The organism is Nocardioides sp. InS609-2 (genome assembly GCF_023208195.1).
GTDB lineage: Bacteria > Actinomycetota > Actinomycetes > Propionibacteriales > Nocardioidaceae > Nocardioides.
In genome coordinates this window covers 505946-560702 of record NZ_CP060034.1, presented here as the reverse complement: position 1 = coordinate 560702, position 54757 = coordinate 505946, and the positions used below count along the sequence as shown (strand labels likewise).

The following is a 54757-nucleotide window of genomic DNA, read 5'->3' as shown; positions in this document are numbered from 1 at the left end:
GATGGTGCCGAGCGTCGCGAGCGGAAGCAGCACCACGATCGCGTGCACCACCAGCGGGTGCAGCGGGATGCCGTTGATCAGGTCGAACATGGGGTGTCCTTCCGCCGGGGGACGGTTCGCCGGGGTGCGGCGAGCCTCCTGCGGCATACCTGCCGACGACCTGACCGCGCCGGGTGGTCAGCCCGCGTAGACGGGCAGCGGCGGGTCCCAGGTCAACGGCACGTGGGGTGCGATCTCCTCGGTCTCGCCCTCCGGCCAGGTGCCCGTGCCGACGTACGTCGTGTCGCCGAGCCTGACCCTTGCCGAGTAGGTGAACGGTCCGGGTCCGACGTCGATCGCCCGGCGTCCTTCCGTGTCATCGGCGACGAAGGCCAGGTCGCCAGCGCTGTAGCAGGTCTTGCCCGTCTCGTTGCGTGCTGCGGTCAGCTCGACGCTGTCACCGCTCGATCCGGTGACCGTGATGGTCGCCGCGTCGGGGGAGTAGGGCCGGTCGAGGTCGGCGAGGTAGACCTCGACGCCGTAGCTGTCGAGCGCGCCGTCGTGGTCGCCCAGCACGGCTGCGGAGCCGGTCGCCTGCCCCGGCAGCTGTCCTGCTGTCGGCGTACGCCACTCGATCGTGGTGACCGCGTCGCCAGCCGGGCCATGTCCGGAGATGTCGACCGCCCAGCGACCGGCGGGCCCGGCCGGGTCGATCCGGAAGCTCCGCGGCCCGACTTTCTCGGCAGCCACGGTGATGTGGCGCGGGCACGGGCCGAGCTCGCGAAACGTGACGTCCTCGAAGGTCCAGCCGGCAAGGTCGAAGCCGAACGTCACTGAGTCAGGGCTGCCCACCTTCGGCAGGTTGTCGTCGTCGGGGGCGCCGTCCGCGCAGCCGTTGGTGATGCAGATGGTCCACGGCCGCAGGTCGAGCTGTTCACCGTCCTCGGTCACCACATGGAACTCCGGCGGATCGTCGATCGTGTACGACGACGGCCCGCGCACCGGCGGCAGCCGCACGCCCTCCTCGCGGGCGGTGGGCGCGGCGGTTTCTGGTTCGGCCACCGTGGCCGTACCGCAGCCGGCAAGCGCGAGAAGCGGGAGCACCAACAGGAGACGACGCATGGTGATCCGACGAGTGCGCCGACCGCTGGGTTCCTTCGGCCGTCCCATTTCTGCAGTGATACCCGGCTGGCCGGGTATCCCGACGGCTGGTTACCCGAGAAGCACGCCAGATCGCCCGGCACGGGTGCTTCTGGGGCAGCAAAGGGTCGAGGAGTCGGCCAGCTAGCCTCGCCCCGTGGCCACCCTCTTGCTCGCGTCGAGCCGACTCGTGCGCTGGGTCGAGAACTTCGAGTCCAGGCACGGCGACACCGCACTCACGGTCGCGGAGGGGGCGCTGGCCGGTGAGGCGGTCGACGGCTCGACGTTCACCGCCCGCCTGCCCTTCGCCACGTCGTACGTCGGAGGGGCGGGCGTCGCTGCCTTCGTGACGGCAGTCGAGATCCCGGCGTCGTGGGGGGTGCTGCTGGTGCGCAAGGGCGGGTTCGCGATCGCCCGGCTCGAGCGCGAGGACATGGTCGAGCACAAGATCGGCCAGCGGCACGTGCAGGGCCGCACCAAGGCCGGTGGGCAGAGCCAGCAGCGGTTCGCGCGGCGACGTGACAACCAGGCACGGCAGGCCTACGAAGCGGCAGCCGAGCACGCCGCGCGGATCCTGACCGGCGTGCCATTGGTGGTCGCTGGTGGGGACCACCCAGCGGTCGAGGAGGTGCTGGCCGACCGCCGGCTGGGTCGGCTCGCCGTGGTGGGGCCGTGGCTCCCCGTGCCGGATCCCAAGCGGGTGGTCCTCGACCAGGCGATCGAGGACGCTGCGGCAATCACCATCGACGTCACCAACGCCTGAGGGTCTGCGTAGCCAGGATCCTCAGTCGAGGCCGAGGGAGACGGAATCCGGTTCCGGACTCGCGACTGTGCCGATGGTCGCGCCCGTGCTCGTGCTCGCCGCCTTCCCCCGTCTCCTGTACGGCGTGCTGCCGCGCGCCGCGATCCTCGGCTGGCTGGGCCTCGGGTTCGCGGTGGTGGTGCTGTTCATCGGGCCGGAGTTCCACTTGCCGATGTGGCTGCAGGACGTCTCGCCGTTCCAGCACCTCGCGCTGACGCCGGTCGAGGACTTCCGGTGGACGCCGTTCGTGGCGCTGCTGGCGGTCGCCACGCTGCTGTCGTTCGCGGGTCAATGGGGCTTCCGGAGGCGTGACCTGCGCTAGCGTCCGGGACATGTGGGAGCCGCAGCCGGACTGGCGGGCGATGCCGCCGGGCACGGGCACGTCCACCGTCGGCGTGTGGCGCGCTGCGCTGGGGGACCGGCCCGTGGTCATCAAGCGGCTGCGTCGACCCGACGCCCACGACCCCGGTGAGCTGCTGGATCCGACCCACTTCGCCTACTGGCGGCGCGAGGCCGACGTCCACGACACCGGCATCGTGCAGCAGACCGTCGGGCTCCGCAGTGCGATCGCGGCCGTCGAGGAGGACGACCTGGGTGTGACCTTGACTCGGGAGTGGGTGGAGGACGCCGCGACCAGTGGTCCGTTCATGTCGATCGGGATGGGCCGCTTCGCCGGCTCCGACCTGCCCCGCACCCGCTTCCTGGCCAAGGACCAGCTGCGCCACCGGCTGCTCCGGGTCGAGCGTGGTGGCGGCTGGCCGACACTGGCCCGGACGACCGCGGCCGACGTCGCCGACCACCTCTGGCAGCGGCGCGAGTCGTACCTGCAGCGCATGGAGCTGCTCCCCCAGGTGCCGCAGCACGGCGACCCCGCGCCCACCAACATGCCGGGCCGCGACGGCGACCACGTCGTGGCGATCGACTGGGCCACCCTCGGACTCGGTCATGTCGGCGGGGACCTCGGCTACCTGGCGCTCACTTCACGTGAGGCTCTCGAGCCGCTGCTCGACGCCTACCTGATCGGCCTGCCTCGTGCTTTCGCCGACCCCGAGGACGTGCTGCTGGGCGCCCGCGTCACCGCTGTCTACACGGCGCTGAGCCGGGCGGAGTGGGCACTGGCCCGCGTCGCTCCCGGTGAGGGAGCGCTAGCCGGCAAGCTCAAGCACCCCAGCGTCGCGCCGTACCTTCGCTCGCTCCAGCGCCTCGTCCCGCATATCGAGGCGCTGCTCGAATAGCGCGTCAGAGCGTGGTGGCGCTGAACGTGTCGCAGGAGTTGGGGTCGCCCGAGTCGTAGCCGGCGGAGAACCACTTCATCCGCTGCTCGGCCGAGCCGTGCGTCCACCCGTCGGGGTCGACCCCGCCACCCGAACGCTGCTGGATGCGGTCGTCGCCGACCGCCTTCGCGGAGTCGAGGGCCTCGGTGATGTCCTGTTGGTTGACCTCGGCGAAGATCTCGACGCCCGACTTGTCGGTCGTGCCGGTGGCCGCCTTCGTCCACACGCCGGCGAAGCAGTCGGCCTGGAGCTCGAGGCGGACGGCGTCGGACTCGGGACCCTTCTGGGTCTGCACCTGGCCCATGATGCCGAGCAGGTTCTGGATGTGGTGGCCGTACTCGTGGCCGATGACGTAGGGCTCGACGAACTCGCCGCCCTGCCCATCGAGCTGGCCCTCGAGCACGTCCTGGAAGAACGTCGTGTCGAGGTAGATCGTCTGGTCGGGCGGGCAGTAGAACGGCCCGACCTGGCTGGTGGCCTGGCCGCAGCCGGTGCTGACCGCGCCGCTGAAGGTCATCATCTGCGCGGGCACGAACTCGGCGCCGAGCTTCGGTGCCTCGTCGCCCCAGTAGTTGAACAGCGAGTTCTCGACGCCGACGCGGGCGCAGTCCTCGTCGGTCTCGGCGTCGGCACCGGTCTTGCAGTTGGCGTAGCGCTCGGAGTCGACCATCCGGCCGGTGTCGGTGCCGCCCTGCGCCTGACCGCCTCCGGTGGGCAGACCCGTGCCGCCGCCACCCATGCACTGGTTGAGCACGAAGATCAGCACGATGACGAGGAGCGTGCCGATGCCGCCGCCTGCCTTGGCGCCGCCGGGCAGCGGGATGCGCATCGGACCCCCGCCACGGGCGCCGCCACTGCCGGCATCGCCGACACGGCTGGTGTCGAGGCGGGCCTTGGGGCTGAAGCGCATCGTCGCGTCCTTCCTGCTGTCCGGCCGCCGAGTCGTCGTCGGCCGCTACCGCTCCGTACACTAACCATCCTGATGATCACCGCCCAACAACTCGAGGTGCGCGCAGGTGCACGTCTCCTGATGGAGGGCGTGTCCTTCCGCGTGGCTCCCGGCGACAAGGTCGGCCTAGTCGGCCGCAACGGCGCCGGCAAGACCACCCTGACCAAGATCCTCGCCGGCGAGGCCCAGCCGGCGTCGGGTTCCGTGCACGCCATCGGCGAGGTCGGCTACCTGCCCCAGGACCCGCGGATCGGCGACCCCGAGGTGCTGGCCCGCGACCGCATCCTGTCGGCCCGCGGCCTCGACGACGTCGTACGACGGATGCGTGAGGCCGAGGCCGAGATGGCCAGCGACGATGTGAAGGTGAGCGAGCGTGCGATGCGTCGCTACACGCGTGCCGACACCGAGCTGCACGCTGGTGGTGGCTACGCCGCCGAGTCGGAGGCCGCCCAGATCGCGCAGAGCCTCGGCATCGAGGAGCGGGTGCTCGCGCAGCAGCTGAAGACCCTGTCCGGTGGACAGCGACGCCGCGTCGAGCTGGCCCGGATCCTGTTCTCCGGCGCCGAGACGCTGCTGCTCGACGAGCCCACCAACCACCTCGACGCCGACTCGATCGTCTGGTTGCGGGAGTTTCTCCGGGCGCACCGCGGCGGCCTGATCGTGATCAGCCACGACAATGCCCTACTCGAGACCACCGTCAACAAGGTGCTCCACCTCGATGCCAACCGCGGCGTGATCGACGTCTACAACATGGGCTGGAAGGCCTACCTCACCCAGCGCGAGACCGACGAGCGACGCCGCAAGCGCGAGCGCTCCAACGCCGAGTCGAAGGCCAAGACGCTCACCGACCAGGCCAACAAGATGCGCGCCAAGGCCAGCAAGGCCGTCGCCGCGCAGTCGATGCTCAAGCGTGCCGAGAAGATGATGGCCGGCCTGGAGGGCGAGCGCGCAGCCGACAAGGTCGCCCGGATCAAGTTCCCCGCGCCCGCGCCGTGCGGCAAGACCCCGATCACCGCCGAGGAGCTGTCCAAGTCCTACGGCTCGCTCGAGGTCTTCACCGACGTCGACCTGGCCATCGACAAGGGCTCCCGCGTGGTGATCCTCGGCCTCAACGGTGCTGGCAAGACCACGATGCTGCGGATCCTCGCCGGCGTCGACCAGCCCGACACCGGCCAGGTGGTGGCCGGTCACGGGCTCAAGCTGGGCTACTACGCGCAGGAGCACGAGACTCTCGACACCAGCCGCACGGTGCTCGAGAACATGCAGTCTGCGGCGCCGCAGCTCACCGACAGCGAGACCCGCAGTGTGCTGGGCTCGTTCCTCTTCTCCGGCGACGACGCCCACAAGTCGGCCTCGGTGCTCTCGGGCGGTGAGAAGACCCGCCTGGCCCTGGCCAGCCTGGTGGTCTCGAGCGCCAACGTGCTGCTGCTCGACGAGCCCACCAACAACCTCGACCCCGCCTCTCGCGAGGAGGTGCTGGCCGCGATCCGCACCTACGAGGGCGCGATCATCCTGGTCACCCACGACGAGGGCGCCGTACGCGCTCTCGAGCCCGACCGGGTGCTGCTCCTGCCCGACGGCGACGAGGACCTCTGGAACGACGACTACGCCGACCTGGTCAGCCTCGCTTAAGGGCGTGTCTCCAACTCCGTGGCCTGCTGCGCGCCGCCCTGCGGGCACCTCGCTGCGTTGTCGTCGGTCGTCGATGCTGGCGCATCGCCTCCCTCCTCCGCCTTGCGATGCACTCCGCAGGACGACGCTCGCGACCGCCGAGAGTCGGCAGACACGCCCAGGGAACAACCCGTCCGTCGACTGCGTTCGCCCAAGAGGCGGAAGGACGACACATGTCATTGAGTTCAGGGATGGGTCCGGCGTGGCGGCACATGCGCACGGACCGCAACGTCGACCAGGGTCGTATCGACCGCAGGACCGTACGCCGTGTGCTGGGCTTCGCGCGTCCACACCGTGCTCTGATCGCGGTCTTCCTGGCGATCACGGTGGTCGACGCCTGCCTGGTCGTGGTGACCCCGCTGCTCGTGCAGCGGCTAGTCGACGACGGCATCGTCGGCAAGGACGGCTCGCTCGTCACCTGGCTGGCTCTGGGCATGGCAGTCGTGGCCGTGATCGGAGCCGTGCTCTCGGTCATCGGTGGCTGGTTCTCCTCGCGCATCGGTGAGGGCCTGATCTTCGACCTCCGCACCCAGGTCTTCGGACACGTGCAGCGTCAGTCGCTCGCGTTCTTTACCCGCACCCAGACCGGCGCGCTCGTCTCCCGCCTCAACAACGACGTCATCGGCGCCCAGCGTGCGTTCACCTCGACGCTCTCGACCACGGTCTCCAGCATGATCTCCGTGGTCGTCGTCGGCATCGCGATGCTGGCGCTGAGCTGGCAGGTCACGCTCCTGTGCCTGCTGCTCTTCCCGATCCTGCTCCTGACCTCGCGCTGGGTCAGCGGCCGGCTGGCCGGTCTGACCCGTGAGCAGATGGATGGCAACGCCGACATGGGCAACGCGATGACCGAGCGGTTCAACGTCGGAGGCGCAATGCTGCTGAAGTTGTTCGGCCGGCGCGATGTCGAGGACCGACTGTTCGCCGGCAAGGCCGCGCACGTCCGCGACCTCGGGATCCGGATCTCCCTGATCACCCGGGTCTTCGTGGCCGCGATGCTGCTCGTGCCTGCTCTTGCGACCGCCCTCGTGTACGGCGTGGGCGGGCACCTGGTCATCAGCGACGCGCTGACCATCGGCACGGTGCTGGCGCTCGGCACGCTGCTGCTGCGCCTGCTCGGCCCGTTGCAGAGCCTGTCCAACGTCCGCATCGACGTGATGACCGCGCTGGTCAGCTTCGACCGGGTCTTCGAGGTGCTCGACCTGCCCTCGCTGATCGAGGAGCGGGCCGACGCCATCGACCTGCCGGTCGGGTCCGCCCGGCTGGAGTTCGACGACGTCTCCTTCCACTACCCGCGTGCCGACGACATCTCGCTCGCGTCGCTCGAGTCGGTCGCGCGCAAGCCGTCCAACGACACGGGCGAGGTGCTCCGCGGAGTCTCGTTCGCAGCCGAGCCCGGCCAGATGGTCGCCCTCGTCGGACCCTCCGGTGCCGGCAAGACCACGGTCACCCACCTGGTGGCGCGCCTCTACGACCCCACGTCCGGCACCGTCCGGGTGGGCGGTCGCGACGTCCGCGAGGTCACGCTGGAGTCGCTCGAGGACGTCGTGGGCTACGTGACGCAGGACGCCCACATGTTCCACGACACCATCCGCACCAACCTGCTCTACGCCCGGCCCGACGCCGACGACCGGCAGGTCTGGGCGGCCCTCGAGGCGGCCCAGATCGCCTCCCTGGTGCGCGCCCTGCCCGATGGCCTCGACACCGTGGTCGGCGACCGCGGCTACCGGCTCTCCGGTGGAGAGCGCCAGCGGCTCGCGATCGCGCGGTTGTTGCTCAAGGCGCCGGCGATCGTCGTACTCGACGAGGCGACCGCGCACCTCGACAGTGAGTCGGAGGCCGCCGTCCAGCGGGCTCTCGACGCAGCTCTCGAGCACCGTACGTCGCTCGTCATCGCCCACCGACTCTCGACCGTGCGCAACGCCGACCTGATCCTGGTGCTCGACGACGGTCGGGTGGTGCAGCGCGGTTCGCATGAGGAGCTGCTGGCGTCGGGCGGTCTGTACGCCGACCTGTACCGCACGCAGTTCTCGCGCGGCGGGCTCGAGGAAGTCAGCCCCTAGCTAGGACTGTCTCTCCAGTTCAGCCACATCAGGATGGCGCGGAGGACCTAGCCTCCGCGGGTGGTGATGGCGAGCTTGTCGCAGCGGGTGGCCAGGCCGCACCAGTCCTTGATGCGGGGGTCTCCAGCACGCAACGTGCGCGGTTGCCGGGGTAGGCGGGCGGAGCAGCGAAGATGCCGACTGAGCCCGAGGTCGGATCGGCCCGGGTCCGGAACCGGTCCCGTGTGGCACACTCAAATCGACCCGGGCGAGCACCGCGGCCTCGCGGCAGCCGTCGCTGTGGTCGACCCTGACTCTTCGGACTTCGCTGCGCAAGTGAGGCACCTCATCGAGGACCTTGATGTCCATGTCGAGCGGGAGGACCTGTGGATGTTCCCGGTCTCGGTCGTCACGCTGGGGGCCACCGGCTGGACGGTCGTCGACGAAGCCCACACCAGGTCGCCGAGCTTCCTGCTCGATCCGTCGACGAGCGCGTCCCCGGCCTGACTACGCCGGCCACCCCTGTCCATCCCGCAAAGAGGAGAAACCATGCAGAAAGAGTCCCTGACAGCCTTGGCGCGTCACCACCTGGAGACGGCTTCGACAGCGCCGAGCGGTCGCAGCGCCCACACGATCTACGGAGGACACGAGCACGTCCTCCGCCAGACCCTGATCGCGCTCCGTGCGGGCTCGAACCTGGACGAGCACGAGAACCCGGGCGAAGCCACCGTCCAGGTGCTGCACGGCCGTGTCACCCTCGTGGCGGGTGAGACCAGGTGGAACGGGTCGCCCGGCGACCTGATGACCGTTCCCGACTCGCGGCACGCGCTCGAAGCCGTCGAGGACTCCGTCGTGCTGTTGACGGTGGCCAAGGGGAACTGATCCCTCAGCTGCCCGGAAGGGGCACGGTCCAGCGCAGATGGGTGCCGTCGTGCTCGGGCACCGTGAGGGTCCCGCCGCGCTTCTTGGCGCGCTGGCGAAGGTTGGTGAGGCCGCTGCGACGGGTGGACGAGCCGATCCCGACGCCGTTGTCGATGACGTCGACCGCGACGTGCTCGCCCGTGGCGGTGACCACGACCTCGACGCTCGTGGCGTGCGCATGCCGGGTGACATTGGTCAGTGACTCGCGGAGCAGCTGGTCCTGGTCCTGCTGGCCGCTGCCGGCGCCGGGCGGACGTTCGGACTCGGCCGGGTCTGGGAGCGGCTGCCCGTGGTGCAGCGGAACGGCTGGCTCAAGTAGCGCGGGCACGGCTCACAGCGGGGCGGACTCGACGAGTCCGCCCCTTTCTGCGCGAGTAGCCTGCCGGTCATGGATCTCGAACTCCGTGACCGCGTCTTCATCGTCACCGGCGGAGCCCGCGGGCTCGGCCGGGCGACCGCCGAGTGCCTGGTGGCCGAGGGTGCGCGGGTCGTGCTGTCCGGCCGCAGCGAGGAGTCCCTCGCCGCCGCGAAGGGCGAGCTGGGGGAGGCCGTCGTCACCGTCGTGGCCGACAACGCCGACCCCGAGGCACCCGCCACCCTGATGGCTGCCGCGCACGAGGCCTGGGGTCGACTCGACGGGGCGATGATCAGCGTGGGCGGGCCGCCCAAGGGGCCGGTCACCGAGATCACCGACGACCAGTGGGTGACTGCGTTCGGGTCGGTGTTCCTGGGGGCGGTGCGGCTGTCCCGCGAGGTCGGCAGGGAGCTGCCTGCCGGTGGGGCGCTGGCGCTGGTGCTGTCGTCGAGCGTGCGGATGCCGTTGGCCGACATGGCCATCTCCAACGGACTGCGTCCTGGGCTGGCCATGGTCGCGAAGACGCTGGCCGACGAGCTGGGCCCGAAGGGGGTCCGGGTCAACGGGCTGCTGCCCGGACGCATCGGCACCGAACGCGTGGCCGAGCTCGACGCGTCGACGGGTGACCAGGAGGCCGCGCGCGAGGCGGCGATCCGCACCATCCCGATGGGTCGTTACGGCGACCCCGGGGAGTTCGGCCGGGTCGCGGCGTTCCTGCTGTCTCCGGCCGCGTCATTCCTGACGGGCGTGATGCTCCCGGTCGACGGCGGGATGCTGCGCTCCCTCTGAGTCGTCTTCCGGGTCGGCGGTGCCACGCCGCTTCGGTCGCACGCCCCGCCACTCGTCGTACATGAGATAGAAGAAGCCGAACACCGCGAGCAGGCCGAAGAACCACCACTGGAGCCCGTAGAAGAAGTGTGGTCCGTTGTCGAGCTCGGGCAGCTCCGCAGCGGCCAGCGGGGTCTCGGCGGCGGGCGACTCGCTCCTGAGGTCGACGAAGCCACCGAGCACGGGCCGGTCGAGCGCTTCGCCGATACGTTCGCTGGAGATGGATCGCGTCGACAGATCGGTGACATCGGTGCTGTCGCCGGTCGCGTCCTGGCGGGCCCACCCCGTGACCGTCACCTCGCCAGGTGGCGGCTCGGGAAGGTCGTCCGGCGTGCTGCCCCGGGTCTCGGTGGCGACCCAGCCGCGGTCGACGAGCAGCGCGGTACCGTCGGAGAGCACCAGGGGCACCACCAGGTCGACCCCCGACGTGCCCTCGCGGGTGCGGTAGCGCACGATGACGGTGTCGTCGGGGTCGTAGGTGCCGGTGGCCTCCACGACCCGCCACTGCTTCTGGTCGGAGACGTCGTCGCCGACAGCGAGTACGTCGGTCACGGGCGCCGGCGGCAGGGCCTCGTTGCGCTCGATGATCGCGTTGCGTTGCTTGCGGTCCTCCAGCCGGTGGAACTGCCACTCACCGAGGCGCCAGGCCACCCAGGCCAGTGCGATGACGACGACGAAGAAGATCACCCACCGGCGACTGAGCAGGAACCGTAGGCGTCGCACCGCACGAGGTTATCTGCGTGCTGGTCGTCCGGTCAGGGCGGCTGGGGCCAGCACCTAGGATGGGCGTGTGACTCACGCACTGGAAGACCTCTTCGGCCGGGTGGCCACGGACCTGCGCGTGTCCCTGACCGACCGGTGCAACCTGCGCTGTTCCTACTGCATGCCGGCCGAGGGGCTTGACTGGATGCCGACCGAGCAGACGCTGACCGACGACGAGGTCGTCCGGCTGGTCACCATCGGCGTGCAGCAGCTCGGAGTCCTCGAGGTGCGTTTCACCGGCGGCGAGCCGCTGCTGCGCCGCGGCCTGCCCGACATCATCCGGCGCACGCACCAGCTGGGTGGCGTCGAGACGTCGCTGACCACCAACGCACTCGGCCTGGCGCGCACCGCTCAGACGCTGGCCGACGCCGGTCTCGACCGGGTCAACGTCAGCCTCGACACGGTCCGGGCCGACACCTTCGAGCAGATCACCCGGCGCAACCGGCTGCACGACGTGGTCGCCGGTCTGGAGGCCGCCCGCGACGCCGGGCTCGGCCCGGTCAAGATCAACGCCGTCCTGCTGCGCGGCGTCAACGACGACCAGGCGGCCGAGCTGCTGCGCTGGTCGATCGACGGGGGCTACCACCTCCGCTTCATCGAGCAGATGCCTCTCGACGCCCAGCACGACTGGTCGCGCACCGAGATGGTGACCGCCGACGAGATCCTGGAGCGGCTCGAGCGGGAGTTCGAGCTCACGCCTGCCGAGGAGCCGCGGGGCAGCGCCCCGGCCGAGCTGTTCAGCGTCGACGGCGGCCCGGCGACCGTCGGCATCATCGCCTCGGTCACGCGGCCGTTCTGCGGTGACTGCGACCGGGTGCGGCTGACCGCCGATGGCCAGGTCCGCAACTGCCTCTTCGCGCGCAGCGAGTCCGACCTGCGTACGGCGCTGCGCTCCGGCGCCAGCGACGAGGAGATCGCCGAGCGCTGGGTGATCGCGATGCGCGGCAAGCTCGCCGGACACGGCATCGACGACCCGAGCTTCCTCCAGCCGACCCGCCCGATGTCGGCCATCGGGGGCTGACCGCAGCTCGCTGCGGCGTATGCCTCAGTCCTGGTGCGGCACCACGTCACGCAGGAACTGCCGGGCCCCGAGGAACTGCGAGAGACTCTCGCGGTGATCGCCGCACGCCAGCCAGATCTTGCGACGGTCGGGCGTGTGGATCTTGGGGTTGTTCCACTGGAGATCCCAGACGGCCGGCGCGGTGCAGCCCTTGGCCGAGCAGACGGGCGGCTCGACGGGCTGGTCCATGGCTCCTCGCGGGGTCGGGTCCGGGGGAAATAAGAGGTGCCGGACAGCCACGGGGGAAGCTGTCCGGCACCACAACGAATTCAGACGGGGGATGCTGAACTCGTCTCGTCGATCATTGCACGACGCAAAGCATTTTCCAACTCATCACGGGCCATGTCGCCCGGGCGAGTCGGGCCCCGAACCGGGGGTTGCCGGAGGCGTCCCGGAAGGCTCTGTGGGGCTTGCGGGAAGGGCGTTGCGCGAGAGGTCCTGGCGCAGCGCGAAGTCGTCGGATCGAGGCGCGGCGACGTTGGCCATCACCACGGCGATGTAGGGAAGCAGGAGGGCCCCGGCGACGAGCACCCAGCGCAGCCAGCCCGGGCCGACGAGGATCGCTCCGATGAAGCACAGGGTGCGGATGCTCATGGAGATCACGTAGCGACGCTGACGAGCAGAGATGTCGGCCTCGCGACTCTCGGCGGCGGTCGTGATCCGGACCGCTGCTGCATCGTCGTGGGCATGCCGGCGAGCCATGCTCACCACTGTACGTCGCTACCATGCAGACCCAGCCCGAGCCATCAGGGAGCCCCCATGTCCAATCGCACGTACCGAGTCAGCGAGATCGTCGGCACCTCTCCCGACGGCATCGACCAGGCAATCGAGAACGGCATCGCCCGAGCCGGGCAGACGCTTCGCCACATCGACTGGTTCGAGGTCACCCAGATCCGTGGCCAGGCCAAGGACGGCGTCGTGGAGCACTACCAGGTCGGCATGAAGGTCGGCTTCCGTCTCGAGGACGAATGATCACGCCCCTTGGGCCGAGCGTGCAAGGGCCAAGACCAGGGCGGGAGATTGAGGAGGGCTCGGCTCAGATCCGAGCGAAGCGAGGAGTTGAGGGACCCGTCTCGAGATCCAAGGCCGAATCGGCGTACCCCGCGGTAATGGCTAGCGTCGGTGCCCGTGAGTGAACCTCGTTCCGTCCTGGTCACCGGTGGCAACCGGGGCATCGGTCGTGCCATCGCCGAAGCGTTCATCGCGGGCGGCGACAAGGTCGCGGTGACGACGCGCAGCGGGGGAGCGCCCGACGGCGCTCTCGACCTGCGCTGCGACATCACCGACCAGGCCGCCGTCGACGCCGCGTTCGCCCAGATCGAGGAGGCGCACGGGCCAGTCGAGGTGCTCGTCGCCAACGCCGGCATCACCGCCGACACCCTGGTGCTGCGGATGTCCGACGACGACTGGGACAGCGTCATCGCCACCAACCTCACCGGCTCCTTCCGGCTGGCCAGGCGGGCCTCCAAGGGCATGCTCCGGCTGCGCCGGGGCCGCATCATCTTCATCTCCTCGGTGGTCGGCCTGCTCGGCTCCGCCGGCCAGGTCAACTACGCCGCCTCCAAGTCCGGACTCGTGGGCATGGCCCGGTCGCTGGCGCGTGAGCTCGGCAGCCGCTCGATCACGGCCAACGTCGTGTCTCCCGGCTTCGTCGAGACCGACATGACCTCGGTGCTCACCGACGACCAGAAGAAGAAGATCAAGGACCAGGTGCCGTTGGGGCGCTACGCCACTCCGGACGAAGTTGCGTCCGCGGTTGCGTGGCTCGCCTCCGACGGCGCGGCGTACGTCACCGGGGCGGTCATTCCGGTCGACGGTGGACTCGGAATGGGGCACTGACATGGGAATCCTCGACGGAAAGCGCATCCTCGTGGCCGGCGTGACGATGGATTCCTCCATCGGCTTCGCCACCGCGAAGGTCGCCCAGGAGCAGGGCGCGACGGTGCTCATCTCCAACTTCGGCCGCGCCCTCAACATCACCAAGCGCATCGCCAAGCGGCTGCCGACCGAGCCGCCGGTGATCGAGCTCGACGTCACCGACCAGGCGCACCTGGACGGCCTGGCCGACGCCGTACGCGAGCACGTCGACGGCCTCGACGGGGTTGTGCACTCGATCGCCTACGGCAACCCCGCGACGCTGCTCGGCGGCAAGTTCCTCGAGGGCCCGTGGGACGACGTCGCGCAGGCGCTCCAAGTCTCGGCGTACTCTTTGAAGTCGCTGGCAGTGGCCTCTCGCCCGCTGATGTCTTCCGGTGGCTCGATCGTCGGGTTGACGTTCGACGCGACCAACGCATGGCCGGCGTACGACTGGATGGGCGTGGCCAAGGCTGCCCTCGAGTCGACCTCGCGCTACCTCGCCCGCGACCTGGGCCCTGACGGCATCCGCTGCAACCTCGTCGCGGCCGGCCCGCTCAAGACCCTGGCCGCCAAGGCGATCCCGGGCTTCGAGGACCTCGAGTCGGCATGGAAGGACCGCGCCCCCCTCGGCTGGAACGAGTCCGACCACGAGCCCACCGCCAAGGCCGTCTGCGCCCTGCTGTCGGACTTCTTCCCCGCCACCACCGGCGAGATCGTGCACGTCGACGGTGGCTTCCACGCGATGGGACTCTGAGCGGCGGCTCCTCGCATCGGTCTGGGAGGCGTCAGTCCGCGCTGTATCGCGGTGGCTGGCAGTCGGCAGGCACCGCTGCGCGCATCACCGGGCGGATCTCGATAGCGTGCGGCCGTGACCTCACTCGTCGAACTCCGCGTCCTGGAGGGGCCAAACCTCTACTTCCCGAGGGCCGCGATCAAGCTGACCCTCGACATCGGTGCGATCGCCACCGCCCCCACCGACCGGGCCATCCGGTTCGCGCGCCGCATCGGCCTCAAGAACGCCCGGCCGGGGGAGCCCGAGACGGGGTTCCGGCAACGGTTCGCACTGCGTGCCGTCGAGCGGCTGGTGCGGGCCATCGCTGCCGAGTCGGGTACGGCGCGGCTCGCCGTACGCGTGCGATCGACCAGTGACGCAAACCAGGTCGTCGTGGCGTTCCCGTGGCGCAACCGGGACCGTGCCCAGGCGATGGGCCTGGCCGTCGCCGACGTGATCGACCACCTGCCCAGCAGCGACCTCGATGCCGTGGTCAGCGAGGCGGCGGTCCGGGTGGCGGAGTCGCCTCGTGGCGCGGCGCCGCACACGATCACCCCGCGGGTGCCCGTGGTCGCGGTGACCGGCACCAATGGCAAGACCACGACAAGCCGGATGATCGCGCACATCGCGCGGACCAACGGGATGCTCGTCGGCTGGTCGAACACCGACGGCATCTACGTCGACGGCGAGCTGATCGAGGCCGGTGACTACTCCGGCCCGAGTGGTGCGGGGCGGGTCCTGGCGCACGAGAACGTGCAGCTCGCGGTCACCGAGACCGCACGCGGTGGCATCCTGCTGAAGGGCATCGGCCTCACCCGCAACGACGTCTCCGTGGTCACCAACGTGACCGCCGACCACCTGGGTCTCCAGGGCATCGACACCGTCGACCAGCTCGCCGAGGTCAAGGCCGTCGTGCCGCGCATCACCCGCAAGCAGGGCTGGGCCGTGCTCAACGCCGACGACCCACGGGTCTATGCGATGAGGTCGGTGATCGTGGCCACGCCGTGGGTGTTCTCCCGCGACCCCGACTCGCCCGGCGTACGCGAGGTGCTTAACGACGGCGGCCGGGCGACGACCGTGATCGACGGCTGGCTGTGCGTGCTGCGGCCCGGCGCCGACCCCGACCCGCTGATCGAGCTGGTCGACGTGCCGATGACCCTTGCTGGTCTCTCGCGCTTCAATGTCGAGAACTCGCTGGCCGCGGCGTCGGCGTCGCTGGCGATCGGCATCCCGCGTGACGTCGTCGTCGAGGGGCTCCGGACCTTCCGTCCCGACGCCGAGCACAACCCGGGCCGGATGAACTTCTTCACCGTCCCCGTGACGGGCGGTGTCGTGTCCGTGGTCATGGACCTCGCCCACAACGAGGCCAGCCTCGAGGCGATGCTCGAGATCATGAACGGCGTCCGAGGTTCCGGTCGCCGGCTCATCCTCGGGCTCGGCGCGGTGGGTGACCGCACCGACGACCTGATCGAGATGCTCGGCGAGATCGGCGCCCGGGACAGCGACGTGGCGGTCATCGGGCACAAGGAGCGCTACCTCCGGGGCCGCAGCACCGAGGAGCTCGACGGTCTGCTTCGCACCGGCGCCGCCCGGGTCGGTGTGACCGAGATCGAGTCCTGGCCGACCGAGGTCGAGTGCTTGGCCGCGATGGTCGCGCAGGCCGAGCCGGGCGACGTGGTCGGGTTGATGTGCCACGCCGAGCGGCAGGAGTGCTACGACTGGATCACCGAGCACGGCGGCACCGCCGACAGCCCGGAAGCGCTGGCCGCGAAGGTGCGCGTCGCGACGGCGGTCTAACGACGTATGAGTCGCCGCACGACCCGAGCCGGACGCAGCGCGGCGCACCCGGCGCAGCTCGCTCTGCATCGGCTCGAGCCGGCGCAGGGCCTCGTCGCGCTCGGCCCTGGCGAGCGCCGCGCGAGTGGCGTGCTCGTCGTGCAGCCAGCCGGGCATGTCGTGGGGGGAGCGGGACCTCGTCGGGGATGTCGGCGCGGAGATCGGCGCCACGCGGGATGCGTCGCAGGCGCTCACGGAACTCCAGCTCGTTGGGAGCCGTCGGCACCAGCCGGTCGACGTACCACTCGATGAGGCCGAGTTTGCGCAGCTCGTGCAGCTGCTCGACCAGCGAGTCGGGCGTGAGCACCCAGACGTGGCTGTCGACGTAGTCGCCTCGCCGCGTCATCTCGAGCCTGCTCCGCACGTAGGCCTCGTCGTAGCCGCGGGCGGCATAGCCGGGCGGCCGGTCGCCGTTCCACAGGTGCGCCGTGTTGAACGACGATGGCAGTGCTGTTGGCGTCCTACACCGATCGCACACCAGGCCGGGTATGGCCCTCTTCGTGCGCGGCCAGGATCTGGCCGACCGTCGTCAGCGGCCGGTGGGCATCGAAGCCGTAGCCCTTGTCGGGTACGGCGAGCACCAGCACGCCGTCGTCGGCGACCACGTCGGCCAGCTGGGCCAGCCAGCCGACCAGGTCGGGGATGTGCTCGATGACGTGGGACGCGATGCCCCAGGCGTACGGGCCGCCGGGGCGAGTGCCTCGCCGAGCGTGTGCGTCGTGCCGTCGTCCTCGATGAGTGAGAAGTCGACGTCCTGGATCTCGTCGTTGATGACGTCCGGGTTGTCGACGTAGCGATGCCTCAGCTGCCCGGTGGTGTAGAGGTCGACGTAGCGTACGTCGGCCTCGTCGCGTCGGACGAGCGGTGCGTCGAGCGGGCCGATCTCGAACCCTCAACCCTCTGAGAAGTCGTACAGGTCCCAGCAGGGCTGGGCACGCAGGTGCCGGTGCGCCGCACCGTGCCCGCCCCCGACGGCTTCACGCATCGTTTCCAGCGGGGACGTAGTCGGGGTCGGCGGTGGGGTTCTCGTCGGAGGCGCCCGACCCGGCCTGGGCGGTCTTCGACCAGTTCTCCAGCTCCGACATCACCTGGCCGTGCTTGTCGACGCAGACGACGACCAGGTCGCCCTTGTTGGCGCGGCTCATCGCGCGGCGTACGGCCTTGATCTCGTCGAGCACCGTCTCCACCTGCTTGCAGCGGCTGCCCTCGGCCATGGCGGCCTTGACGCCCTCGGTGACCAGGGCAGCGATGTCGCCGCGCTTGCGACCGCGCAGCGCCTCGTCCTCACGGACGATGACCACGTCGAAGTGCTGGGCGGCGATGGTGCCGAGCTCGGTCATGTCCTCGTCGCGCCGGTCGCCGGCCGTGGCGATGATGCCGATGCGGGAGGGGCGGGCCAGGTCGTGCGAGGACTCGAGCGACTCGCCGAGGCGGTCGACGAAGTCGCCGAGCGCCTTCATGCCGGGGGCGTTGTGGCAGTAGTCGACGATCACGTTGACGCCGCTGACCTCGACCTCGTTGAGGCGCCCGGGGGACAAGTAGTAGTTGGTCGAGAAGGTGCGCAGGCCCTGACGGATGTCGTGCAGCGGTGCACCGGCAGCGAAGGCCGCAGCAGCAGCGCCGAGTGCGTTCTGCACGTTCATCCGGGCCCGGCCACTGAACGTCGCGGGCAGCAGGTGCGTCCACGCCAGCTGCATCTCGCGGCGGCCGTGCTTGACGACGATCATCTCGCCGCGGTCGGACGGGTTGAGCACGAGCGCCTTCCCGCCGCGGCGGCAGTGCGCCTCGATCATCTCGCGCACCTCGGAGCCCGGCTCCTCCATGGAGAACCACACGACCTGGCCCGAGCACCGCCGGCGCATCTCGCGCACCAGCGGGTCGTCCGCATTGAGCACGGCATGCCCGTCGCGCGGCACCGCCTCGACCAGCACGGCCTTCACGTCGGCGAGCTGCTCGATGGTGTCGATGCCACGGAGGCCGAGGTGGTCGGGCTGCACGTTGAGTACGACGGCAACGTCGTTGCGCTCATAGCCGAGACCCTCGCGCAGGATGCCGCCACGAGCGACCTCGAAGACCGCGAAGTCGACGCGGGGGTTCTGGAGGACCATCCGCGCGCTGCGCGGACCGGAGGCATCGGCCTTGATGATCAGCCGCTCGTCGATCACGACACCGTCTGTCGAGGTCATGCCGACCTTCCGGCCCATGCCTTTGAAGATGTGGCTGATCATCCGGCTGGTGGTGGTCTTGCCATTGGTGCCGGTGACGGCCACGATCGGGATCCGGCTCTGGGCGCCCGGCGGGAAGAGCATGTCGACGACCGGCTTGGAGATGAACTGCGGCTCACCGATGGTCGGGTGCGTGTGCATCCGGAAGCCCGGGGCGGCGTTGACCTCGCAGATCGCGCCGCCGGTCTCACGCACGGGCTCGGTGATGTCGGGACAGATGAAGTCGATGCCGGCGATGTCGAGGCCGATCATCCGCGCGGCTTCCTCGGCGATCTCGATGTTCTCGGGGTGCGCCTCGAACGTGCGGTCGATGGAGATGCCGCCGGTCGACATGTTGCCGGTCAGCGCGAGCTTGACCATCTCGCCCCGGTCGGGAACCGAGTCCAGCTTGTGCCCCTGGCCGACGAGCACCTCGATCGCGGCGTCGTCGACCTTGATGCGGGTGAGCACCTTCTCGTGACCGACACCGCGCCGCGGGTCGGCGTTGGTCAGCTCGACCAGCTGCTCGACCGTGGCGGTGCCGTCGCCGATGACGTGGGCGGGAACTCGCTCGGCAATCGCCTCCATGCGGCCGTTGATGATCAGGCAGCGGTAGTCCTTGCCGGTCACGAACGACTCGACGATCACGGAGCCGCGACGCGACTGATCCTTGGCGATCTCGAACGCCTCGCGTACGTCGTGGTCGCTCGTCAGGTTCAGGCAGACGCCGCGACCGTGGTTGCCGTCGAGCGGCTTGACCACGACCGGCCAGCCGATCCGGCGGGCGACCGTGACGGCCTGGTCCGCCGTACGCACGGAGTCCTGCTTGGGCACCGGGAGACCGGCCGCGCCCAGCAGCTTGGTGGTGAGATCCTTGTCGGAGGCGACGTCGACCGCGATCGACGACGTGTTGGAGGTCATCGTGGCGCGGATGCGCTTGGCGTGGACGCCCTGGCCGAGCTGCACCAGCGAGTGCGGGTTGAGACGGATCCACGGAATGTCGCGCGACACGGCCTCGTCGAGGATCGCCTGCGTCGACGGGCCGAACGCCGACCGCTCGGCCTTGAGGATGAAGTTCTCGAGCTCGGACTCCCAGTCGAGGTCGGGGTCGCCCTGGACGAGGTGGTTGACCAGTCGTACGGCGAGCTTGCCGGACAGCAGCCCCACCTGCTCGTCGACGTAGCCGTAGACGACGTTGTAGACACCGGTCTGGCCCTTGACCTGGCGGGTCTTGCCGCGGCGGATGTCGTGGCCGACGACCTGCTGGAGCGAGAGCGCGACGTGCTCGGCGACGTGGCCCAGCCAGGTGCCCTCGTTGAGCCGCTCGACGAAGCCGCCACGGCGACCGCGGGAGCAGGAGTGCTCGCGCAGCCCGGGCAGCTTGGAAAGGAGCTCGTCGGTGAACCCCGGCAGGGTGTTGGTCGGGAACTGCTCGAGCGAGCCGAGGTCGACGACCAGGTGGATGGCCTTGTCGTAGGACCACACGTTGGCGCCGCGGTAGACGCGGGTCTCGACGATCCGCAGGTCGGGTGTGGGGCGCTCGCTCATGCGTTGTCTCCGTCCGGGGAGGTGGGGGACGTACGGGCAGACGGGCGCTTGCGGGCGAGTCGTGCCCGAAGCGCCTGCGGCGACCGGTCCGCTGCCGCAATGTCACGGGCGAGCTGTCGCATGTCTTGCTGGGCCTCGGCGATCTCGGCGGCGTCCTCGGGCGCCACCTCAAGTGCATAGGGCACCAGCTGCCGGTTGGTCAGGTCGAACGCCTGGCCCGCGGGCAGGATGTGGAGTACGACGCCGCTGGCGAGCAAGGGCGACGAACGCTTGGCCTCGTAGGCGTTGGTCACCATGTGTGATCCATCGAAGATCGTCACGGCCCCGCGACCGGCCACGCGTAGCAGCTCACGGCCGCCCTCGAACGTCACGATGGCGGCGGTGTCCTCGTCGATTCCGATGCCGAGGAGCTGCGGCGACTGGCTGACGATCATCAGCAGCCGACCGTAGCGGTTGCGCTGGTCGAAGTGCTGGTCGATCACGGTCGACTGGACCAGCCCGAGGCCGGCGGCCACCTGGGTCATCCGCTGCTTTGGGGTCGACCCGCCCACGCCGAAGGCGACCATGTGCGACGACTGGATGCTGGCGCCTGCCGATGTGCCGGCGACCACGACACCCCGTTGGTGAGCCTCCACGATCGCGTCACCGAGCGGGGTGCCGCAGATGATCGCGGACAGCTTGAGCTGGTTGCCGCCCGTCATGAAGATGCCGGTCGCCGAGGCGAGCCGGGCCACCAGGTCGGGGTCGGTGGCGTCGGCGCGGCTCTCCGGGCGCACCGGCACCACGTCGGCCGCGCCCAGCCTCCGGAACAGGGCGTCGTACACCTCGGTGACCTCGTCGCCGAGCGAGGAGGCGGTCGGGATGACCGCGATGCGGGCCTCCGGGCCCCCGCTGGCGGTGACGAACTCCGTGAGCAGGGTGCGCTTGCGGAGCTTGTCCTCGGCGCCGCCGATGATGAGCAGCGGGCCATGGGGGTGTTCTGGCATGACAGGGAGGTTATCGGCAGTCACACTGAGCCCGTGCACACGGACTCCCGACCCTCCTCACGCCACGTGGTGGTCATGCGTCATGCCAAAGCCGAGCAGGTCGCCGCATCCGACATGGAACGCACCCTCACCGACCGCGGTCGAGCCGACGCCGCGGAGGCCGGCGCGTGGCTGGCGTCTGTCGACTCCGTGCCCGACCACGTGCTCGTCTCGAGCTCGGTGCGCACCCGCGAGACCTGGGCCACCGTCGCCGACGCGGCCGGCTGGACGGTCGAGCCCGACTTCGAGACCGCGTTGTTCTCCGCCGGGCCGGAGTCGGCCCTCGACCTGCTGCGGTTGGTGGACCGTGAGGCGCGGTCGCTGCTGGTCATCGGCCACAACCCGACGATGGGCTACCTCGCGCAGCTGCTCTCCGACGGCCTGGGCGACGAGGTGGCGATGAGCGAGATGGCGGGCGGCTTCCCGACGTGCGCGCTGACGATCTTCGAGTACGACGGCGAGTGGGCCGACCTCGAGCTCGGCTCGGCCAGGGTGGCCGCCTTCCACGTCGGCCGTGGCTGACCAGCTCGGCGTCTCCGAGGTCGCCGCGCGGCTGCGCGAGTCGGGTTCGGTGTTCGCCGAGGAGGAGGCCGAGCTGCTGCTCGCGCAGTTCGACGGATCAGAGCTCGCGGCAGCGGTGCTCGACCGGGTGGCCGGCGAGCCGCTGGAGCACATCCTCGGCTGGGCGGAGTTCGCCGGAGTGCGGATCCACGTCGCGGCGGGCGTGTTCGTGCCGCGCAGGCGCAGCGAGATCCTGCTCCAGCAGGCGCTGGCGCACCTGCCTCGCCACGGACTGATGGTCGAGCTGTGCTGTGGCGCCGCACCCGTCGCGACCGCGATCGCGGCCGCCCGGGTCGACGCCACCGTCTTCGCGAGCGACCACGACCCCGCGGCGGTGGCGTGCGCGCGCCTCAACCTGGAGCCGCTCGGGGGGCACGCCGAGGTGGGTGACATGGCTGCCTCGGTGCCGGTCGAGTACGTCGGCCGCGTCGACGTTCTCGTCGCGAACGCGCCGTACGTGCCGACCGACGAGATCGCCCTGATGCCTTCGGAGGCCCGGCTGCACGAGCCGGCCGAGGCGCTCGACGGCGGTCCCGACGGCACCAACCTCCAGGACCTGGTGGCCGCAGCGGCCCGCCCACTGCTCGCGCCGACCGGCGTGGTGATCATCGAGACCAGCCGCCGGCAGGCCGACACCACGGCGTCGCGGATGCTCTGGCGCGGCTTCGTGCCCGAGGTGGTGCTGGACGACGAGGTCGACGGCACGTGCGTGATCGGTCGGCGGCAGTAGAGCTCAGGCGACTGGTGGCGCGGGCGTGACGATGCCGAACTCGGCGTCGGCTGCCTCGATCTCCTCGCGGGAGATGCCGAGCAGATAGACGATCGCGTCGAGGTAGGGCACGTTCACGGACGTGTCGGCGGCGCTGCGTACAAGGGGCTTGGCGTTGTAGGCGATGCCGAGCCCGGCCGCGTTGAGCATGTCGAGGTCGTTGGCGCCGTCGCCGATCGCGATGACGGCTGCTTCCGGCACGCCGACCTTCTCGGCGAACTCGCGCAGCGCCGTGGCCTTGCCTGCCCGGTCGACGACGTCGCCGATGATGCGGCCAGTGAGCTTGCCGTCGACGATCTCGAGCTCGTTGGCCCGCGAGTAGTGGATGCCGAGGTCCTCGGCGAGTCGGTCGGTGATCTGGCTGAACCCGCCCGAGACGATCGCGAACCGGTAGCCGAGCCGGCGCAGGGTGCGCACCATCGTCCGGGCGCCGGGCGCGAGCACGATGGCGTCGTACACCTCGTCGAGGGCGGATGCGTCGATGCCCTCGAGCAGGCTGACGCGCTGCCGCAGGGACGCCTCGAAGTCGAGCTCGCCGCGCATCGCCGCCTCGGTCACCCGGGCGACCTCGGCCGCATGGCCCGCGTGGGCAGCGAGCATCTCGATCACCTCGCCCTGGATGAGGGTCGAGTCGACGTCCATGACGATCAGCCGCATGCCGCGGCGCATCAGGTTGGCGGGTTGGACGGCGATGTCGACGCCCAGGGTCGCGGCCTCGATCGCCAGCAGGGTGCGCAGCTGCTCGGGGCTGGTGCCGGAGACGTGGAGGTCGATCGCGGTGACCGGGTAGCGCGCCATCCGCTCGATGCGGTCGATGTTGGCGCCACTGTCGGCGATCCGGCCGGCGATGGCCGCCATCGCCGAGGCCTTGAGCGGGGAGCCGATGATCGTGACGTGTGATCGTCCCTCGCGACGGACCTTGTTGTCGCCGACGCCGCGGTCGACGTCCACGTTCATGCCCAGCCCGGCCGCGGTCTCCTCGATGACGGTGCGCAGCTTCTTCCAGTCGCGCGGGGCGGTGACGAGCACGCCGAGGACGAGCCGGCGGCGCAGCACGATCTGCTCGATGTCGAGAACCTCGACACCAGCGGCCGCGAGCCTCGAGAAGATCGAGGAGGTCACGCCCGGCCGGTCCTTGCCGGTCAGCGTGATCAGCAGTGTCTTGGGCGGGTCTTCGTGGTGCTCGGGCAGGGCGTCCATGGCGAGACCGAGGCTACTGCGACCCGATGGAAGTGTCGGCGGCGCGTCGTAGCGTGGACCGGCATGACGCACACACACCACACCATCGACTACATCGAGCTCAACGTGACCGACCTGGCGGACTCCCGCTCGTTCTACGAGCAGGCCTTCGGGTGGCGGTTCAACGACTACGGCCCCGAGTACGCCGGCATCGTTGCCCCGTCGGGTGACGGCGAGGTTGGCGGCCTCGGGGTGGGGCGGCCACCGGGCCCGGGCGGGTCGCTGGTGATCCTCTACTCCGACGACCTCGACGCCAGCGTTGCCGCGGTCGAGGCGGCCGGTGGCGCCGTCACCGAGGGCCCCTACGACTTCCCGGGTGGCCGGCGCTTCCTGTTCGCCGACAACAGTGGCAACGTCCTGGCGGTGTGGAGCCCTTCGTGAGCCACCGGTCGCGTCCGTGGCGCAACACCACCCACGACTGGGCGCACGACGTCGACCTGGCGCACCTCGCGGGCGTACGCCGCGACGCGGCCTCCCTCGCGCCGTCCGGCGCACTCCACCTGGTGCTCGAGGTGCTGGCTCACCCCCTCGACGAGGCAGTGTCCACGGGCGCCGGCGAGGTCGTCGTCGAGGTCACCGTGCATGACGACGGCTCCGTGTCGGTCGCCGATCACGGTCGCGGCACCGACACCCGCCTGGACGCGGCCGGCCGGATCGTCAGGAAGCCGGTCATGGCCACCAAGGACCTTCGGTTCTTCGACACCCCCGGCGCGCAGACGCTTCCCGACGGCCATCCGCGGCGCGGGATGTCGGTGGTGGCCGGATTGAGCGAGTGGCTGGTGCACACCAACCGGAGGCACGACGGCGCCTGGACCCAGCGCTACGAGCACGGCGTGCCGGTGGGGGAGCTGACGTCCGTCGACGGCGACGGCACCACCGGCACGACGGTGCGCTTCCGCCCGGACCCGGCACTCGTCGCCGAGGTCGACGTCGCCGAGGTCCGCCGTCTCGCGACGGCCCTCGGGCCGGAGCTGCACGTCCAGGTCAGCGGCCCCGGCTGACGCTCAGCCCGGCCACACCTCGGGTGAGCACGCGGCCACGACGGCCCGGCGGGCGGCGTACTCCAGCGGGCGCAGGGCATTGCGGCGCGCGGTCATCTCCATGGTCGTCACCGCTCCACCGTCGTCGGCCAGCGCCAGCTCGGCGATGGCCTCGCAGCGCAGTCCGCGGCCGGCCAGCTCCACGCAACGCTGGGGAGTGCCCTCGGGAGCGTCGAGCGCGGCCACCCGGCGCAGGTCCATCAGCTCGTCGGCCACCTCGGGGCGCCAGCGGGCGACGTCGAGCGCGGCCAGCGCGTTGGCGCTCTCGAGGAGAGCGGCGCGCAGCCCGCGGTCGGCCTCGCCGACGTCGGGCAGCTGGCGGCGCGACGCCGGGTGCAACCGCCACTGCACGGCGCGGCCCACCCGATGCGGCACGAGCGCGATCCCGGCAGCGCCGGAGACGGCTGCCTCGCCCATCTCGAGAGCGTCGGTGTTGAGCGCGGCGGGCCCACCCAGTCCGAGCAGATCGCCCTCGACCGGCAGGGCCAGGCCGAGCGAGTCGCCACCACCGTTCCGCACGTCGAGGAGCGCGTCGAGGAGCGTCATCGGCGGGCCACCGGTGGACGTGTCGCGCACCTCGTGCACCGCGTCCGCTCCCGTCACAGCGTCCAGGAGGAGATCGGTGACCACCAGTCCGCGCAGCCAGGCGGTGCCCCACCAAGCTAGGCGGGCGGCGTCGGGAAGGCTCGTCACGGCGGTCGAGGCTACCTCCGCGGGCGATAAAGGTCATGGCTAGGGTGAGCGCCATGTCCGCCGTGCTCGAGTTCGCCGACGTCAGTGTCCGGCGAGGCCCAGCCGACAAGCCGGCGACCCTTCTCGACGGCATCGACTGGGCGGTCGAGGAGGATGAGCGCTGGGTCATCCTCGGCCCCAACGGCGCCGGCAAGACAACGCTCCTCCAGGTGGCGGCGGCCCAGATCCACCCGACCGGCGGCGTCGTCGGCATTCTCGGCGAGGTGCTCGGCACCGTCGACGTGTTCGAGCTCCGGCCACGCATCGGGCTGACCAGCGCCGCGTTGGCCGAGCGGGTGCCGCGCAGCGAGCTGGTGCGCGACGTCGTCGTGTCCGCGTCGTACGGCGTGGTGGGGCGCTGGCGCGAGAGCTACGACGCCCTCGACCACGACCGGGCGCACAGCCTGCTCGTCGAGGTGGGCGTGGCCCACCTGGCTGAGCGCACGTTCGGGACGCTGAGCGAGGGCGAGCGCAAGCGGGTACAGATCGCCCGGGCACTGATGACCGACCCCGAGCTCCTGCTGCTCGACGAACCCGCCGCAGGCCTCGACCTCGGCGGCCGTGAAGACCTCGTCAGCACCCTGTCGGTGCTCGCACTCGACGCCGACTCGCCGGCCACGATCCTGGTCTCGCACCACGTCGAGGAGATCCCGCCCGGCTTCACCCACGCGCTGCTGCTGCGCGATGGAAAGGTCGTCGCGCAGGGGCCGTTGCACGAGGTGGTGACCGAGGAGGCGCTGTCAGCGACCTTCGCCATGCCGCTGGTGCTGACCGAGTCCGACGGTCGCTTCGCCGCCCGCCGACGCAACGGACGCCGCGCCGTCTGATCCCTGCAGTCACGCAGCCGTCCACCGGATAGGGTCGGCTCATGGAGTGGTTGCGTGATCACGCTTTGGAGACCTGGTTGGGTCTTGCGATCGTGCTGGGCGTGGCCGAGATGTTCAGTCTCGACCTCATCCTCATCATGCTCGCGGCCGGTGCCCTGGTGGGCATGGTCGCGGCCGTTCTCGACCTCCACGTCGCCGTCCAGATCCTTGCCGCCTCTGCCGCTTCGGTGGCTGCGCTGGCGATGGTGCGACCGACGATGGTCAAGCGTCTGCACGGGGGGCCCGAGCTTCGGCTCGGGCACGGCAAGCTGGTTGGCAGGCAGGGCATCGTCACCGAGGACATCTCGGGGCTGGCGCCGGGCCGGATCAAGCTCGCCGGGGAGTTCTGGACCGCCGAACCGTACGACGACACCACCAGCATCACGGCGGGCGAGACCGTCGAGGTGCTGGCGATCCGCGGCGCCACGGCCGTCGTACACCCCGTCGCCCGGCTCGAGTCCTGAACCACCCGTCATTTCCAGAAGGAGACGTCCATGGAGATCGCCCTGATCTTGCTGGCGCTGCTGGTGCTGTTCGTCATTGTGCTGCTCGCGAAGACCGTGCGGATCGTCCCGCAGGCCCGCGCCGGCATCGTCGAACGATTCGGCAAGTACAAGGGCACGCTGCCCGCCGGCCTCAACATCCTGATGCCGTTCATCGACCGGCTCCGCTACCTGATCGACCTGCGTGAGCAGGTCGTGTCGTTCCCGCCGCAGCCGGTGATCACCGAGGACAACCTGGTCGTCTCGATCGACACCGTCATCTACTTCCAGGTCACCGACCCGGTGGCGGCGACGTACGAGATCGCCAACTACATCCAGGCGATCGAACAGCTCACCATGACCACCCTCCGCAACATCGTCGGTGGCATGGACCTCGAGGAGACGCTGACCAGCCGCGACCAGATCAACTCCGGCCTGCGTGGCGTGCTCGACGAGGCCACCGGCAAGTGGGGCATCCGCGTCAACCGGGTCGAGCTCAAGGGCATCGATCCGCCGCCGTCGATCAAGGACTCGATGGAGAAGCAGATGCGCGCCGACCGTGAGAAGCGCGCGGTGATCCTGACCGCCGAGGGCCAGCGGCAGGCCGCGATCCTGACGGCCGAGGGCTCCAAGCAGTCCTCGATCCTCAACGCCGAAGGTGACCGGGAGTCGCTGATCCTGCGTGCCCAGGCCGACCGGGAGTCGCAGATCCTGCGCGCCCAGGGTGAGGGGCAGGCCATCCAGACCGTCTTCCAGGCGATCCACGACGGGCAGCCCGACCAGTCGCTGCTGGCCTACCAGTACCTCCAGATGATGCCCAAGATCGCCGAGGGCAGCGCTAACAAGGTGTGGGTCATCCCGTCCGAGATCACCAAGGCCCTCGAGGGGCTGGGCTCGTCGATCCACCAGGTCGCGGGCATCCCCGCCAAGGTGGACGGACCGCTCAAGCGCGTCGACATGGGCCCGTCAGAGCCGCAGCTCTCGACGCCCGACAGCGAGCTCCGCAAAACCAACGCCGCCGTGGAGGCCGCGATCGCCGAGGCCGAGCGCGCCGCCAACCCGGGCCGCTCCGCCCCGCCTGTCGACACTGGGGCGGACCCGGCCATCGCCCCGGGCGAGGTTCCTCCGGGTGAGGTGCCGCCCGCTCAGTGAGTCCGTTCGAAGCCGCCGCAATCCTCCTTGCTGGCGTCGCGGCCGGCGCCATCAACACGGTGGTGGGGTCGGGAACGCTGATCACGTTCCCGACCCTGCTGGCCTTCGGCGTACCCCCGGTGACGGCCAACGTGTCCAACACGATCGGCCTGGTGCCGGGGTCGATCTCCGGCTCCGTGGGCTACCGGCGTGAGCTCGTCGGACAGCGCCGACGGGTGTTGCGGCTGGCCGGCGCGTCGCTGCTTGGCGGCCTGGCGGGCGCCGTACTCCTGCTCGGGCTGCCCGAAGGTGCGTTCACCGCGATCGTGCCCGTGCTGATCGTGCTCGGCCTCGTGCTCGTGGTCTTCGGACCCCGTCTCTCGGCCTGGGTCGCCCAGCGGCACGAGTCCGCGGGAGGACTTCCCGAGAACGGCGCGTGGTGGGTGTGGCCGCTCGTCCTGGTCGCCGGTGTGTACGGCGGCTACTTCGGCGCCGCTCAGGGCATCCTGCTGATGGCGATCATGGGCATCGGCATCGACGAGTCCCTGCAGCGCCTCAACGCCGTCAAGAACGTGCTCGCCACCATCGTCAACGCCGTCGCCGGACTGCTGTTCGTCTTCCTTGCGCACGTCGACTGGCAGGTCGTGCTGCTCATCGCCGCCGGCTCGATCGTGGGCGCACAGATCGGTGCCAGGGTCGGCCGCCGGCTGCCCGACGCCTGGTTGCGCGGGATCATCGTGGTCGTGGGCGTGGTCGCGCTCGTTGCGTTCCTGCGTTCGTCCTGAGCATTTGCGCGTCGGCGCTCAGGATGTCGAGACCCGGCTGCGTCGCGCAAAATGAGCGGGCATCGTCGGTGCAGATCGTGTCAGCATGCTCCCATGTCTGGTCGCGCACTGAGCTTCGGAACGATGGTGGCGGCCTACGAACGATTTCGGCCGGGATATCCCGTGGAGCTCTTCGACATGGTGATGACGTACGCGGGTCAGCCTGTTCGGACGGCGCTCGAGATCGGCGCCGGGACAGGGAAGGCAACCCGCCTTTTCGCTCAACGGGGGCTCACGGTCACCGCGACCGAGCCTGACGGGGCCATGCTCGCCGAGCTGCACACGCACGTGCCAGCAAGTGTCAGGACCGTGCAAGCCGCGTTCGAGGACCTGGGACCGGGCGAGAGCTACGGGCTGGTCTATGCGGCAGCGGCGCTGCACTGGACGAAACCGGAGGGTCGGTGGTTGCGGATGGCCGCGCTGCTGGAGCCGGGTGGCGTGTTCGCCTCGTTCGGTGGACCGATCCAGCTGGCTGACCCGGCTGTGGAGGAAGCCGTCCGCGCTGCCCGGGCACCGTTCTTGGAGAGCGACGACGTTCCGTCTCCGGACGGGACGCCTGCGGGACACGACATGCAGTGGCCGGGGACGGAGCTCCAACGGTCTGACTGGTTCGTCGACGTCCAGCAGTCCGTGATCGAGCGACGCCTGACGATGAGTGCTCACGACTACCTCGGACATCTCTCGACCATCTCGGCCTATCTCGAGCTGGCCACCTCGGCGCGGGAGCAGGTGTACAGCCGGATCAGGCAGGTCCTGCCGGAGGCTGTCGAGCTCTCCGCCGACATCACCGTCCATCTCGCTCGGCGCAGCGTGTGAGGATCGGGACATGATCGACGTAGACCTACCCAGGTCGGATGAGGTGCCCGAGTTGGTGCGGTCGTTCGCAGCGTGCCTGGCCTCGGTGACAGAGACACCGGTCGCGGAGGTGCCGCAGCCGGCGGCCGACCTGGCTGGTGCGACCGCCCACTGGCGCTCCTGGCTGGCCGGTCGCGGCACCGGGTTGGTCGCGATCGCCAAGCCGGCCGGATTCAACTGGCCCGGCTACTGGTTGGCCGTGCTCGGCGACGAGATCGCGGTGCTGATGTTCGGCACGCCCGCCGGCGTCGTACTCAGCCCGCAGGACCCGGCCCTCCTGGGCGCCGCGGCCACCGATCTGCCGGTCAGGGAGGGGTACGTCGTTTGCGGCCTCGACCCGGCCATCCCTTCTCCGATCGTGCCGCTGTCGCACCTTCGTGGCGTGGTGGAGCTGATCGCGGTCTCGCCGCGGGCCACCGAACCCATGTACGTCGTCGACCGCGCGCGGGCCCTCGCCGGGCGCGGTCTGGAGGGGGACCGGTACGCCGCGAAGGCGGGCACCTTCACTCCCGCCAACGAGACGGCGCGCGGCTACGACCTGACGCTGGTCGAGGCCGAGGCGCTGGACGATCTCGCCCTGCTCGACCATGCGGACGCGCGACGCAACATCGTGACCCGCGGGATCGACCTCAACGCCCTGGTCGGCCGACGGTTCAAGATCGGCGAGGTCGAGTGTCTCGGCCAGCGCCTCTGCGAGCCATGCTCACACCTGGAACGGCTGACCACGAAAGGCGTCCTGCGCGGCCTCATCCACCGGGGCGGGCTGCGAGCCGACATCCTCACCGACGGCGAGATCGTCGCTGGGGACGTCGCCGAGAGCGTGGACTAGCTGCTCGCCGTCGGCGCCGCCGGCAGTTGTGGTGCCTGGGCGGAGACGCGCCCAGCCAGCCATTCCTGCACCGTGGCGTCGTCGGGGGACAACCCGTCGCTGATCGCATGGGGCACGACCCGGCTGAAGTAGTCGGTGATCATCCCGTCGGACTCACGCACCAGCATGCCGGCGGCCTCGCCGCCGACGACCCAGGAGCCCAGCACCACGTAGTTGCCGCCGTAGACGGGCAGGGGAGCGTACTGCTGGTAGACGTAGCCCTCGTCGCCGTAGACGCCGGGCATGGAGACCTCGGTGCCGTCGGCGAGATGGATGCGGACGCCGTCACCCTCTCGGCCGTGCAAGGGCTTCGCGACCCAGTCGGTCAAGTCCCGGGGCTCGTCGAAGTAGGCCGGGAGAAGCAGGCGGTGCCCCGGGTGTCGCTCCCACAGGACCGGCAGGATCGCCTTGGTGCTCAGCAGCACCTTCCAGGCGGGTTCGAACCAGTGCACCGGCCTCGGCTCCGCACCGTCGATGAGCAACCGCCCGAACTCCTCGCCGAGCATCTCCTCCCAGGGGTAGAGCTTGAAGGCGTTGCGGATCGGCTGGTCGTTGGCGTCCCGGAAGTCGCGGGTGTCGGGGTTCCAGCCCACGTGGGCGATGGGGTGGGCCATCACCTTCAGGCCGGCCTGCACGGCACAGTCCATGAGGTAGTGGACCGTCATCTCCATCTCGCCGCCGTCGTAGGCCTCTCCTTCGCCGAGGTCGTAGAGGAAGTGCACCTGGTCCCCGTCGAGGGCGCCCGAGTCGCGTAGCTCGCGCCAGCGCGCGACCAGCCGGTCGTGCACGCTGTTCCACTGGTCGACATCGGACATGACGTCGTCGATCCAGCGCCACTGGACCACCCCGGTCTCGACCAGCCCGGTCGGGGTGTCACCGTTGATCTCGAGCATCTTGATCGTGCCGTCGCCGCCGAAGGCCAGGTCGAAGCGCGCGTAGATCGCGGGGTCGCCGCGCTCGATCGAGGCACGGACGAGTCGCAGCGTCCCCTCGGGGAGCCCGAGGCGCTCGTCGGTCATTGTCGTCGCCATGTGGCCGACGGCGTCGACGCACATGGCCCACAGCTCCTCGGTCGCGGCCTCGAGGGCATCGACCTCGTCCAGGGTCACCTCGTACCACGCCGACTCGTTCCAGTAAGGCACCGTCGACCCGTCCGGCTTCGGGGTGGTCGCGAAGATCAGACCCTGCTCGGTGACGATGCGCTCCCAGTCCTTACGGGGGCGAAAGGCGTGCCGCCACATCAGGCGATGCTTGCGCAGACGATGAGGCCGACCGAGAGCGCCGACGCAGCGGCGACGTACGCCAGCGGGCGCACGGGCCCGGGGGCGCACACGATGCGTCGCAGGCTGCCCGGCGTCACGGCCTCGATGACGAAGAACATCAACGCGTTGAGCGCGATGCCCAGCACCCCGAACGCCAGGGTCCAGCCCAGGGCCCAGCCCAGCGAGGTCGCACCGTTGGTCCAGATGGCGGTGAAGAGCACCAAGGCGTTGGAGACCAGCCAGGCGGCCGTGACGAGCCCCGCCGAGCGGGACGCTGCGTGCACCGACTCGGCGCCCGTCTCGTCGACCCCGCGCAGGTGGTTGCCGAGGTGTCCGGGCGTGACCAGGTCGAGCACGTAGTAGGCGCCGACGAGCAGCGCGCCGGCCAGGACGGCGTACACGACGGCATGGCCGAGGGCGTTGAGCAGAGACTCCAGCATGGCGTTCCTTGGGTGGGGCGTCGGTGTCGGATGGGAAGGACGGGTGCGTCAGCCGCCGAAGCCACGGCTGCTGCCGCCGAAGCCACCGCTCTTGGTCGTCGACTTCACCGACGAACCACCGGCGGCCGGCAGTCCGCCGCGCTGCACGGTGCCGCGGAGGGAGGAGCCGTTGAAGCTGCCGCCCGAGACGCCGCTGCCCACGGCCGGCACTCGGGAGCTGGCAGCCAGGTAGTACCAGAAGAACCCCGAGCCCGATCCGGCGTACGCGCGGTCGTCGTCGCACTGGTCGTCGGCGACCCGCTCGTCGGTCTGGGGGTCGACGCACACGGCGGCGTAGTCGGGCGACGTCGCGCAGCCGGTCAGCCCGGCGGCCATGAGTGCGGTGACGCCCAGGCTGACGCCGGTCGAACGCATCCGTCGCCGGGCGGTCGTGGTCATGTGGGGTTCCTTGGGTGAGTGGGGCAGTGGCTACGCCTGAGGGTATGTGGTGTCCCGGCCGGAGTGCATGGGTGCACCACCGACTCAGGTAGCGTCGGCGAGGGCAAGCAGCCCGCGAACGGGGGGACGAGATGGCGCAGCAGACGGGTCGAGCGGGGATGGCCGAGGTCCAGCCGCCGGTGGCGTACCTTCCGTGCCGGCTCGACGAGAACGGCGAGCTCGACGAGGTGATGATGGCCAGGCTTGCGGACGGCCGGATCGCGTTGATGGGCTACACAGCGCTCGACCGGTTCTTCGTCGGCTGCGGTGCCGGGCACCCCTGGGTGCTGTGGAAGACCGAGGAGCTGGAGTCGTTGCGCGCGCTCAAGCACTTCGACGTCGCATATCTCGACATCGCGATGCCCGCCTCGCTGCGGGTCGAGGAGGACACCGCGTGAGCATCCAGCTGACGGAGGCGACCGAGAGCCAGATCGCGGAGAAGCACCGTGACGCGGCGTCGGCGATCACCGACCTCGCATCGGGCATCCCGACCACAATCGACGGCGGCTACGGCACCGCGGACCTGATGGCGATCCTGGGAGCCGTGATCGACACCGCCGACGACATCGCCATGGTCAACGAGGTGGCAGCCGAGCAGGTCACTGCCGTCGGGCAGGGCCTTGGAGACACTGACGACGAGGTCGCCGAGAACTTCAGCAAGATCAAGGTCGTGGTCGAGTGATCGAGACCTTGGTGGAGGGCAGCACGGCCAGTGTGGACAGCGCCGCTTTCTGGCTGCGTGATTTGCTCAAGGCCCGAGTCGACGAGGCGAGCGACGACGTGATCGCGGCCAAACATGCCGCCGGGCACGGCTGGGAGGGCGAGTCCGGGGATGCGTACGTCGCCTACACCAAGGACATCGTCAAGGTGACCGACGAGCACGTCGACCGGATCGAGCGGGCCGCCGGGAAGTTCGATTCCTACAGCGGCAAGCTCAAGGCGATCCAGGACCGGATGCGCGATCTGCGGGGCGAGGCCACTGCGGGCGGGCTCACGGTCCGCGGCACGGAAATCCAGGAGCCGGAGCCGGCTCGATCCCCGGGCGTGCCGACCGGTGAGCTCACGGCCGACCAGCAGAACCAGTACGACGCCGACCTGGCGGCGTACGACGACCAGGCGGCCAGGATCAAGCTGTACAACCGGATCCTCGGCGACGTCGAGGGTGAGTGGACGCAGTTCGTGGACTGGGTGGACAGCAACCTGAGCCCGGTGACCAAGTCGCTGGAGGCCCCGGCGCTGGAGAAGCTGATCTCGTTCGTCAAGGAGAACGCCGGCAACCTCGCCATCGGGTACTCCCTGACCCACGGCGAGCGGGCGATGAAGAGCAAGTCCGGAGCCCTGGTAAAGGAGGCCAAGGAGCTCCGGAGCGCTCGCCGGTCGGGCAATCCGGCCAGGCGCGCCGTGGGCATCGCCCCCGAGACGCCCGGCCGGATCCGCAATCTCACCTCCAGGGCCGACTGGCTCGGCAAGGGGGGCAAGGTGCTCGGCCCACTCGGGGGAGCCATCGAGGTGTGGAACGGCCTGGAGTCGGAGTCGCCCGCCGGCGGTGTGATCGCGGCCGGCGTCGGCATCGCGGCTACCGCCGCGATCATCGCCACCGCTCCCGTCAGCGTCCCCGCCATCGTCGTGGTCGGCGGTGCGGTGGCGGTCGGTGCCGGGGCCACGTGGTTGGCCACGGAGGGTTGGGACGCACTGCCCGACGGCTGGACCGAGCCTGCAGATGAGTGGGTCGGCGATCGCTGGGACGACACCAAGGACGTCGTCTCCGACGGCTGGGACACCGTTACGGGCTGGTTCTGATGGCGAGCAGCAGCGCTTTCCGCTCACCGGCCCGCTGGCTGGTGACCGGGCTGGTCGCCCTGCTCACGCTGATTGGCCTCGGCTTCCTGGTCGCCGGCGTCATCGCGACGGCCAGCGGCCACGACGAGAGCTGGTTCCCCGCCGTGCTCGGCCTCCAGCTGACGGTTCTCGGAGCGCTCGCGGTGGCGAACCTGCTGCCCACCCGGGCCACACCACCCCCCGCGGAGCCGATCGAGATCGGCGTCGCCCTTCCGCTACGGAGCGGGTACGCCGGGCGCCAGGCCGGCGTGGTCGCCGTAGCCGGCTCGCTGTTGCTGCCGGCGGCGCTGCGCGACGGCGGGCTGGCCGTGGTGATCCTGGGCATCGCCGCGCTGCTGGTGGGCTTCGGCCTCTGTGGCTGGCTGATCACCACCGGTGCCGACCGCGCGCGGCTGCTGCTGGACGCGGACGGGATCACCGTCCCCGGCGGCCTCGGGTCCTCGAACCGGCTCGCCTGGCGTGATGTCAAGGGCGCGCAGGCCGTCCCGCGCTGGCAACCGCTGCTGGTGGTGATCCCTAAGCGTGAGGCCACCGAGCCGATCGTCCTGCGCCTGCTCCCACAGGCCTGGTCGCCCGAGGCTCTGACGGACCTGGTCGAGTTCTACGCCGCCCACGCCGGGCGCCGTACCGACCTCAGCTCCGCCGACGCCTTCAGTCGACGTACGCCGTGACCCAGGTGTCGAGCTCGCGGTAGACCGTCTTGCGCACGTCGGGCAGCGAGAGCACGACGTCGTGGCGAGCATCGGCGATGCCGATGCTGGTGACGTGGCGACCGAGCGCCGGCGCCCAGCGCCGGATCTGCTCGACGTCGAGCACGATGTCGTGACGGTGTACGTCGTCACCCATGGCCGAGGGCGTGGTGCTGCGGGCCGAGGAGAGCACCAGTGCCGGGCAGCCCACCTCCAGGCCGCGGTGCAGCTCGGCATGACCTTGCCGGATCGCGCGCAGCCATCCGGCGTACACGGGCCAGGACTCGACGGGCTTCCAGTCGAGGTTGAAGTCGAACTCGCCCTCGTGCTCGACGTGCAGCGACCGCGTGTAGAGGCCCGTGACGGTGCGAGGGATGATCCGTTTCGGCTGGCGGCGGCCGACCTCCCTGACGACGGTCGTGCCGACGTTGCGCAGCCACCACGCACCCTGCATGTCGAACCACGGCGAGTTGAGCACCAGTCCGGCCAGCGTCACGCGCCGGGCGTTGACCCACAGCGGCAGGGTCAGCCCGCCGGTCGAGTGCGCCGAGCCGATCACCCGCTGGTGGCCGTCGCGCTCGGTGATCAGCCGCCAGGCCTCGTCGATCTCGGGGAAGTACTCCCGTAGGTCGGCCACGAAGTTGGGTGTCTGGTGCTTGAGGATCGAGCGGCCGTACTTGCGCAGGTCCAAGCCGTAGAAGGCGTAGCCGCGCTCGGCCCACCAGTCGGCGTACTCGGTCTGGAAGAAGTAGTCGGCGAACCCGTGCAGATGCAGTACGGCGCCGCGCGCGGCGCCGACTGCCGGCCTGGTCACCAGGTGCGCAACGACAGCGCCCTCGTCGTCGGGGTCGAGGTCGATCGTCTCGACGGTGTACGGCCCGCCGAGGAGGTCGGGGGTCGGGTCCGGGCTCACGACGGCCAGTCTGCCAGCGGGTCAGTCGTCCCACGTGAGGCGGTAGCCCCCGACCGCTGTTGGTCCACGTTCGTCGACGACGTCCCGAAGGGGGACTGGTCCGGCGAGCCCTGGTTGACCGTGGCGGTTGTACCCGTCATGGGAGCGATTCCGGGCGGACACCGGGTGCGCGACGACAGCGCCCTCGTCGTAGGGGTCGAGGTCGATCGTCTAGACGATGTAGGGCGCGCCCAGCACGTCTTCGCAGATCATGCGGAAGTACGCCGACGCGTCACCGGGACACGTCCTCCGGCACCGGCAGACGAGGAACCCCACCCAGCCGGCGACGGAAGTGACCGGCCCGAGGGCCGGGGTAGTCCAGTCACCTCTTGTCGCCTTCAGGCCACCGTGACGACCAAAACCGACCTACCCCGGCACAGACGGGCGGCCCCGGAGGGATCCCCGCGGCGGTCGAGCAGGTCGAGATCAGCCGTGCGACCGGTCGCCCGCGTGCGTGGCGCTCTCGACGACCGGGTCGCTCGCGTCGGCCTTGGCATCCTCGGGCTGGCCGCCCGGGTTGTCGTTGTCGGCGGACGAGCGCACGAGCTCTTCGATGCGCTTGCCACAGTCGGCGTCGACGGCCTTCCAGTACTGGAACGCGCGCTCGAGCACGTCGCCCTTCACGCCACCGAGCAGGTGCCCGGCGACGGTGTTGACGAAGGCCTCGCGGATCTCGTCGGTCCACACCTCGCGGACCAGCGTGCCGGCCTGGCTGAAGTCGTCGTCGTCCGGGCGCAGAGTGTAGGCCTGGCGCACCATCGCGCCGTCGGTCTCCCAGCCCGCCTCGTCCGCGCCGACGGTGTCGGCGTAGCCGCGGCCGAACGAGTTGGGCGCGTAGACCGGGTCGTCGCCGCGGTGCTCGTAGGCCATCGCGCCGTCCTGGGTGTAGGTGTTGACCTCGACCTTGGGACGGTTGACCGGCAGTTGCAGGTAGTTCGGCCCGATGCGGTGACGGTGCGTGTCGGCGTACGCAAAGGCGCGGCCGAGCAGCATCTTGTCCGGGCTGAAGCCGATGCCCGGCACGAGCGCGCTGGGCTCGAAGGCCGCCTGCTCGATCTGGGCGAAGAAGTTCTCCGGGTTGCGGTTCAGGGTCATGGTGCCGACCTTGATCAGCGGGTAGTCGCTGTGCGGCCACACCTTGGTGAGGTCGAACGGGTTGATGCGGTAGGTCTTCGCGTCCTCGTAGGGCATCGCCTGGATCGACAGCGTCCACGACGGGAAGTCGCCGCTGTCGATCGAGTCGTGGAGATCGCGACGGTGGAAGTCGGCGTCCTCGCCGGCGATGCGCGTCGCGTCGGCGTCGGGCAGACCCTCGACGCCCTGGTTGCTGTGGAAGTGGTACTTCACCCAGTGCTTCTCACCCGCGGCGTTGATCCACAGGTAGGTGTGGGAGCCGTAGCCGTTCATGTGCCGGTAGGTCTTCGGGATGCCGCGGTCACCCATCAGGTAGGTCACCTGGTGCGCCGACTCCGGGTTCAGCGACCAGAAGTCCCACTGCATGTTGTTGTCGCGCAGGCCGGATCCACCCCGCCGCTTCTGCGAGCGGATGAAGTGCGGGAACTTCATCGTGTCGCGGACGAAGAACACCGGGGTGTTGTTGCCGACGAGGTCGTAGTTGCCCTCGGACGTGTAGAACTTCAGCGAGAACCCGCGCGGGTCGCGCCACGTGTCGGGGGAGCCCTGCTCACCGGCCACGGTGGAGAAGCGGGCCAACATCTCGGTCCTGACGCCGGGCTGGAACAGCGCGGCCTTGGTGTACGCCGAAACGTCCTCGGTGGTCTCGAGCTCACCGAAGGCACCGGAGCCCTTGGCGTGCACGTTTCGCTCCGGGACACGCTCACGGTTGAAGTGGGCCATCTGGTTCAAGAAGTGCACGTCGTGCAGCAGGATCGGGCCGTCGGCGCCGATCGTCAGACTGTTGCGGTCACTCGGCGCGGGCGCGCCGGTGTCGGTGGTCGAGCCGAGCAGCGCCTCCTCCGAAGGCGCGGTGGCGATGGAGGTGCCGTCGTCGGGCTGGGGCAGGTCAGGCATGGGTCACTCCTGGGGTTGGGTGTGCGGGTGCGTTCTGGTTGCGGCAGGCGGGGCACGGGCCCCACCAGGTCACCTCGGCCTCGTCGATGACGAAGCCGGTGTCGTCGGACGCGACCAGGCAGCGGGGTTGACCGGTCGCGCAGTCCACGTCCTCGACAGCGCCGCAGGAGCGGCAGACGACGTGGGGTTGGTTGTTGTCGGTGCGCAGCTCGTTGCGGGCCACCGATCCGGTCGGCTGGATGCGCCGGACCAGGCCGCGGTCGGCATGCGTGTGGAGCACGTCGTTCCCGGCCTGGGTGGAGGTCTCGGCCGTCTGGGGTACGGCGCGGATGACCGCGTCGGCGCCGGAGTGCGGCGCCTCGGCCAGGGCTGTCAGGACGGCCACTCGGGGACTGGTGATGCGTAGCCCGTGTTCGCGCAGCAGCACATCGGGAGGGACGTGCGGCGTGGGCTGGGGCACGACTCCAATCAACCACCCAATCTGGAATCAGTCAAGAATAACTACGATCGCTTTCAGTCGTCGAGCAGGTGCTCGGTGCCGAACATCCGCGCGGTGTCGCGGGCGGAGGGCGTGCCGGCGTCCAGATCGGCCCCGGCGGCCCTCAGCACCCGGACCACCTCGTCCTCACCCTTGAAGAGGGCTCCGGCGAGAGGCGACTGGCCGCGGGTGTTGGGTCGGTCGACGTCGGCGCCGCGCTCGACGAGCATCGCGACCGTGTCGGCGTGGCCGTGGTAGGCCGCCAGCATCAGGGCGGTGTTGCCGTCGGCGTCCGGGTGGTTCGCCGGGAAGCCGCCGTCGACGTACTCCGCGAGCAGGTCGGTGCGGCCCTCACGGGCAAGGTCCATGGCGAAGGCGACGATCCGCTGCTGGTCGTCGGGGTCGATGGTCATGTTGATCTCCGGTCGGGTAGGGGATGGGCGTCGTGCCAGGTGCTTCGGAAGGCGACGACCACGACCCTGCGGCCCGCCGTCGGCGAGCACCAGCGCGACCCCGCTGAGGGCCGTGGTCGCGGTGAGGATCGCCAGCACCACCTGCTGCAGGGCAGGCTGCGGACCAGGGTGAGCGGCCCGGGCAGCGTGCCCGTCGGCACCCGGGCTTCGAGGATGGCGTGGACGCCGACCTCGAGGGCGACCAGCCAGGCCACGGCCAGGATGACGATGAGAACGCCGGACACCTGCATCGACCCGTCGGGTCCTGGTGCGAAGTCGAGCCGCTCACCGATCCACGTGATCAGGGGAGTGGCCGAGGCGTTGACCATGATGGCCAGCACGATGGTTCGCGGCCAGCCGACCGGGACCCCGAGCAGACGGCGCGCGATGACCGCGATGAGCAAAGCGTTCAGGACGGACGTGAAGAACAGACCGAGCGAACCCACGAACGGAGGCTATCGGCGTACGGCGAGCTCACGTGCGGCGGTGACCAGCCCGGCAAGCAGCCCGACGTCGGCCAAGGTCTCCGGGTGCCACTGCACGGCCAGGCAGAACCGAGTCCCGGGCAGCTCCATCGCCTCCGTCGTGCCGTCTGCGGCGTGCGCCGACGCGATGAAGCCGGGGGCCGACGCGATCGACTGGTGGTGGTGGCAGTGCACGTCGAGCGAGTCGCCGACCAGGCCGCCGACCCGGCTGCCCGCCACGGTGGTCACCGGCACCGTGCCGAACTCGTCGCCACCGGGACTGTGCTGGTCGTGGCCGACCAGGTCGGGCGTGTGCTGGTCGAGTACGCCGCCCGCGTGCACCGCCATCACCTGCATGCCGCGACAGATGCCGAGCACCGGCAGCGCGCGCCCGTCGGCGGCGTCGAGCAAGGCCAGCTCCCAGGCGTCCCGGTCGTCACGCCAGCCCGCGGTGCGCGGGTGCGGCTCGGCGTCGTAGCGGGCCGGGTCGACGTCGGCGCCGCCGGAGAGGATCAGCGCATCGAGCCGGCCGACGACACCGGCCGCGGCCTCCGGCGTGCCCACCGGCGGCAGCAGCACGGGCACGCCGCCGACGGCCTCGACCGCGCCGGCGTACCCCGCAGGTAGGAGATCGGCGCGCTGGCGCCAGACGCCCCACTGCGCCTGCTCGCGGTAGGTGGTGAGGCCGATGACGGGAGCGGTCATCTCAGAGCGGGGTGACGTAGGCGCCGGAGATGCCGCCGTCGACCAGGAAGGTGCTGGCGGTGATGAAGCTGGACTCGTCGGAGGCGAGGAAGAGCACGGCGTTGGCCATCTCCTCTGGCTCCGCGAAGCGGCCCATCGGCACGTGCACCAACCGGCGCGCGGCGCGCTCGGCGTCGGTGGCGAACAGCTCCTTGAGCAGGGGAGTGTTGACCGGCCCGGGGCACAGCGCGTTGACACGCACGCCCTCCCGGGCGAACTGCACGCCGAGCTCGCGTGACATCGAGAGCACCCCACCCTTTGAGGCGGAGTAGGAGATCTGCGAGGTAGCGGCGCCCATCACCGCGACGAAGGAGGCGGTGTTGATGATCGAGCCCGACTTCTGCTCCAGCATGTAGGGCAGCGCGGCCTTGCAGCACAGGTAGACGCTCGTCAGGTTCACCTCCTGCACCCGCCGCCACGCCTCGAGTTCGGTGTCGAGGATCGAGTCGTCCTCGGGCGGCGAGATGCCTGCGTTGTTGAACGCGATGTCGACCGAGCCGTAGGTGTCCTTGGCGGTCTTGAAGAGCGCGTCGACCTGCTCCTTTGAGGTGACGTCGACCGAGACGTACGTCGCGATGGAGCTGCCGCCGAGCTCGTCCACGAGGTGCATCCCGGCCGTCTCGTCGATGTCGCCGATGACGACCCGGGCACCTTCCTCCGCGAAGCGCCGGACCGTCGCCAGCCCGATGCCGGAGCAGCCGCCGGTGACGACGGCGACCTTGCCCTCAATACGTCCAGTCATTGTCTGATGGTTCCTTTCGTCGGTGCGGTCAGTGCGTGGTCAGTGCGCGATGAAGACGTTCTTCTCCTCGGTGAACGCATGCGGCGCGTCGGGGCCGAGCTCACGACCAAGGCCCGACTGCTTGTAGCCACCGAACGGCGTCCAGTAGCGCACCGAGGCGTGCGAGTTGACGCTCAGGTTGCCGGCCTCGACGCCGCGGGCCACGCGCATGCCACGGCCGAGGTCGTTGGTGAAGATCGAGCCGGACAGGCCGTACTCCGAGTCGTTGGCCAGGGTGACGGCCTCCTCCTCGTCGTCGAAGGGCATCACCGCGACGACCGGTCCGAAGACCTCCTCGCGCCACACCTTCTCGTCGGTGGACGTGGACTCCACGACCGTCGGCGGCAGCCACCAGCCCGGTCCGTCGGGGGCACTGCCCGTGAAGGCGACGTTCGCGCCGTCGATGTAGGCCTGCACCGAGGCGCGCTGCCCCTCCGAGACGAGTGGGCCCATCTCGGTGGACTCCTGGCCGGGGTCGGCCACCCGCATCGCCGTCACGGCCTCCTCGAGCCGGCCGACGAACTCGTCGTACGCCGTCCGCTGTACGAGGATCCGCGAGCGCGCGCAGCAGTCCTGGCCGGAGTTGTCGAAGGCCGCGTTGGGGGCGGCCGCCGCAGCCGCTGCGATGTCGGTGTCGGCAAAGACGATGTTGGCGCTCTTGCCACCGAGCTCGAGGGTCACCTTCTTCACCTGGTCGGCACAGCCGGCCATGATCTGTTTGCCGACCGTCGTCGAGCCGGTGAAGGCGATCTTGCGCACGAGCGGATGCGTCACGAAGCGTTCGCCGACCACCGAGCCCTTGCCCGGGATGACGGTGAGGACGCCCTCGGGGATGCCGGCCTCGAGCGCGAGCTCCCCGAGGCGGATGGCGGTGAGGGGCGTCAGCTCGGCGGGCTTGAGGACGACCGTGTTGCCGGCCGCGAGGGCGGGCGCGAAGCCCCAGCCGGCGATCGGCATGGGGAAGTTCCACGGCACGATGATGCCCACGACGCCGAGCGGTTCGTGGAAGGTGATGTCGACGCCGCCCGCCACCGGGATCTGCCGGCCGAACAGTCGCTCCGGCGCGGCCGAGTAGTAGTTGAGGCAGTCCCGCACGTTGCCAGCCTCCCAGCGTGCGTTGCCGATGGTATGGCCGGCGTTGCGCACCTCGAGCTGGGCGAGCTCCTCGTTGTGGTCGTCGACCACGGCGGCGAACCGGCGCAACAGCCGGGCGCGCTCACCGGGCGCGACGTCGCGCCACGGGCCGAAGGCTTCCTGCGCCCGCTCGACGGCGGTGTCGGTCTCGGTCTGCGATGCCGAGGGGACTTCGCCGATGGTCTCGCCGGTGACGGGGGAGATCAGGGTGGTGGTCACTTCACAGCCTCTCGAAGCCACGGAACAGCTCCCAGTCGGTCACGGCCGCGCCGTACGCCGCGAGCTCGACGTCGGCCATGTTCGTGTAGTGGTCGACTACGGCGTCGCCGAACGCCGCCCTGGCGATCGCTGAGCCGTTGAAGGCCTCGCGGGCCGCGTGCAGCGTCTGCGGTACCCGGGCATGGTCGTCGCTGGTGTAGGCGTTGCCGACCAGCTCGGGCTCGAGCTTCAGCTCCTGGTCGATCCCGTGCAGGCCGCCGGCGATCATCGCGGCGAGGGCCAGGTAGGGGTTCACGTCGCCGCCGGGCACGCGGTTCTCCATGCGGGCGCTGGGTCCGTGGCCGACCAGACGCACGGCACACGTGCGGTTGTCGAGGCCCCAGCCGATCGTGGTCGGGGCGAACGACCCGGCCGCGAAGCGCTTGTAGGAGTTGATGTTGGGCGCGTAGATGAGCGTGAAGTCGGCCATCGTGGCCAGCACGCCGGCGACGAAGTGGTCATAGAGCGGGCTGCGGGCACCCGCGTCGTCGTCCCAGAAGACGACGTCGCCGTCGGTGCCGCGCAGCGACAGGTGGATGTGGCAGGAGTTGCCCTCGCGCTGGTCGTACTTCGCCATGAAGGTGAGCGACCGGCCGTGCTGGGCCGCGATCTCCTTGGCCGCCGTCTTGTAGACACTGTGGTTGTCGGCGGTGGCCATTGCCTCGGCGTACAGGAAGCCGATCTCGTGCTGGCCGAAGTTGCACTCGCCCTTGGCGCCCTCGACATCCATCCCCGCGGCGTACATGTGGTTGCGGATGCCGCGCAGCAGCGGCTCGACGCGGGTGGTGCCGAGGATCGAGTAGTCGACGTTGTACTGGTTGACCGGGTTGAGGTCGCGGTAGCGCGAACGGTGCGCCTCCTCGTAGGTGCTGTTGAAGGCGATGAACTCGAGCTCGGTGCCGGCGAGTGCCGTCATGCCGCGCTCCGCCACGTGTTCGAGCTGGGCGCGCAGTACCGTGCGTGGGGACTGCACCACCGGCGCGTGATCGAGCCAGACGAGGTCGCACTGCACCATGGCGGTCGCAGGCAGGTGGGGGAGCCGCCGCAGGGTGTCCCAGTCGGGCACGAACTCCATGTCGCCGTAGCCGCGCTGCCACGACGAGATCTCGTAGCCCTCGACGGTGTTCATGTCGACGTCGACGGCGAGCAGGTAGTTGCACCCCTCTGTGCCGTGCTCGAGCGCGACGTCGAGGAAGTAGCGGCCGTGCAGGCGCTTGCCCTGGAGTCGCCCCTGCATGTCGGTGAACGCGAGGACGACGGTGTCGACCTCGTCGGCCTCGATCATCGTGCGGAGCCGTTCCAGGGTCAGGTAGCGGTCGTTGGGTGCGGTCATGGTGTCCTTCCGGGTCGGCTGACGGTCAGCCCAGCAGGCCGCGCAGCAGGGCTGCGGTGTCGTCGCAGTGTTCTTCCATCACCCGGCGGGCGCGGTCGGGGTGACCACGCTCGACGGCCGTCAGGAGGCTTCGGTGCTGGCGGTGGGAGTGGCCGATGTTGGCCTCGAGCACGGGGATGGAGCCCAGCATCTCGTGCAGGGATGACTGGACCGAGGTCACCGCCTCGATGGTGCGCGGGGAGCCGGTGAGCGCCGCCACGGTCAGGTGGAAGAGCGAGTCGGCCTGCCGGTGGTCGGCAGGGCGGGTGGCCGCCGAGACCGTCGCCTCGGCCTCACGAAGCTGGTCGAGCTGAGTTTCGTCGAGTGTCGCCGACGCCGCGAGGTACGCCGCGCCGGGCTCGACGACCCGACGGAACTCCAGGGCGTCGAGCCAGTCGCGCCGCTGGGCTCCGGTGATCCGGGCCGCCTTGCGGGCGTACGAACTCCTCGGCTTGGCCGTCACCACCGTGCCACCCCCGCGGCCCCGGGTGGTCTCGACGAGGCCGGCCTGGCGTAGCGCCGCCATCGCCTCGCGCAGCGTGGCGCGGCTGACGGCCAGCCGCGTCGCGAGCTCGCGCTCGGGCGGCAGGGTGCTGCCCATCGGGTAGACGCCGAGCCGGATCGCGCGACCCAGCTGCTCGACGCAGGCCTCGAACGCGTGGTGACCGAGCACCGGGCGCAGCACGGACTGGCTGAGGTGCTCGTGCGGCGCGGCGGTCACGGGGGTCAGTCTGCTGAGAAATCACGAGGAGTGTCAATGGTCGGAGTTCATACCAATTTTACTTACACCTCTGGACGACGGATGACGGCGGGTCTAGCCTCCGATCAAACGTCATTCCGCGGCACCCTGGAGGGCACATGGCCGACAACGACAATCTGACCGAAGACGAGAAGCACCTCGCCAGGCTCGGGTACAAGCAGGAGCTGCACCGTTCGTGGTCGGGTTTCTCCAACTTCGCGATCTCCTTCTCGATCATCTCGATCCTGGCCGGTTGCTTCACGACCTTCGGCCAGGGCTTCAACAACGGCGGTCCCGTCGCCATCTCGTGGGGCTGGCCGATCGTCTCGATCTTCATCCTGATCATCGGCCTCACCATGAGCGAGCTCGTGTCGGCGTACCCGACCTCGGGCGGCATCTACTGGTGGGCGTCCAAGCTCGGCGGCCCGGCTGCCGGCTTCTTCGCGGGCTGGCTCAACCTGATCGGCCTGGTTGCCGTCACGGCGTCGGTCGCCTACGGGTGCGCGACCTTCATCGACCTGACGATCAGCACCTGGTCCGAGAGCTTCGCGGCCGACTACTCGCTCACGCGCGTCTTCATCATCTTCGTGGTGGTGCTCGTGCTGGCTTCGGTCCTCAACATCTTCAGCGGTCACCTGATGGCGATCATCAACAACGTATCCGTCTGGTGGCACGTCGTCGGCGCAGCGGTGATCGTGCTGATCCTGATCTTCGTGCCCGACTACCACCAGAGCTTCGGCTACGTGTTCGCCGAACGGTTCAACAACTCCGGCTACAGCGACGGCTCGTCGTCGTCCGGCACCTACTGGTTGCTGGTCGTGCCGTTCGGACTGCTGCTCACGCAGTACACGATCACCGGCTTCGACGCCTCGGCGCACCTCTCGGAGGAGACCTCGGCGGCGTCCTCCGCAGCAGCCAAGGGCATCTGGCAGTCGATCTTCTACTCGGCCATCGGTGGCTGGATCCTGCTGCTGGCGTTCCTCTTCGCGGTCCCGAACGGTGCTGACGGACTTCCCGACAACGCGGGCGTGGGTGCAGGCGGCGTGGCCTACATCTTCACGTCCTCGCTCGGCACCGGACTGGCCGGTCTTGTCCTCTTCATCTCGGCCGCGGGCCAGTTCTTCTGTACGACGGCCTGCATGACCAGCGCGTCGCGGATGACCTTCGCGTTCAGCCGCGACGGCGCGATCCCCGGCTCGAGGCTCTGGTCGAAGCTGTCGGACGCCAAGGTCCCCGCCAACGCGGTGATGCTCGTTGCGGTCGTGTCCGCCCTGATCACGCTGCCGGCGTTGATCGAGGTGAACCTTGGCACCGAAGCAGACCCGCTGATCGTGCCGACCGCGTTCTACGCCGTTGTCTCCGTCGCGGTGATCGGCCTCTATCTGGCCTTCCTCATCCCGATCTGGCTTCGGTGGCGGATCGGTGACGCGTTCGAGCTGGGCGCCTGGAACAACGGGGCGAAGTACAAGTGGATGAACCTGGTGGCGGTCATCGAGATCGCGATCATCTCGATCTACTTCATCCTGCCGTTCGTGCCGCAGGGCAACCCGTTCAACGACGACTTCTCACCCAAGTTCGCCAACTACGCTCCCGTGCTCACGCTCGGTGCGCTGCTGGTGCTGACCATCTGGTGGCACGCCTCCGCGAAGCACTGGTTCAAGGGTCCCAAACACACCATCGACGAGGCAGTCATCGAGGCCTTCGACGCTTGATTCCGCCAGAGTTCGACACGCTCCTCAACCAGGTGCCATGCCTGTCCAGCCGGGTGCTGGTCGAGGAGCTGTCGGGCGGGCTGACCAACCGCAACTACCGGGTCGACACCCCGGACGCGTCGTACGTCGTCCGGCACAGCAGCAGCGACACGCGGCTGCTCGGCATCGACCGGGACACCGAGCACCTCAACTCGCGCGCGGCAGCCGAGGCAGGGGTCGGGGCCGAGGTCTTCGACTACCGGCCCGACCTCGCGCTGCTGGTGATCGGCTACCTGCCGGGTCGCACGCTCGACAACGACTCCTTCGCCGATCCCGGGGTGCTGCAGCGTGCCGCCGATGCTTGTCGGCGGTTGCACGCGGGGCCGCGGTTCACCGGCGTGTTCGACATGTTCGCCCGGCAGGCGGCGTACCGGCAGACGGTGCGTGTGCGCGGGTTCGCCCTGCCCGCCGGGTACGACGAGCAGGCCGACGCCTGGGTCTCCGTTACCCGGGCGGTGGCGACCCGGCCGCGGGTGACGATGCCCTGCAACAACGACCTGCTCGCCGGCAACTTCATCGACGACGGTGAGCGGATCCGGCTGATCGACTACGAGTACTCCGGCAACAACGACGTGGAGTTCGAGCTCGGCAACACCGCCACCGAGTGCGAGTTCCCGCCCGAGCGCCTGGATGCCTACGTAGAGGCCTACTTCGGAGATCCCACACCGGGCGACCTGGCCCGAGTCCGCCTCGGGTCGTTGCGCAGCGAGTACGGCTGGTCTCTCTGGGGCTACATCCAGGCGGCCACCAGCCCGCTCGATTTCGACTTCACGGGCTGGGGGCTGCACCGCTACGAGAAGGCGGTGGCTACGTTCCGCGGACCGCACTTCGAGCGGCTGCTGGCCGGGGCCGCCGATGACTGAGCTGCCGACGCGAGCGCGGGTGGTCGTGATCGGCGGGGGAGTGGTGGGCTGCTCGACGGCCTACCACCTGGTCAAGGCGGGCTGGGCCGACGTGTTGCTGCTCGAGCAGGCGCACCTCTCCGGCGGTACGACGTGGCACGCGGCCGGGCTGGTCGGGCCGCTCCGGGCGACCGAGGGCGGCACCCGGCTCGTGCAGTACTCCGCGGAGCTCTACGACCGGCTGGAGGCCGAGACCGGCCTGGCCACCGGCTATCGCAACGTCGGCGGAGTGATCGTGGCCCGCACCGAGGACCGGATGGTGGCACTGCGCCGGACGGCGGCCAGCGCCGCGGCGTACGACCTGGAGTGCAGGATGCTGACGCCCGACGAGGCGGGTGAGCTCTGGCCACCGATGCGCAGCGACGACCTGCTCGGCGCGATCTGGCTGCCCGGGGACGGCAAGGTCAACCCGACCGACCTGACCCAGTCGCTGGCGAAGGGGGCATGGCAGGGCGGCGCCCGGATCGTCGAAGGCGTGCGCGTTACGGGGCTGGTCACCGAGGACGGTCCGACCGGGCCGCGGATCACCGGCGTTCGCACCGACAGCGGCGACGTCGAGGCCGAGGTGGTCGTCAACTGCGCGGGCCAGTGGGCCAAAGCGGTCGCCGAGCTGGCGGGCGTGACGCTCACGGTGCCTCTGCACAGCGCCGAGCACTTCTACGTCGTCACGGACCCGGTACCGGGCGTGCATCCGGACCTCCCGATCATGCGAGACCCCGACGGCTGGACGTACTTCAAGGAGGAGGTCGGCGGCCTGGTCGTGGGCGGCTTCGAGCCGAACGCGAAGCCGTGGGTGGCGCCAGACTCGATCCCGCACCCGTTCGAGTTCCAGCTGCTCGACGAGGACTGGGAGCACTTCTCGGTGCTGATGGAGCAGGCCGTGGTGCGCATCCCGGCACTCGCGGAGACCGGGATTCGAAAGTTCTACAACGGGCCGGAGAGCTTCACGCCCGACAACCAGTTCCTGCTCGGCGAGCTGCCCGGGCTGCGAGGGTTCTTCGTCGGGGCGGGCTTCAACTCCGTCGGCATCGCGTCCGCGGGCGGCGCCGGGCGCGCCCTGGCCGAGTGGATCATCGCCGGTGAGCCCACCAGCGACCTGGTCGGCGTCGACGTACGCCGGTTCGCGCCGTACGCCGCCGACAATGGCTGGCTGCGGTCACGTGTCGCCGAGACGCTCGGGCTGCACTACGAGATCCCGTGGCCGCTGCGGGAGCCCGTCACGGGTCGTGGCATCCGGACCTCACCGGTCCATGACCGGCTGGCGGCCGCCGGCGCGGCATTCGGTTCGCGGATGGGCTGGGAGCGCGCGCTCTACCTGGCACCGAGTCCGGCGGAGGCGGGAATGGCGGAGACCAGCCACACCTGGGGCCGGCCGGTCTGGCAGGACTGGTCGTCGGCCGAGCAGCGCGCCACCCGCCAGGCCGTCGCGGTCTTCGACCAGACGTCGTTCTCCAAGTACGTCGTCCGCGGATCCGGAGCGCTCGCAGGGCTGCAGTGGGTGTGCGCCAACGACGTCGACGTGCCGTCCGGCGGGTGCGTCTACACGCCGCTGCTCAACACACGCGGCACCTACGAGGCGGACCTGACCGTCACCCGCGTCGCGGCCGACGAATTCCTGCTCGTCAGCAGCTCGGCGACCACCGTGCGCGACCTCGACTGGATCGGCCGGCACCTGCACGATCGTGTGGGGTCGTCGGCGACGGTCGAGGACCGCACGGATGCGCACGCCGTCATCGGCGTGATGGGGCCTCGCTCGCGCGACCTGCTCAGCGGGCTCGTCGACGCGGACCTGGCCGAGGAGGCCTTCCCGTTCGCCACCAGCCGGAAGGTCACGCTCGCCGGCGCCCAGGTGCGCGCGACCCGGATGACCTACGTCGGCGAGCTGGGCTGGGAGCTGATGGTGCCCCGGGAGTCCGCGCCCGGCGTGTACGACGCTGTGGTCGAGGCCGGCGCGGCGCTCGGCCTCGCGGAGGCGGGCTACCACGCGATCGAGTCACTCCGGCTGGAGAAGGGCTACCGCGCCTTCGGCCGCGAGCTGACCCCCGACTTCACGCCCGTCGAGGCGGGGCTGGTCTTCGCCACCGCACTGGACCGCGACAAGGCCTTCCTCGGGCGCGAGACTCTCGCCGCACATCGCGCAACGCTTGCCGAAGGCGGACCGCGTCGCCGGCTGGTCTCCTTCGTCGTCGACGACCCCGACGCGGTGCTCTGGGGTGGCGAGCTGCTGCTGAGTCACGGTGAACCGGTGGGTCAGGTCACCAGCGCGGCATGGGGAGAGGCCATCGGCGCCTGCGTCGGGCTCGCCTACGTGCGGCACGACGGCCCGGTGCGACAGGACTGGCTGGACCGGGGCGGTCTCGAGGTCGACGTCGCCGGGGTTCGGCACCGGGTCACCGCGTCGCTCCGGGCGCCGATGTGAATTTCGCGCGCACCTGGGTGGTCTTTGCCCATCTCCCGGACCTGGGTGACCACCCGACCTAGGCTTCGCGCATGTCGACCGCCCTTGGGAACCTCGCGCGCCGTTTCGCGGCGTACGTGCGTGCCCAGGTGGTGGCCTGGCGGAGCGGCTCGAACGAGAGCCAGGTCTTCGCGCTGCTGGTGCTGCTGGCTTGTGTCTCGGTGTCATTCATCGTGTCGTGGAACGCCTACGAGCTGATGCCGCTGACCGCCTACTTCGTGTGGCTCCTGGTCGGCATGCTGCTCCTCCGCTTCGCGCCGCTCGTGCTGGTCGCGGCGTACGTCGGCCTGGCGTCGACCACGTCCATGGTCCACGAGGGCCCGGTGACCGGGGCCCACGCGGCCGCGCTGCTCTCGCTGTTCGTCGCGATCGCGCTGATCCTCTACCAGGCCAGTCGCCAGCGGTCCGGACTGCCGATGCCGCTCAGTGAGGCGCTCCTGGTCAACCTGCGCAACCGGCTCCAGTCGAAGGGGTCCGTCCCCGAGCTGCCGGCCGGCTGGGAGGCGCAGTCGGCCCTGCTCGCGGCCAACGGCGCCCGCTATGCCGGTGACTTCCTCGTCGCCGACCTGCGCCAGGGACGCCACCTCGAGATGGTGCTGGTCGACGTGTGCGGCAAGGGGCTCGCGGCCGGTCCACAGGCCCTGCAGTTCGCCGGGGCACTCGGCGGGTTGATCGGTGCGCTGCCCCCGCGCGAGCTGATGCTGGCCGCCAACGACTTCCTGCTCCGTCAGCACTCCGACGAGACGTTCTCGACCGCCGTCCACCTGCTGGTGGACCTCGTGGACGGCAGCTACTCGATCACCAGCGCCGGGCACCCGCCCGCGCTGCACTGGCACGCCCTCACGGCTGACGGCCAGCGGGCCTGGGAGATCGACAACGCCCGCGGCACCGCGCTCGGCATCATGCCCGACCCCGAGCTGCACGGCAGCGTCGGCCAGCTGGCTCCCGGCGACGCGCTGATGTTCTACACCGATGGGGTTGTCGAGTCGCGCGACAGCGACCTCGACACCGGCATTGCCTGGCTGCAGGACGTCGCCCGCGAGGCCGTGAGATTGGGTTTCTCGGGCGCTGCCCGCCGGATCCTGCGCCGGGTCGACCGTGGAGACGATGACCGTGCGGTGCTGATCTTGGCGCGGTCGGTCGACTCCGAGGTCCGGGTCGGGGGCGCAAGCACGACTGGCGGGTGACGTCCTCGGCGCATCGACCATCGCGGCAGCGACAGTGACAGTGAAAGACAGTGACCGGGGTCGTCGGTCTCCTACGTCTGTACCTGCGGCACGCCACCGTGGTCGGGATGCGCCGGCAACGAATCCTCGACTGTCTCGGGACAACGCGATCGGGTGATCGACGTCGAAGTCGTACGCGAACGAGTCCTGCCGCGTCGCGGGCCGGTCTCTGCATTGCGGCAGGGTGGCGACACGGGCCCACGCCTCCTCCGGACTTGACGAGACCGTGGACCGGGAAGCTTCAAGCCAGGAAGGTGATGCGCATGAGTAGATCCCGGCACCGGTCTCAGGAGCGCGAGTACAGCTGCCGGATGACGTCCTCGATGTCCGGCTCCTGGATCGACAGATCGGCCACGGAGTACGACGCGGCAACCGCGGCCACGATGGGTGCAGCGCTGGCATCGGCCGGAAAGGTCAGCCACTGACGCGGACCCTCGACCCGGCGGACCGTCGCCCCCGGCACCTCGACCGGGGGCGCCTCGTCGACCAGGTCGACCACGAGCGTGCGGGTCGAGCCACCGTGCTCATGCAGCCCGGCCAGCGTGCCGTCGTACACGAGGGTGCCGTGGTCGATCACGATCACCCGGTCGCAGAGCGCCTCGATGTCCTGCAGGTCGTGCGTGGTGAGCAGCAGTGTGGTGCCGCGCTCGGCGTTGAGGGTGCGCAGGAACTCGCGCAGCCGACCCTTGCTGATCACGTCGAGCCCGATGGTGGGCTCGTCGAGGTAGAGCACGTCGGGGTCGTGCAGCAGCGCGGCGGTGATGTCGCCGCGCATCCGCTGACCGAGTGACAGCTGGCGCACGGGGGTGTCGAGCAGGTCGCCGAGGTCGAGCAGCTCGACGAACGTGTCGAGGTTCTCTCGGTAGCGCACCGGCGGGATCTTGTAGATCTTCTGGAGCAGCTCGAACGAGTCGCGCAACGGCAGGTCCCACCACAACGTCGTGCGCTGGCCGAAGACCACGCCGATCTTGCGGGCGAGCTCGGTGCGGTGCTTGCTCGGCTCCACCCCGGAGACGAGCAGCTCGCCGCCGGTCGGCACCAGGATCCCGGTCAGCATCTTGATCGTCGTCGACTTGCCGGCGCCGTTCGGGCCGATGTAGCCGACCATCTCGCCGGGCTCCACCGAGAACGTGACGCCGTGGACGGCGTGCACCTCTTCCCGAGTACGGCGCAGCGCACCGGCCTTGCGTCGTACGACGAAGGTGCGGCTCAGGTCGTGCGCATGGATGAGCGACATCAGCTTCCCGTGGAGGTGTAGTGGCGGACCCCGGTGCGCCAGGCGAGCGCCGAGACGGCGAGCAGCCCGACGGCGACGACGGGGGAGAGGAAGGCGAACCAGGAAGGCATCCCGAAGGGGTCCTCGCGGCCGAGGATGAACAGGCAGGGATACCAGTTCACGAATGCCACCGGCAGCAGGAACGTCAAGGACACGACGACGTCGCGCGGGAAGATCGTGAGCGGGTACTGCGTCATCGTGTTGCCGCCGTAGGTGAACGCATTGGCGAACTCGCTGGCATCCGCAGTCCAGAACTGGATGCACGAGAACGCCACGAAGAACGAGAAGAAGATGCCGAAGCCGGCGACCACCATCATCAGCGCGACGGCGGCGCGCGCCGGCGTCCAGTCGACGGGTAACCCCGCCCACGCGAACACGATGACCGACTGGCTGATCCGCCCGAGCCTCCGCAGGGCGAACTTGTCGGCGCACACCTGCACCAGCAGCGGCACCGGCCGCGTCATCATCGTGTCGAGGCTGCCGGTGCGCACGTGCTGGCCGATCTGCTCGACGCTGCCGATGGCCATGTCGGCCAGCCCGAGGGCGAAGCCGCTGGCGCCGTACAGGAGGGCGATCTCGCGCAGGCCGAAAGCGCCCAGGGTGTCGACCGTGGCGAACATGATGGCGATGCCGACGAAGTCGAGGCCGGTGATGATCGCGCTCGACACGGTCATGATCCAGAACGACGCGGGGTAGGCCAGGGCGGCGCGGATCCACATGAGCGCGATCCATGCGTACTGCCGCGGGGCGTCCCGCACGATGCCCATGTCAGCCACCCTGTTAGCCACCTTGGACCACCACCTTGCGCGTCGCGGCCGAGAGCACGACCTGACCGATGCCGAGCAGGATGACGATCCAGACGCCCTGGAGCGCGAGCGCGGCCAGCAGGTCCAGGCCCTCGCGCTTGCCGAGCCAGATGTCGGCCGGAGTCTGGAGGTACGACGCCCAAGGCAGCGCCAGGGCGATCGACCGCCACGGCTCGGGGAAGATCACCAGCGGCAGCGCCATCCCGCTGAAGAACAGCGCCAGCGCACCGGCCATCATCCGCAGACCGCCCTGGTCGAGCAGCCAGAACGTCGAGCACGCCACCAGCCAGCGGATCGCGAAGCTCGTCACGACCGCCAGCACGAGGCTGAGCAGGAACCCGATCGCCGCCACCGGACCACCGGGCAGCCGGATGTCGAAGAGCAGGTAGCCCAGGATCGTCGGGCCCACACCGCGCGTGATGAGGTGGTACGACGCCCGGCCGAGGTCGCCGGCGAGGTACCACCCCATGATCCCGACCGGCCGGTAGAGGTCGATGGCGACGTCGCCGGTGCGGATCCGCTCGGCCAGGTCGTCGGTGGTGCCGCCGCCCCAGGTCGCCACAGTCATCAACAGCGCCTGGCCCAGCCACACGTAGGTGACGGCGTCGATGGAGTCGTAGCCGCCGGCGTCGGGGCGCTGGTCCCATAGCGCCGAGTAGGCGTAGCTGTAGATGAGGCCGAAGACGGAGTTGGTGAAGATGCCGGCCACCGTGGCGCCGACGTAGGTCGAGTAACGCCGGAATGTCCGCGTCGCGACGGCGACGTAGAGCATGCAGACTCCCGGGAGGTCAGGCGATTGGGCGGAACCGCTCAACCTAGACCATCAGGTCAGCCGCGGTCACCCAGATTGAGAACCGCTGCATACTGGCCGTTCCCGCCGGACCGGACGTCGATTCCGGCAAGCCTTGCACGGGTGGTGAGCAGGATCGCGCGGTGCGGCGGGGAGTTCATCCACATCTTCACGAGCGATGCCGGAGTGAAGTTGCCCCGTGCCAGGGTCTCGCCGGTCCACGACAGCCGGCAGGCGCTGACCACGCTCGACTGGTCGCGGTGCTCCCACAGGCCCTCGGCGACCATGCGCTGGCCCCAGTTCTCGGAGAGCCCGTCGAGGCAGGGGATGACCCGCTTGATCGGGCGCAGACCGTGCGCGGCCCGCACCTTGTTGATCTTTGCCACGGTGGCGAGCTCGAAGTCGTCGGTGACGGTGCCGCGGGTGACGAGGGCGTTGCGCTCACCCACCTGTGCGGTCGCCGTGGTCGCAGGCAGAACCGCGAGCAGAGCCGCAAGGACGAGCAGGACAGACGCGGCCAGGGCCGCATGGGCGCGTGTCAGCACACCAACCTCCAGAACAGGGGACGCACGGTCGGAGAGGACCGGCTACTCGAGTGTCGCCGCGAAGGCCTGTCAAATGGCTCCGCAGTCCGGTCAGGAATACATGACCGATCGGACGGCCGATTAGGTAGTCGGAATAGACCGGTGTATATGACCGTTAGGCCATATAGTTCAGAATTCAACCAAAGGAGTGATCATGCAGTTCGGCATCTTCAGCGTCGGTGACGTCACGACCGACCCCACGACCGGGGCCACGCCGAGCGAGCACGAGCGCATCAGATCGACCGTCGCGATCGCGAAGAAGGCCGAGGAGGTCGGCCTCGACGTCGTCGCGCTCGGCCAGCACCACAACCCGCCGTTCGCGGCGTCGTCACCCACGACGACGCTCGCCTACATCGCCGCCCAGACCGAGCGGATCATCCTCTCGACAGCGACCACGTTGATCACCACGACCGACCCGGTCCGGATCGCCGAGGACTACGCGCAGCTCCAGCACCTCGCCGAC

Annotated in this window: 62 protein-coding genes (2 of these 62 cut by a window edge); 33 read left to right on the top strand and 29 right to left on the bottom strand. The window is 69.9% G+C overall.

Annotated elements, in window-relative coordinates:
- Both H4Q84_RS03040 and H4Q84_RS03035 read right to left on the bottom strand, forming a co-directional pair.
- A protein-coding gene (locus H4Q84_RS03040; protein ID WP_248581932.1) for a DUF2231 domain-containing protein crosses the window boundary here: on the bottom strand, positions 1 to 90 show its 5' portion. Its footprint begins 384 nt before the window's first position; only the first 90 of its 474 coding nucleotides appear in the window; its start codon is at positions 88 to 90; the stop codon falls past the left edge of the window.
- 87 nt (positions 91 to 177) lie between these two features.
- Complete coding sequence (locus tag H4Q84_RS03035; RefSeq protein WP_248581931.1) at positions 178 to 1101, bottom strand: hypothetical protein; 924 nt, start codon at positions 1099 to 1101, stop codon at positions 178 to 180.
- A gap of 175 nt (positions 1102 to 1276) precedes the next feature.
- Between H4Q84_RS03035 and H4Q84_RS03030 the strand changes: the two genes are divergently transcribed.
- The 3 genes from H4Q84_RS03030 (at position 1277) to H4Q84_RS03020 (ending at position 3156) form a co-directional block, all read left to right on the top strand.
- Positions 1277 to 1882, top strand: a complete 606-nt coding sequence (locus tag H4Q84_RS03030) for an acVLRF1 family peptidyl-tRNA hydrolase (RefSeq protein WP_248581930.1) — start codon at positions 1277 to 1279, stop codon at positions 1880 to 1882.
- Between the two features lie 73 nt (positions 1883 to 1955).
- Positions 1956 to 2243, top strand: coding sequence for a hypothetical protein (locus H4Q84_RS03025; RefSeq protein WP_248581929.1), 288 nt, complete (start codon positions 1956 to 1958; stop codon positions 2241 to 2243).
- Between the two features lie 10 nt (positions 2244 to 2253).
- Positions 2254 to 3156 carry a phosphotransferase gene (locus tag H4Q84_RS03020; protein ID WP_248581928.1) on the top strand — a complete coding sequence of 301 codons (903 nt, stop codon included), beginning with the start codon at positions 2254 to 2256 and terminating at the stop codon, positions 3154 to 3156.
- A gap of 4 nt (positions 3157 to 3160) precedes the next feature.
- Here the strand turns inward: H4Q84_RS03020 and H4Q84_RS03015 are convergent, their stop codons facing one another.
- A complete protein-coding gene (locus H4Q84_RS03015) occupies positions 3161 to 4105 on the bottom strand; it encodes a neutral zinc metallopeptidase (RefSeq protein WP_248581927.1) in 945 nt (314 codons plus the stop codon).
- 72 nt (positions 4106 to 4177) lie between these two features.
- Between H4Q84_RS03015 and H4Q84_RS03010 the strand changes: the two genes are divergently transcribed.
- From H4Q84_RS03010 to H4Q84_RS02995, 4 genes are all read left to right on the top strand, one after another.
- The gene (locus H4Q84_RS03010; RefSeq protein ID WP_248581926.1) at positions 4178 to 5776 is read left to right on the top strand and encodes an ABC-F family ATP-binding cassette domain-containing protein; all 1599 of its coding nucleotides are present in this window, start codon (positions 4178 to 4180) and stop codon (positions 5774 to 5776) included.
- 212 nt (positions 5777 to 5988) lie between these two features.
- Positions 5989 to 7875 carry an ABC transporter ATP-binding protein gene (locus tag H4Q84_RS03005; protein ID WP_248581925.1) on the top strand — a complete coding sequence of 629 codons (1887 nt, stop codon included), beginning with the start codon at positions 5989 to 5991 and terminating at the stop codon, positions 7873 to 7875.
- A 315-nt stretch (positions 7876 to 8190) separates the two neighbouring features.
- Entirely contained in the window at positions 8191 to 8361 is a 171-nt protein-coding gene (locus H4Q84_RS03000) for a hypothetical protein (protein ID WP_248581924.1), read from the top strand.
- Between the two features lie 42 nt (positions 8362 to 8403).
- Entirely contained in the window at positions 8404 to 8736 is a 333-nt protein-coding gene (locus H4Q84_RS02995) for a cupin domain-containing protein (protein ID WP_248581923.1), read from the top strand.
- A gap of 4 nt (positions 8737 to 8740) precedes the next feature.
- Here H4Q84_RS02995 and H4Q84_RS02990 read toward each other — a convergent pair whose 3' ends face one another.
- Positions 8741 to 9103 (bottom strand): ATP-binding protein, encoded by a 363-nt coding sequence (locus H4Q84_RS02990; RefSeq protein WP_248581922.1) that lies wholly within the window; start codon positions 9101 to 9103, stop codon positions 8741 to 8743.
- Positions 9104 to 9163: 60 nt separating this feature from the next.
- Between H4Q84_RS02990 and H4Q84_RS02985 the strand changes: the two genes are divergently transcribed.
- Complete coding sequence (locus tag H4Q84_RS02985; RefSeq protein WP_248581921.1) at positions 9164 to 9919, top strand: SDR family oxidoreductase; 756 nt, start codon at positions 9164 to 9166, stop codon at positions 9917 to 9919.
- Here the strand turns inward: H4Q84_RS02985 and H4Q84_RS02980 are convergent.
- Positions 9863 to 10681, bottom strand: a complete 819-nt coding sequence (locus H4Q84_RS02980; protein WP_248581920.1) for an SURF1 family protein — start codon at positions 10679 to 10681, stop codon at positions 9863 to 9865. The two genes, H4Q84_RS02985 and H4Q84_RS02980, sit on opposite strands and share 57 nt — an antisense overlap.
- A 67-nt stretch (positions 10682 to 10748) precedes the next feature.
- On the opposite strand from H4Q84_RS02980, the gene moaA reads away from it, so the two are divergent.
- Positions 10749 to 11741: a GTP 3',8-cyclase MoaA gene (moaA, locus tag H4Q84_RS02975; RefSeq protein WP_248581919.1), complete on the top strand. Its 993-nt coding sequence runs from the start codon at positions 10749 to 10751 to the stop codon at positions 11739 to 11741.
- 24 nt (positions 11742 to 11765) lie between these two features.
- Here the strand turns inward: moaA and H4Q84_RS02970 are convergent, their stop codons facing one another.
- Both H4Q84_RS02970 and H4Q84_RS02965 read right to left on the bottom strand, forming a co-directional pair.
- On the bottom strand, positions 11766 to 11969 hold the full coding sequence (locus H4Q84_RS02970) for an acetone carboxylase (RefSeq protein WP_248581918.1): 204 nt from the start codon (positions 11967 to 11969) through the stop codon (positions 11766 to 11768).
- Positions 11970 to 12113: 144 nt separating this feature from the next.
- Positions 12114 to 12482 carry a DUF3099 domain-containing protein gene (locus H4Q84_RS02965; RefSeq protein ID WP_248581917.1) on the bottom strand — a complete coding sequence of 123 codons (369 nt, stop codon included), beginning with the start codon at positions 12480 to 12482 and terminating at the stop codon, positions 12114 to 12116.
- Positions 12483 to 12539: 57 nt separating this feature from the next.
- Here H4Q84_RS02965 and H4Q84_RS02960 point away from each other — a divergent pair, with 57 nt between their 5' ends.
- From H4Q84_RS02960 to H4Q84_RS02945, 4 genes are all read left to right on the top strand, one after another.
- Positions 12540 to 12752: a dodecin gene (locus H4Q84_RS02960; RefSeq protein ID WP_248581916.1), complete on the top strand. Its 213-nt coding sequence runs from the start codon at positions 12540 to 12542 to the stop codon at positions 12750 to 12752.
- Between the two features lie 156 nt (positions 12753 to 12908).
- On the top strand, positions 12909 to 13619 hold the full coding sequence (locus H4Q84_RS02955; RefSeq protein WP_282580304.1) for a beta-ketoacyl-ACP reductase: 711 nt from the start codon (positions 12909 to 12911) through the stop codon (positions 13617 to 13619).
- Position 13620: 1 nt separating this feature from the next.
- Complete coding sequence (gene fabI / locus H4Q84_RS02950) at positions 13621 to 14391, top strand: enoyl-ACP reductase FabI (protein ID WP_248581914.1); 771 nt, start codon at positions 13621 to 13623, stop codon at positions 14389 to 14391.
- A 114-nt stretch (positions 14392 to 14505) separates the two neighbouring features.
- Positions 14506 to 16206: a Mur ligase family protein gene (locus H4Q84_RS02945; RefSeq protein ID WP_248581913.1), complete on the top strand. Its 1701-nt coding sequence runs from the start codon at positions 14506 to 14508 to the stop codon at positions 16204 to 16206.
- On the opposite strand, the gene H4Q84_RS02940 is transcribed toward H4Q84_RS02945, so the two are convergent.
- Positions 16133 to 16723 (bottom strand): hypothetical protein, encoded by a 591-nt coding sequence (locus H4Q84_RS02940; protein WP_248581912.1) that lies wholly within the window; start codon positions 16721 to 16723, stop codon positions 16133 to 16135. The two genes, H4Q84_RS02945 and H4Q84_RS02940, sit on opposite strands and share 74 nt — an antisense overlap.
- A gap of 22 nt (positions 16724 to 16745) precedes the next feature.
- Between H4Q84_RS02940 and H4Q84_RS02935 the strand changes: the two genes are divergently transcribed.
- Positions 16746 to 17039 (top strand): hypothetical protein, encoded by a 294-nt coding sequence (locus H4Q84_RS02935; protein WP_248581911.1) that lies wholly within the window; start codon positions 16746 to 16748, stop codon positions 17037 to 17039.
- A gap of 183 nt (positions 17040 to 17222) precedes the next feature.
- Here the strand turns inward: H4Q84_RS02935 and cphA are convergent, their stop codons facing one another.
- Positions 17223 to 19997 (bottom strand): cyanophycin synthetase, encoded by a 2775-nt coding sequence (gene cphA / locus H4Q84_RS02930; RefSeq protein ID WP_248581910.1) that lies wholly within the window; start codon positions 19995 to 19997, stop codon positions 17223 to 17225.
- Complete coding sequence (locus tag H4Q84_RS02925; protein WP_248581909.1) at positions 19994 to 20983, bottom strand: cyanophycinase; 990 nt, start codon at positions 20981 to 20983, stop codon at positions 19994 to 19996. Before H4Q84_RS02925 ends, cphA begins: the two co-directional genes overlap by 4 nt.
- 75 nt (positions 20984 to 21058) lie before the next feature.
- Here H4Q84_RS02925 and H4Q84_RS02920 point away from each other — a divergent pair, with 75 nt between their 5' ends.
- Positions 21059 to 21544 (top strand): histidine phosphatase family protein, encoded by a 486-nt coding sequence (locus H4Q84_RS02920; protein WP_248581908.1) that lies wholly within the window; start codon positions 21059 to 21061, stop codon positions 21542 to 21544.
- Positions 21537 to 22313: a putative protein N(5)-glutamine methyltransferase gene (locus H4Q84_RS02915; RefSeq protein ID WP_248581907.1), complete on the top strand. Its 777-nt coding sequence runs from the start codon at positions 21537 to 21539 to the stop codon at positions 22311 to 22313. The genes H4Q84_RS02920 and H4Q84_RS02915 overlap by 8 nt, the downstream gene beginning before the upstream one ends.
- A gap of 3 nt (positions 22314 to 22316) precedes the next feature.
- On the opposite strand, the gene serB is transcribed toward H4Q84_RS02915, so the two are convergent.
- Positions 22317 to 23552: a phosphoserine phosphatase SerB gene (gene serB, locus H4Q84_RS02910; protein ID WP_248581906.1), complete on the bottom strand. Its 1236-nt coding sequence runs from the start codon at positions 23550 to 23552 to the stop codon at positions 22317 to 22319.
- Between the two features lie 63 nt (positions 23553 to 23615).
- On the opposite strand from serB, the gene H4Q84_RS02905 reads away from it, so the two are divergent.
- On the top strand, positions 23616 to 23972 hold the full coding sequence (locus tag H4Q84_RS02905; protein ID WP_248581905.1) for a VOC family protein: 357 nt from the start codon (positions 23616 to 23618) through the stop codon (positions 23970 to 23972).
- Positions 23969 to 24592 carry a hypothetical protein gene (locus H4Q84_RS02900; RefSeq protein ID WP_248581904.1) on the top strand — a complete coding sequence of 208 codons (624 nt, stop codon included), beginning with the start codon at positions 23969 to 23971 and terminating at the stop codon, positions 24590 to 24592. Before H4Q84_RS02905 ends, H4Q84_RS02900 begins: the two co-directional genes overlap by 4 nt.
- Before the next feature lie 3 nt (positions 24593 to 24595).
- Here the strand turns inward: H4Q84_RS02900 and H4Q84_RS02895 are convergent, their stop codons facing one another.
- Positions 24596 to 25324, bottom strand: coding sequence for a hypothetical protein (locus H4Q84_RS02895; protein ID WP_248581903.1), 729 nt, complete (start codon positions 25322 to 25324; stop codon positions 24596 to 24598).
- Between the two features lie 53 nt (positions 25325 to 25377).
- Here H4Q84_RS02895 and H4Q84_RS02890 point away from each other — a divergent pair, with 53 nt between their 5' ends.
- The 6 genes from H4Q84_RS02890 (at position 25378) to H4Q84_RS02865 (ending at position 30350) form a co-directional block, all read left to right on the top strand.
- The gene (locus H4Q84_RS02890; RefSeq protein WP_248581902.1) at positions 25378 to 26190 is read left to right on the top strand and encodes an ABC transporter ATP-binding protein; all 813 of its coding nucleotides are present in this window, start codon (positions 25378 to 25380) and stop codon (positions 26188 to 26190) included.
- Positions 26191 to 26231: 41 nt separating this feature from the next.
- A complete protein-coding gene (locus tag H4Q84_RS02885; RefSeq protein ID WP_248581901.1) occupies positions 26232 to 26693 on the top strand; it encodes an NfeD family protein in 462 nt (153 codons plus the stop codon).
- A gap of 30 nt (positions 26694 to 26723) precedes the next feature.
- Positions 26724 to 27863, top strand: coding sequence for an SPFH domain-containing protein (locus tag H4Q84_RS02880; RefSeq protein WP_248581900.1), 1140 nt, complete (start codon positions 26724 to 26726; stop codon positions 27861 to 27863).
- Complete coding sequence (locus H4Q84_RS02875) at positions 27860 to 28627, top strand: sulfite exporter TauE/SafE family protein (protein WP_248581899.1); 768 nt, start codon at positions 27860 to 27862, stop codon at positions 28625 to 28627. The genes H4Q84_RS02880 and H4Q84_RS02875 overlap by 4 nt, the downstream gene beginning before the upstream one ends.
- A 93-nt stretch (positions 28628 to 28720) precedes the next feature.
- A complete protein-coding gene (locus H4Q84_RS02870; protein ID WP_248581898.1) occupies positions 28721 to 29482 on the top strand; it encodes a class I SAM-dependent methyltransferase in 762 nt (253 codons plus the stop codon).
- 10 nt (positions 29483 to 29492) lie between these two features.
- Positions 29493 to 30350, top strand: a complete 858-nt coding sequence (locus tag H4Q84_RS02865; RefSeq protein WP_248581897.1) for an MOSC domain-containing protein — start codon at positions 29493 to 29495, stop codon at positions 30348 to 30350.
- Here H4Q84_RS02865 and H4Q84_RS02860 read toward each other — a convergent pair.
- Genes H4Q84_RS02860 through H4Q84_RS02850 form a run of 3 tightly spaced genes read right to left on the bottom strand, consistent with a single transcriptional unit; the run spans position 30347 to position 32529 of the window.
- Entirely contained in the window at positions 30347 to 31630 is a 1284-nt protein-coding gene (locus H4Q84_RS02860) for a glutathionylspermidine synthase family protein (RefSeq protein ID WP_248581896.1), read from the bottom strand. The genes H4Q84_RS02865 and H4Q84_RS02860 overlap by 4 nt on opposite strands.
- Positions 31630 to 32091: a DUF350 domain-containing protein gene (locus H4Q84_RS02855; protein WP_248581895.1), complete on the bottom strand. Its 462-nt coding sequence runs from the start codon at positions 32089 to 32091 to the stop codon at positions 31630 to 31632. The genes H4Q84_RS02860 and H4Q84_RS02855 overlap by 1 nt, the downstream gene beginning before the upstream one ends.
- A 48-nt stretch (positions 32092 to 32139) precedes the next feature.
- Positions 32140 to 32529 carry a hypothetical protein gene (locus H4Q84_RS02850; protein ID WP_248581894.1) on the bottom strand — a complete coding sequence of 130 codons (390 nt, stop codon included), beginning with the start codon at positions 32527 to 32529 and terminating at the stop codon, positions 32140 to 32142.
- A gap of 131 nt (positions 32530 to 32660) precedes the next feature.
- On the opposite strand from H4Q84_RS02850, the gene H4Q84_RS02845 reads away from it, so the two are divergent.
- The 4 genes from H4Q84_RS02845 to H4Q84_RS02830 are packed head-to-tail and all read left to right on the top strand — an operon-like array spanning position 32661 to position 35078.
- Entirely contained in the window at positions 32661 to 32966 is a 306-nt protein-coding gene (locus H4Q84_RS02845; RefSeq protein ID WP_248581893.1) for an SAV_915 family protein, read from the top strand.
- Positions 32963 to 33250: a hypothetical protein gene (locus H4Q84_RS02840; protein WP_248581892.1), complete on the top strand. Its 288-nt coding sequence runs from the start codon at positions 32963 to 32965 to the stop codon at positions 33248 to 33250. The genes H4Q84_RS02845 and H4Q84_RS02840 overlap by 4 nt, the downstream gene beginning before the upstream one ends.
- Positions 33247 to 34368 (top strand): hypothetical protein, encoded by a 1122-nt coding sequence (locus tag H4Q84_RS02835; protein ID WP_248581891.1) that lies wholly within the window; start codon positions 33247 to 33249, stop codon positions 34366 to 34368. Before H4Q84_RS02840 ends, H4Q84_RS02835 begins: the two co-directional genes overlap by 4 nt.
- Positions 34368 to 35078: a hypothetical protein gene (locus H4Q84_RS02830; RefSeq protein WP_248581890.1), complete on the top strand. Its 711-nt coding sequence runs from the start codon at positions 34368 to 34370 to the stop codon at positions 35076 to 35078. Before H4Q84_RS02835 ends, H4Q84_RS02830 begins: the two co-directional genes overlap by 1 nt.
- Here the strand turns inward: H4Q84_RS02830 and H4Q84_RS02825 are convergent.
- The 10 genes from H4Q84_RS02825 to H4Q84_RS02780 form a co-directional block, all read right to left on the bottom strand.
- A complete protein-coding gene (locus tag H4Q84_RS02825) occupies positions 35059 to 36009 on the bottom strand; it encodes an alpha/beta hydrolase (RefSeq protein ID WP_248581889.1) in 951 nt (316 codons plus the stop codon). The genes H4Q84_RS02830 and H4Q84_RS02825 overlap by 20 nt on opposite strands.
- A 465-nt stretch (positions 36010 to 36474) precedes the next feature.
- Positions 36475 to 38079: a catalase gene (locus H4Q84_RS02820; RefSeq protein ID WP_248581888.1), complete on the bottom strand. Its 1605-nt coding sequence runs from the start codon at positions 38077 to 38079 to the stop codon at positions 36475 to 36477.
- Positions 38072 to 38539: a Fur family transcriptional regulator gene (locus H4Q84_RS02815; RefSeq protein ID WP_248581887.1), complete on the bottom strand. Its 468-nt coding sequence runs from the start codon at positions 38537 to 38539 to the stop codon at positions 38072 to 38074. The genes H4Q84_RS02820 and H4Q84_RS02815 overlap by 8 nt, the downstream gene beginning before the upstream one ends.
- 53 nt (positions 38540 to 38592) lie before the next feature.
- Positions 38593 to 38970 carry an ankyrin repeat domain-containing protein gene (locus H4Q84_RS02810; RefSeq protein ID WP_248581886.1) on the bottom strand — a complete coding sequence of 126 codons (378 nt, stop codon included), beginning with the start codon at positions 38968 to 38970 and terminating at the stop codon, positions 38593 to 38595.
- Positions 38967 to 39455, bottom strand: coding sequence for a hypothetical protein (locus H4Q84_RS02805; RefSeq protein ID WP_248581885.1), 489 nt, complete (start codon positions 39453 to 39455; stop codon positions 38967 to 38969). Before H4Q84_RS02805 ends, H4Q84_RS02810 begins: the two co-directional genes overlap by 4 nt.
- Positions 39456 to 39464: 9 nt before the next feature.
- A complete protein-coding gene (locus H4Q84_RS02800; protein ID WP_248581884.1) occupies positions 39465 to 40178 on the bottom strand; it encodes a gamma-glutamyl-gamma-aminobutyrate hydrolase family protein in 714 nt (237 codons plus the stop codon).
- A gap of 1 nt (position 40179) precedes the next feature.
- Complete coding sequence (locus tag H4Q84_RS02795) at positions 40180 to 40959, bottom strand: 3-oxoacyl-ACP reductase (RefSeq protein ID WP_248581883.1); 780 nt, start codon at positions 40957 to 40959, stop codon at positions 40180 to 40182.
- 39 nt (positions 40960 to 40998) lie between these two features.
- Positions 40999 to 42351, bottom strand: a complete 1353-nt coding sequence (locus H4Q84_RS02790) for an aldehyde dehydrogenase family protein (protein WP_248581882.1) — start codon at positions 42349 to 42351, stop codon at positions 40999 to 41001.
- Between the two features lies 1 nt (position 42352).
- Complete coding sequence (locus tag H4Q84_RS02785) at positions 42353 to 43723, bottom strand: glutamine synthetase family protein (RefSeq protein WP_248581881.1); 1371 nt, start codon at positions 43721 to 43723, stop codon at positions 42353 to 42355.
- Between the two features lie 25 nt (positions 43724 to 43748).
- Positions 43749 to 44483, bottom strand: a complete 735-nt coding sequence (locus H4Q84_RS02780; protein ID WP_248581880.1) for an FCD domain-containing protein — start codon at positions 44481 to 44483, stop codon at positions 43749 to 43751.
- Positions 44484 to 44620: 137 nt separating this feature from the next.
- On the opposite strand from H4Q84_RS02780, the gene H4Q84_RS02775 reads away from it, so the two are divergent.
- The 4 genes from H4Q84_RS02775 to H4Q84_RS02760 all read left to right on the top strand — a co-directional run bounded on the left by H4Q84_RS02775 (position 44621) and on the right by H4Q84_RS02760 (position 50799).
- Complete coding sequence (locus H4Q84_RS02775) at positions 44621 to 46213, top strand: amino acid permease (RefSeq protein ID WP_248581879.1); 1593 nt, start codon at positions 44621 to 44623, stop codon at positions 46211 to 46213.
- Positions 46210 to 47115: a phosphotransferase gene (locus H4Q84_RS02770; RefSeq protein WP_248581878.1), complete on the top strand. Its 906-nt coding sequence runs from the start codon at positions 46210 to 46212 to the stop codon at positions 47113 to 47115. The genes H4Q84_RS02775 and H4Q84_RS02770 overlap by 4 nt, the downstream gene beginning before the upstream one ends.
- Positions 47108 to 49573 carry an FAD-dependent oxidoreductase gene (locus H4Q84_RS02765; protein ID WP_248581877.1) on the top strand — a complete coding sequence of 822 codons (2466 nt, stop codon included), beginning with the start codon at positions 47108 to 47110 and terminating at the stop codon, positions 49571 to 49573. Before H4Q84_RS02770 ends, H4Q84_RS02765 begins: the two co-directional genes overlap by 8 nt.
- Before the next feature lie 71 nt (positions 49574 to 49644).
- Complete coding sequence (locus tag H4Q84_RS02760) at positions 49645 to 50799, top strand: PP2C family protein-serine/threonine phosphatase (RefSeq protein WP_248581876.1); 1155 nt, start codon at positions 49645 to 49647, stop codon at positions 50797 to 50799.
- Between the two features lie 325 nt (positions 50800 to 51124).
- On the opposite strand, the gene H4Q84_RS02755 is transcribed toward H4Q84_RS02760, so the two are convergent.
- From H4Q84_RS02755 to H4Q84_RS02740, 4 genes are read right to left on the bottom strand one after another with little or no spacing between them, the layout of a single operon-like run.
- Entirely contained in the window at positions 51125 to 52075 is a 951-nt protein-coding gene (locus tag H4Q84_RS02755) for an ATP-binding cassette domain-containing protein (RefSeq protein WP_248581875.1), read from the bottom strand.
- A complete protein-coding gene (locus tag H4Q84_RS02750; RefSeq protein WP_248581874.1) occupies positions 52075 to 52881 on the bottom strand; it encodes an ABC transporter permease in 807 nt (268 codons plus the stop codon). Before H4Q84_RS02750 ends, H4Q84_RS02755 begins: the two co-directional genes overlap by 1 nt.
- Before the next feature lie 13 nt (positions 52882 to 52894).
- Positions 52895 to 53692 (bottom strand): ABC-2 family transporter protein, encoded by a 798-nt coding sequence (locus tag H4Q84_RS02745; protein ID WP_248581873.1) that lies wholly within the window; start codon positions 53690 to 53692, stop codon positions 52895 to 52897.
- A gap of 56 nt (positions 53693 to 53748) precedes the next feature.
- On the bottom strand, positions 53749 to 54255 hold the full coding sequence (locus tag H4Q84_RS02740) for a CAP domain-containing protein (protein WP_248581872.1): 507 nt from the start codon (positions 54253 to 54255) through the stop codon (positions 53749 to 53751).
- A 193-nt stretch (positions 54256 to 54448) separates the two neighbouring features.
- Between H4Q84_RS02740 and H4Q84_RS02735 the strand changes: the two genes are divergently transcribed.
- Positions 54449 to 54757: the start of an LLM class flavin-dependent oxidoreductase gene (locus tag H4Q84_RS02735; RefSeq protein WP_248581871.1), read on the top strand. Its footprint extends 774 nt past the window's final position; 309 of the gene's 1083 nt are visible here — the first part of the coding sequence; it begins with the start codon at positions 54449 to 54451; the stop codon falls past the right edge of the window.

Bases quoted from the DNA above. Each gene is read 5' to 3' on its own strand.
- H4Q84_RS03035 (WP_248581931.1), bottom strand. From the start codon at position 1,101: ATGCGTCGTCTCCTGTTGGTGCTCCCGCTTCTCGCGCTTGCCGGCTGC.
- H4Q84_RS03025 (WP_248581929.1), top strand. From the start codon at position 1,956: ATGGTCGCGCCCGTGCTCGTGCTCGCCGCCTTCCCCCGTCTCCTGTAC.
- H4Q84_RS03020 (WP_248581928.1), top strand. From the start codon at position 2,254: ATGTGGGAGCCGCAGCCGGACTGGCGGGCGATGCCGCCGGGCACGGGC.
- H4Q84_RS03015 (WP_248581927.1), bottom strand. From the start codon at position 4,105: ATGCGCTTCAGCCCCAAGGCCCGCCTCGACACCAGCCGTGTCGGCGAT.
- H4Q84_RS03010 (WP_248581926.1), top strand. From the start codon at position 4,178: ATGATCACCGCCCAACAACTCGAGGTGCGCGCAGGTGCACGTCTCCTG.
- H4Q84_RS03005 (WP_248581925.1), top strand. From the start codon at position 5,989: ATGTCATTGAGTTCAGGGATGGGTCCGGCGTGGCGGCACATGCGCACG.
- H4Q84_RS02995 (WP_248581923.1), top strand. From the start codon at position 8,404: ATGCAGAAAGAGTCCCTGACAGCCTTGGCGCGTCACCACCTGGAGACG.
- H4Q84_RS02985 (WP_248581921.1), top strand. From the start codon at position 9,164: ATGGATCTCGAACTCCGTGACCGCGTCTTCATCGTCACCGGCGGAGCC.
- H4Q84_RS02970 (WP_248581918.1), bottom strand. From the start codon at position 11,969: ATGGACCAGCCCGTCGAGCCGCCCGTCTGCTCGGCCAAGGGCTGCACC.
- H4Q84_RS02965 (WP_248581917.1), bottom strand. From the start codon at position 12,482: ATGGCTCGCCGGCATGCCCACGACGATGCAGCAGCGGTCCGGATCACG.
- H4Q84_RS02960 (WP_248581916.1), top strand. From the start codon at position 12,540: ATGTCCAATCGCACGTACCGAGTCAGCGAGATCGTCGGCACCTCTCCC.
- fabI (WP_248581914.1), top strand. From the start codon at position 13,621: ATGGGAATCCTCGACGGAAAGCGCATCCTCGTGGCCGGCGTGACGATG.
- cphA (WP_248581910.1), bottom strand. From the start codon at position 19,997: ATGAGCGAGCGCCCCACACCCGACCTGCGGATCGTCGAGACCCGCGTC.
- H4Q84_RS02925 (WP_248581909.1), bottom strand. From the start codon at position 20,983: ATGCCAGAACACCCCCATGGCCCGCTGCTCATCATCGGCGGCGCCGAG.
- H4Q84_RS02920 (WP_248581908.1), top strand. From the start codon at position 21,059: ATGCGTCATGCCAAAGCCGAGCAGGTCGCCGCATCCGACATGGAACGC.
- serB (WP_248581906.1), bottom strand. From the start codon at position 23,552: ATGGACGCCCTGCCCGAGCACCACGAAGACCCGCCCAAGACACTGCTG.
- H4Q84_RS02905 (WP_248581905.1), top strand. From the start codon at position 23,616: ATGACGCACACACACCACACCATCGACTACATCGAGCTCAACGTGACC.
- H4Q84_RS02890 (WP_248581902.1), top strand. From the start codon at position 25,378: ATGTCCGCCGTGCTCGAGTTCGCCGACGTCAGTGTCCGGCGAGGCCCA.
- H4Q84_RS02885 (WP_248581901.1), top strand. From the start codon at position 26,232: ATGGAGTGGTTGCGTGATCACGCTTTGGAGACCTGGTTGGGTCTTGCG.
- H4Q84_RS02880 (WP_248581900.1), top strand. From the start codon at position 26,724: ATGGAGATCGCCCTGATCTTGCTGGCGCTGCTGGTGCTGTTCGTCATT.
- H4Q84_RS02870 (WP_248581898.1), top strand. From the start codon at position 28,721: ATGTCTGGTCGCGCACTGAGCTTCGGAACGATGGTGGCGGCCTACGAA.
- H4Q84_RS02865 (WP_248581897.1), top strand. From the start codon at position 29,493: ATGATCGACGTAGACCTACCCAGGTCGGATGAGGTGCCCGAGTTGGTG.
- H4Q84_RS02860 (WP_248581896.1), bottom strand. From the start codon at position 31,630: ATGTGGCGGCACGCCTTTCGCCCCCGTAAGGACTGGGAGCGCATCGTC.
- H4Q84_RS02855 (WP_248581895.1), bottom strand. From the start codon at position 32,091: ATGCTGGAGTCTCTGCTCAACGCCCTCGGCCATGCCGTCGTGTACGCC.
- H4Q84_RS02850 (WP_248581894.1), bottom strand. From the start codon at position 32,529: ATGACCACGACCGCCCGGCGACGGATGCGTTCGACCGGCGTCAGCCTG.
- H4Q84_RS02845 (WP_248581893.1), top strand. From the start codon at position 32,661: ATGGCGCAGCAGACGGGTCGAGCGGGGATGGCCGAGGTCCAGCCGCCG.
- H4Q84_RS02830 (WP_248581890.1), top strand. From the start codon at position 34,368: ATGGCGAGCAGCAGCGCTTTCCGCTCACCGGCCCGCTGGCTGGTGACC.
- H4Q84_RS02820 (WP_248581888.1), bottom strand. From the start codon at position 38,079: ATGCCTGACCTGCCCCAGCCCGACGACGGCACCTCCATCGCCACCGCG.
- H4Q84_RS02810 (WP_248581886.1), bottom strand. From the start codon at position 38,970: ATGACCATCGACCCCGACGACCAGCAGCGGATCGTCGCCTTCGCCATG.
- H4Q84_RS02800 (WP_248581884.1), bottom strand. From the start codon at position 40,178: ATGACCGCTCCCGTCATCGGCCTCACCACCTACCGCGAGCAGGCGCAG.
- H4Q84_RS02795 (WP_248581883.1), bottom strand. From the start codon at position 40,959: ATGACTGGACGTATTGAGGGCAAGGTCGCCGTCGTCACCGGCGGCTGC.
- H4Q84_RS02785 (WP_248581881.1), bottom strand. From the start codon at position 43,723: ATGACCGCACCCAACGACCGCTACCTGACCCTGGAACGGCTCCGCACG.
- H4Q84_RS02775 (WP_248581879.1), top strand. From the start codon at position 44,621: ATGGCCGACAACGACAATCTGACCGAAGACGAGAAGCACCTCGCCAGG.
- H4Q84_RS02765 (WP_248581877.1), top strand. From the start codon at position 47,108: ATGACTGAGCTGCCGACGCGAGCGCGGGTGGTCGTGATCGGCGGGGGA.
- H4Q84_RS02760 (WP_248581876.1), top strand. From the start codon at position 49,645: ATGTCGACCGCCCTTGGGAACCTCGCGCGCCGTTTCGCGGCGTACGTG.
- H4Q84_RS02755 (WP_248581875.1), bottom strand. From the start codon at position 52,075: ATGTCGCTCATCCATGCGCACGACCTGAGCCGCACCTTCGTCGTACGA.
- H4Q84_RS02750 (WP_248581874.1), bottom strand. From the start codon at position 52,881: ATGGGCATCGTGCGGGACGCCCCGCGGCAGTACGCATGGATCGCGCTC.
- H4Q84_RS02745 (WP_248581873.1), bottom strand. From the start codon at position 53,692: ATGCTCTACGTCGCCGTCGCGACGCGGACATTCCGGCGTTACTCGACC.